This is a genomic window from Mesorhizobium atlanticum, from assembly GCF_003289965.1.
Taxonomy (GTDB): domain Bacteria; phylum Pseudomonadota; class Alphaproteobacteria; order Rhizobiales; family Rhizobiaceae; genus Mesorhizobium; species Mesorhizobium atlanticum.
This window is the reverse complement of sequence record NZ_QMBQ01000001.1, coordinates 886248-943208: the sequence shown is the minus strand read 5'-3', so window position 1 is coordinate 943208 and position 56961 is coordinate 886248. Positions and strand designations below refer to the sequence as shown.

Sequence of the window (56961 nt, the reverse complement as noted above, 5' to 3'; positions counted from 1 at the left end):
GATAGGACAAAGACAGCGCAACCGCGTTGACGATCGGTCCGAGCGCGTTGGGAAGCGCGTGCCTCAGCACCATGCGGCCGCGCGAGGCACCCTTGAGCAGCGCCATCTCGACATAAGGCGTGGACAGCGTCTCGATCACTGCGGCGCGAGTCATGCGGATCATTTGGGCGGAGATGACGAAGGTGAGCGTGATCACCGGCATGGCATAGATGCGCACGAGGTCGGTCAGCGAATGGGCCTCGTTGACCGAGGACAGCGCCGGCAGCCATTTCAGATAGACGGCAAACAGCAGAACCGACAGCGTCGCGACCATGAATTCCGGCACCGAGATAACGCCGATTGAAAGCACGGTGACGATGCGGTCGTACAGCGAGCCGCGCAGCATGGCGGTGGTGATGCCGAGTGTCAGCGCCAGCGGCACCGAGAGGAGCGTGGTGATGGCAGCGAGCTTCATCGTGTTGACCAGGCGGCCGCCAATCAATGCCGCGACCGGCATTTGATTGGCATAGGAGGTACCGAGGTCGCCGTGGAGTAGGCCGACAAGCCAGCGCAGGAAACGCAGGATCGCCGGATCGTTGAGATGCATGGCCTCGCGCAGGCCGGCGACCGCTTCGGGAGTCGCCGCCTGACCGAGCAGGATCGACGCCGTGTCGCCTGGCAGCATGCTGGTGGCGAAAAACACGGCGAACAGGACGATCAGAAGCGTGACGACCGCAATGCCCAGCCGCTTGACCACGAGGTTGAGAACCCCAGATTTCATGGAAGCGCTCCCTGCGGCTGCATTCGGTCAAACTATCCTGCGCAATGCAGTGCCGGGGCCGGTCGGCCGGCCCCGGCAGGCGTCTCAGGCTTCAAGCCAGAGATATTCCGCCATTGCGTAGCCCATCATGCCACCGAGCGGGTTCGCTTCCAAACCCTTCACCTTGCTGGAGAGGGCATCGACGTTGGAAATGTAGGCCGGGATGATGGTGCCAGCCTCGTCGGCGATCATGGTCTGCATCTGGCCATAGATCTCCTTGCGCTTGGCCTGGTCGAGTGAGCCGCGCGCCTCCACAAGCATCTTGTCGAACTTCTCGGACTTGTACTGGCTTTCGTTCCACGGCGCGTTCGAAGCGTATAGGAGCGAGAACAGGATGTCCGGCGTCGGGCGCGGATTGATGTTGCCGAAATGGATTGGCGCCTTGAGCCAGTAATTGTCCCAGTAGCCATCGGACGGAACGCGCTGCACGTCGAGCTTCATGCCGATGTCGGCACCCGCTGCCTGGATGATCACCGCCATGTCGATCGACGAAGTCGCCGCATCGGAGGCGATCACCGGGATGGACTGGCCGAGCAGGCCCGCCTTCTGGAAGTGGAACTTCGCCTTGTCCGGGTCGAAGGCCTTCGGCTTGAGGTCGGCATTGTGGAAGATGTTGGCCGGGGAGACGGGCTGGTCGTTGCCGATCTCGCCGAGGCCGCGCAATGCCGATTTGACGATCTGCTCGCGGTTGACCAAATACTTCATGCCGGCGACGAAGTCGGCCTTGTTGCCCGGATCCATGTCGAGCCGGATGTTGAGGTCGGTGTAGTTGCCCGAGGTCGTCTTCGACAGTTCAAAGTCCTGCTGGCTTTCCAGCAGTTTCATCGCCCGTGGATTGATCGAGGCGGCGAAGGCGATGTCACCCGAAAGCAGCGCGTTCACGCGGGCGCTGTCGTCACTGATGGCGATGAACTCGAAGGAGTCGAGATAGGGCTTACCCGATTTCCAGTAGTTCTTGTTCTTGGTGACCACCGAACGCACACCCGGTTCGAACGTCTGCAGCACGAAAGCGCCGGTGCCGTTGCCCTTGGAGAAATCAGTCGTGCCGTCCTGGACAATCATGAAGTGGTGCAGCGCCAGGATGGTCGGCAGGTCGGCGTTCGGATCGGCGAGCGTGATTTCCACGGTAGACTTGTCGACCGCCTTGAAGCCGGTCATCTGCGCGGCGATCTTGGCGACCTTGGAGCCGACCGCTTTGTCGAGATGACGCTTCAGCGAAAAGACCACGTCGTCGGCCGTCAGATCCTTGCCGTCGTGGAAGGTGACGCCCTTGCGCAGTTTCACCGTCCAGGTCTTGGCGTCCTTGCTGTCGAAACTCTCGGCGAGTTCCATCTGCGTCTTGCCATCCTTGTCGAGGAAGGTCAGGCGGTTGTAGAGCGAGCAGCAGCGGACATAGTCGGTGGAGAGCGACGCCTTGGCCGGATCGAGCGTGTCGGCGGTCGAAGACGACCAGCCGGCCGCTTTCAAGTTTCCACCGGAAACCGGCGTGGCGGCGACGGCCTGCGTGGCACGGCCGAGCACGAAGCTGCCCGCGGCAACTGCGGCGCCGCCCGCAAGCAGCATCTTGAGGAGTTCGCGGCGGCTGGCACCCCGCCGGATGGCGTTTTCGACCATGGCATCGTCTGCGCTGGTCCAGTTGGTGATCTTGTCATTCATGTTCATTCCCCTTTCTGTTGGTTGGTCGGTATGCTCGTCTTGCTGCGGCTTTCCGGGCTTAGGTTCAGATTCGCTCCTTCAGGCTCTCGCGCACGGCAGCCGCGAGGGCGGCCATTGAGGTGAAGTGATAGTCCGGCACGGTGAAGCGCTCGGGCTCGATCGTGCCGCCATAGCCCTTCTGGGCGTGCCGGCGCTCGATCCAGCAATTGGTCATGCCGAGCGCCCGGGAGATGCCGATGTCGTGGTACTGGCTTTGCGCGACATGCAGGATGTCGTCCTTGCTGTCGCCACGCGATGCCACGAAATCGAAGACCTTCTGGAAGAAGGCCGGGTCGGGTTTCTCCGTACCGGTGTCGTCGGCGGTGAAGGTGGCGAAGAAGGGCGACCCGAGCTGCTGCTCGAAATGGTCGAGCGCCCAGCGCCGCGCATTGGTCATGGCGATCAGCTTGTGGGATTTCGCAAGGTCGGCCAGTGCCGCCGCGCTATCGGGAAAGCCTTTCCAGACGCTTGCGGAATCCCTCAGGCGAACACCGTATTTCTCTTCGGCGGGCAGGCCGAGCTGCGGCGCGATGACGGTGTAGACGCGCGCGAGATCGTCCGGGAACAACCCCGCGCCGGGCATGTAACGAGCCTGCCGATAAAGTGCCAGCGCTTCCTCGCCGTCGATGGCCACGCCGGTCTCGGCGGCAATTCCAGCCAGGCAGTTCGTGATACCGCTTTCGAAGTCGATCAGCGTGCCGACGACGTCGAAGGTCAGGTATTTGAATTCGCTAAAGCCCCTGGCCAAATCTGGCTCTCCTCTGCGCGCGGCCGAATTGCATGGTGCTGAACAGAACAAAATTCCGTGCTGTCCGGGGCGTCGGCCTTTTCAAAGCCCAATAATTCCGGGCTTTGTGGCCTTGTCTTCTGTGCAGTCTGGCACTTCCCCCGCGCTGGATTCGCCGAAAAGGCGCGGGGCAGCGGCACAAAATTGCGAAATCGTCCGCTCCGGCGATATTTCGAGATGCGAAAAATCCGCCGCTTGTCATGCAAGGGCCTCGCGGACATCTGGATCGGCCAGCGTCTGGTCGAGCGTGAGGCGCGTGCGCTCGATAATCGCGTCGATGTCTTCGTCGGTGCAGCAGAGCGGCGGGGCATAGCCGAGGACGCCATTGGCAAAGGCGCGGATGATCAGGCCGTTGTCCCAGGCCCTGTCGAAGACCCGCCGTGCCGGCATCGCCGACGCCGGCAGCGGCGTCTTCTGCTTTTTGTCGACCACCAGCTCGATCGCGGCAAGCATGCCGCGGCCGCGAACGTCGCCGACGAGCGGATGGTCGCTCAAGGCAGACAGGCCTGCCATTAGGCGAGCGCCGGCCTTGATGCCGTTCTCCAGAAGGCCGTCCTCATAGAGCTTCAACACTTCGAGCGCGACGGCGGCGCTGACCGGATGAGCGGAGTAGGTGTAGCCGTGGCCGACCGCCGCGTTGCCCGCGCCATCGGCGATGACTTGGTAGACGTGGTCGGCCATGAACACGGCGCCCATGGGAACATAGCCCGAGGTCAGGCCCTTCGCGGTCGTCATGAAATCGGGAACGACGTCCTCTTCCGTGCAGGCGAACAGCGGCCCGGTGCGGCCGAAGCCGGTGATCACCTCGTCGGCGATGAACAGGATGCCATACTCCCGGCACAGCGCGCGGATCGCCTTGATCCAGCCCTTCGGCGGCACGATGACACCACCCGAACCCTGGATCGGCTCGGCGTAGAAGGCGGCGACCCGCTCTGGTCCGATGGCCTCGATCTTGGCCTTCAGCGCGGCGAGCGACGCGGCGATGATCGCATTGCCGTCCTCCCCGACCGGGTTGCGATAGGGATAGGGTGACGGGATCTTGTGCTGCCATTCGAAGGGAATGCCGAAGCCGGCGTGGAAGGCGGGCAGGGCCGTCAGGCCGGCGCCAACCACCGACGAGCCGTGATAGCCTTGCTCGATCGAAATGAACTGGTCGCGCTGCGGCTCGCCCTTGGCATTCCAGTAGTAGCGGACGAAACGGATCGTGCTGTCGACCGCGTCCGATCCGCCGAGCGTGAAATAGACGTGGTTGAGGTCGCCCGGAGCGCGCTCGGCCAGTTCCGAAGCGAGCCGGATCGCCGGCTCCGAGCCGAGATCGAAATAGGCGGTGGCGTAAGGAAGCTCGCGCATTTGCCGGGCCGCCGCCTCGACGATGCTGTCGTGGCCGTAGCCGGCATTGACGCACCAAAGCCCGGCGAAACCGTCGACGAGTTGCTTGCCGGATGCATCGGTCACTGTGGCGCCCTTCGCCGACTTCAGCACGCGCACGCCGAGCGCCTCGTGGCCGCGATAGGAGGAGACCGGATGGATGAGATGGGCGCGGTCGAGTTCGATCAGCGAATTGGCGAGCATTGTTTTTCTCCGAACTAGCCGAGCGCCTGGTTGGCGAGGGCGTAAACTTTTGGCCGGGCCTGTGCCGCGGCCGTCCGAGACGGGCGATCCATGGCCACGCCGCCGCCGACATGGCCGAGGCCGATTTCCGTGAGCCAGCCGGCGATGCCGGTGCGGCTGTCCGTATCGACGCGCAGGAAGGCGCCGGGGCGCGAGGCGGCGAAAAAGCTGATCAGAGCCCTGGCGTCGTCGGCACTGCCCGCGATCACTGGGCCTATCACCTCGCCGCGTCCGAACGGGCGGATCGCGGCATAGGCCTCGATCGCGCCGTTGCGGCGGATGACGGCGAATTGGCCGCGCTCGGCCAGCGCGTCGATCAGGGCTTCGCGGTCGGCGCCATAGGCGTCGCGGTCCATCGCCTTGATTTCCGGCAGATCGCCGGCGCTCGCCGCTCGCACGCCGTCCGGCGCGCCAAGCGCAGCGACGTTGCCCTGATGCTGCAGGATCGTGCCCGAGGATACAAAGCCGAACTTTTCATAGAGCGGCATGCCTTCCGCCGTCGCGACGAGCCGCAGGGGCCGATCTTCAGCAAGAGCGAAGGCTTGTTCCATCAGCCGGCGCCCGAGCCCCATGCCGCGGGCGTTCCGGTCGACGATCACCATATTGATCATGGCGCAATCCATACCGTAGGGCGTTACCAGGATGGTGCCGACAACCCGGCCGTCGTCGTCGAGAGCGACCGCGCCGCTTGAAAGCTGCAGCGCCATCTGCCAGTCCTGCGGGCGATGCGGCCAGTTCTCCTGACGAGAAAGCGCCACCGCGCCCTCGATATGGTCCGGCCCGAAAGCCTGGATTGCGATTTCGCCCTGCTGCATGAGGCATCCTTCCGTCTGCCTGCAAGTCTCGGTCATCGGCGCGCGGCGGATCGTCTGAAGATTTCGGTCTCCGCGATATCTTTCGCCTTTGCGCGGGGCGCGCGCCGCATCTTCTGCTGGCAACATCTTCGGTTGTCGCTTCAGCGTCGCGCCATAGCGGGCTTGTCGACAGCCAAGATGCTACAGCGTGCCAAACTTGACGGCAGATACGGAACTTTCTGCTTTCGGAGAGCCGATTTCGGTCAAGTGGCTCGTCGCCTGCCCGCATATGATCAAGTAATCCCAGAGCGGGTGTGCTTCCACCGGAGATCGACGGACATGGCTTCCTTCAGGCCCAAATACATCACCTTCGACTGCTATGGCACGTTGACCAATTTCCAGATGGCGGAGGCGGCGCGCGACCTCTACGGCAGCCGGCTCGATGAGCCGCGCATGCAGGAGTTCATCAAGAACTTCGCGGCCTATCGGCTGGATGAGATCTTGGGCGACTGGAAACCTTATGCCGATGTGGTCCACAATGCGCTCGAGCGCGCCTGCAAGCGCAACGCCGTCGCCTTCAGCCCCGATGACGCGAAGATGGTCTATGAGCGCGTGCCGTCCTGGGGTCCGCATGCCGACGTTCCGGCGGGCCTTGCCAAGGTCGCCAAGGAAATTCCGCTGGTGATCCTCTCCAACGCCATGAACGCGCAGATCATGTCCAATGTCGACAAGCTCGGCGCGCCGTTCCATGCCGTCTACACGGCCGAGCAGGCACAGGCCTACAAGCCGCACTTCAAAGCCTTCGAATATATGCTCGACATGCTGGGCTGCGGCCCCGAAGACATCCTTCACTGCTCGTCGTCGTTTCGCTACGACCTGATGTCGGCGCATGATCTCGGCATCAAGAACAAGGTCTGGGTGAACCGCGGCCACGAGCCGGCCAACCCCTATTACGGCTACACCGAGATCGCCGACATTTCAGGTCTTCCGGGCGTGGTCGGGCTTTGAGACAGGCGGATTGCCGATGAAGTTCGTCTCCTACTGGCACGACACCGCTCCGGTCTTTTCCGGCGGCGCGCAAGGCCCGCTCGAAGGGCACTACGATGCGGCAATCGTCGGCGGTGGCTTCACCGGTCTCGCCGCGGCACGCCAATTGGCGAAGGCCGGCGCCAAGGTGGTCGTGCTGGAAGCTGAGCGGGTCGGCTGGGGTGCGTCCGGGCGCAATGGCGGGCATCTGAACAATGGCCTCGCCCACAGCTACCTTTCGGCCAAGGCCGAGCTCGGCAAGGAACGCGCCATCGCGCTCTACCGGGCGCTGGACGACTCCGTCGACACCGTCGAGGCCCTGATCGCCGAGGAAAGCATCGACTGCAACTTCCGCCGTGCCGGCAAGCTGAAGCTCGCCTCCAAGCCGCAGCATTTCGAAGCGATCGCCCGCAACTTCGAAGCCATCCATGCCGAGGTCGATCCGGATACGGCGCTGCTGTCGCCGACCGACCTCAAATCTGAAATCGGCTCGCCCTTCCATGGCGCGATGCTGTCGAAAAAGAGCGCCATGATGCACATGGGCCGCTATGTGGCCGGCCTCGCCACGGCCGCCGCCCGCCACGGCGCGGTCATCCACGAGAACACCAGGGTGACGGACCGCAGGCAATCAGGAAACAGGCACGAGCTGACAACGTCCCGCGGCAAGATCAGCGCCGACAATGTGCTGGTGGCGACGGGCGCCTACACGACGCCGAATTTCAGCTATTTCCGCCGCAGGCTCATCTCGGTAGGCAGCTTCATCATCGCCACGCGGCCGTTGAGCGACGCCGAGATCAATGCCACCATGCCGGGCAATCGGACCTGCGTGACCTCGATGAACATCGGCAATTACTTCCGGCTCGCACCCGACAAGCGCCTGATCTTTGGAGGCCGAGCGCGTTTCTCGGCGACCTCGGACCAGCGCTCCGACGCCAAGAGCGGGCAGATATTGCGCGCAAGCCTCGCGGCGATCTTCCCGCAACTCGCCAAGGTCGAGATCGACTATTGCTGGGGCGGGCTGGTCGACATGACCAAGGACCGCTACCCGCGCGCCGGCTACCATGAGGGGGTCTGGTACGCGATGGGCTACTCCGGTCATGGCGCGCAGCTTTCCACCCATCTCGGCATGATGCTAGCCGACGCCATGCTCGGCCGCGAGGACCGCAATCCGCTGAAGGGGCTCGAGTGGCCTGCAATCCCGGGCTATTCCGGCAAGCCGTGGTTTCTGCCGATGGTCGGCCTCTACTACAAGGCGCTCGACCGGATCCAATGATCGAGGCGGAGCTTAGCCCAGCCCGCCCATGTGAAAGCTCTTCATCTCGAGATATTCCTCGATGCCGGCCTGCGCGCCCTCGCGTCCGAGCCCGGACTGCTTGACGCCGCCGAAGGGTGCGACCTCCATCGAGACCGAGCCGGTGTTCAAGCCCACCATGCCGAACTCCAGCGCCTCGCCGACGCGCCAGGCGCGTTTCAAATTCTCCGTGTAGAAGTAGGAGGCGAGCCCGTAGGGGGTGCCGTTAGCGAGCGCGATCGCTTCTTCTTCGGTCTCGAACCGGAACAGCGGCGCGACCGGACCGAAGGTTTCTTCGCCGGCGAGTTGCATCTCTGCCGTGGCGCCGGTCAGCACCAGCGGCGCGACATACTGCGGCCCCTGCGGCAAGGCTGGCCTCTTCGTGATGATCGCAGCACCCTTGGCGAGCGCGTCCTCGACATGGCGGTTGATTTTCTCGACCGCCGCCATGTTGATCATCGGTCCGATTGCGACGCCGGGCTGTGTGCCGGGCCCTACCGTCATGGCGTTGACGCGGGCGCTGAGCTTCGCGGCGAAGGCGTCATGGACACCGGCCTGGACGAGGATGCGGTTGGCGCACACGCAGGTCTGGCCACCATTGCGGAATTTCGAGACGAGCGCGCCCTCGACGGCGAGATCGAGATCGGCGTCGTCGAAGACGATGAAGGGCGCATTGCCGCCGAGTTCGAGGCTGAGCCGCTTCACGCTATCGGCCGCGCCGCGCATCAGCAGCGAGCCGACGCGCGTCGAGCCGGTGAAAGAGATCTTGCGCACGGTCTCGTTCGCCATGATCTCATTGCCGATCCCGGTCGGCATGCCGGTGACGATGTTGATGACGCCGGCGGGGATGCCCGCGCGTTCGGCGAGAACGCTAAGCGCCAGCGCCGAATAGGGCGTGAACTCGGAGGGCTTGATCACCACCGTGCAGCCGGCGGCCAGCGCCGGCGCGACCTTGCGGGTGATCATCGCGTTGGGAAAATTCCACGGCGTGATGATACCGCAGACACCGACCGGTTCCTTCAACACGACGATGCGGCGATCCGAGGTCGGCGAGGGGATGGTGTGGCCGTTGATGCGGCGCGCCTCTTCCGAGAACCATTTGACGAAGGACGCGCCGTAGCGGATTTCGCCCTTGGCCTCGTCCAGCGGCTTGCCCTGTTCCGTCGTCAGGATCAGCGCCAGATCGTCCAGATGCGCAAGCATCAGTCCATGCCAGGCTTCCAGCAGGGCGGCGCGCTCGGCATTAGTCTTCTTCCTCCAGCCCCGATAGGCGGAGGCCGCGGCTTCGATGGCCGCGCGCGTTTCAGGGCCGGCCATGTCCGGCACGGTGCCGATCGCCGCCTGGGTTGCCGGATCGATCACGTCGATCGTTTTGCTGGAGCCGGCAGCGACCCATTCGCCGCCGATCAGGCCGGCTTCGCGGAAAAGGCTTTTGTCCTTCAGGTTTTTCATCGAAAACGACCTTGCATTCAGCTGAGCGCCGCGACGACGGCGGCTGTGATCGCTTCCGTGCGATCCTTTCCGGGGGTGGTTCCAATGCCTCGCGCGGTTGTCGCCTCGAGCGCCGTCATGACGCGCTCGGCCGCGTTTCTTTCGCCTAGATGATCGAGCATCATCGCAGCCGACCAGATGGTGGCTATCGGATTGGCGATGCCAAGATGGGCGATGTCGGGCGCCGAGCCGTGCACCGGTTCGAACATTGACGGCACCGAGTGGTCGGGATTGATGTTGGCGGAGGCGGCGTAGCCGAGCCCGCCCTGCATCGCCGCGCCGATGTCGGTCAGGATGTCGCCGAAGAGATTGGAGGCGACGACGACGTCAAGGCTTTCCGGCTGCATGATCATGCGGGCGGCGAGCGCGTCGACGTGGTAGCTGGTGACTGTGACATCAGGATACTCGGCCGCCAGCTTGCGCGTGATCTCGTCCCAGAACACCATCGAGTATTTCTGCGCGTTGGACTTGGTGACGGAGGCGAGCTTGCCGCGCCGCGCCCGCGCCTGCTCGAAGCCGAAGCGCAGGATTCGCTCGACGCCGGCACGGGTGAAGATCGATGTCTCCACCGCGACTTCGTCCGGCGTGCCTTGGTGCACGCGACCGCCGGCGCCGGAATATTCACCCTCGGTGTTCTCGCGAATGCACAATATGTCGAAGCTCTCGGCCCGCAGCGGCCCGGTCACCCCTGGCAGCAGACGATGCGGCCGGATGTTGGCATACTGCGCGAATGCCTTACGGATCGGCAGCAGCAGGCCATGGAGCGAAACAGAATCCGGCACTTCCGCCGGCCAGCCGACCGCGCCGAGCAGGATGGCGTCGAAGCCGCGCAGGGTCTCGATGCCGTCCTCCGGCATCATGCTGCCAGTGTCCTTGTAAAATTCGCAGGACCAGGGAAATTCGGTTCCGGCCAAGGCAAAGCCCGACTGCTTGGCTGCTGTTTCCAGTACCGTCCAGGCGGCGGCGGTCACATCGCGGCCGATACCGTCACCAGGGATCAGGGCGATTGAATGGGATTTCATCGGCATCTCTTCACAGGCTGACCAGGACGCTCTTGGTCCTACGGTTGGCGAGATAGGCCTCGCGGCCAAGGTCCTTGCCGATGCCGGAGCGCTTGTAGCCGCCGGTCGGCAGGATGTGGTCGCGCGAGCGGCTGTAGCGGTTGACCCAGACGGTGCCCGCTTCGAGCTTGCGCGCGAGACGGATGGTGCGGGACAGGTCTGCGGTGAACAGGCCGGAAGCCAGTCCATAAGTCGGATGGCTGGCCAGCGCCAGCGCCTCTTCCTCGGTGTCGAAGGTCTGGACGGTCAGGACCGGGCCGAAGATCTCCTCGACGATGGCCGGATTGGCCTGGTCGACATTGGCAATCAGCGTCGGCTCGTAGAAATAGCCCGGAGCGTCCATGGCCACGCCGCCGGTCAGGCATTCGCCGCCGGGCCCAACCGCGGCCCGCACGATGCTGTCGACGCGTGCCCGCTGCCGTTCCGAAATGATCGGCGAATACTGCGTCGCCTGGTCCCAGGTCGGGCCGGGCCGCACCGCCTTCATTCGTTCTACGATGGCAGCCGTAAGCCGGTCGGCGATGCCTTTCTCGACGATCAGGCGCGTGCCGGCGACGCAGGCCTGGCCGGCATTGAAGGTGACGCTGCCGGCGATCGCCGCTGCCGCCTTGTCGAGGTCGGCGTCGGCGAAGACGATCTGCGGGCTCTTGCCGCCGAGTTCCAGCGTCATCGGCTTGACACCGGTACGAGCGACGTTCTCCATGATGGCGGAACCGGCGCGGGTCGAGCCGGTGAAGCTGACCTTGGCGATCTCGGCATGGCCGGTCAGCGCCGTGCCGGTCGTCGGGCCGTCGCCGAGCACCACATTGATCAGCCCCGCCGGCAGGCCGGCCCTCACAGCGAGTTCCGCCAGATAGACGGCCGAGAAGGGCGTCATTTCCGACGGCTTCAGCACCACTGCGTTGCCGGCTGCCAGCGCCGGACCGAGCTTCCAGCCCGCCATCGAGATCGGAAAATTCCACGGCGTGATCGCGCCGACCACGCCATAGGGCTCGCTCATGATCATGCCGAGGCTGGCGTCGTCGGTCGGTACGAGCTCGCTGCCTTCCTTGTCGGCGAATTCGGCAAAGAAGCGGATCTGCTCGGCGGTCACGGCGATGTCGCCCGCGACGAGCTGGCCGACGGGCCGCGTCGAGGACAGCGCCTCGATCCGGGCGAGCGTCGCGGCTTCCGCCTCCATCAGGTCGGCCCAGGCCTGCAGGGCCCTCGTGCGCTCACGCGGGCGAACGCCGCCCCAGTTGCTCGACGTCAGGGCCCCCTTGGCGCTTTCCACTGCGCGGTCGATCATGTCGACGCCCGCCACCGGGCAGGCGGCGTATGCCTTGCCGTCCGACGGGCGGCGCATCTCGATCGCGCCCTCTGCCGCGATCAACTCGCCACCGATGAAATGGCCGACGGGGAGAGCAACCTTGTCCGGATCGAAGTTCAGGCTCATGGGCAACCACTCAGCAACATCGGCCATGAGCCTAGCGTAGGCGGACAAGCAGCATGCATCGTTCGCCGAACCACCGCCGACGATTGTTGCGCGCAGGCCCGGCGGGACGGCAAAATCTGTTGCGGTGCCTGAAGCCGGGCGCCGTCAACCGACCGTCACGTAGATCTTGCGCACCGTTTCGATGGTCTTCCAAATGCCGGTGAAGCCGGGTTTCATGACAAAACTGTCGCCGGCACGATAAGTCACCGGCTTGCCGCCGTCGGGCGTGATTTCGATCACGCCGGCGAGGATGTGACAGAATTCGAAGGTCTCGCCCTTGATCGAGCGCGTCTCGCCCGGTGTCGCTTCCCAGACGCCGGTGTGGACGAGGTCGTCCTTGGCGGCGTCCTGCGCCCAGGTCTTGAAGGCCGGGTCGCCGGCGATCAGCCGCTCGGGCAAGGCCTTGGATTGGCGTGGCGCGAAGGACGGATCGGTATCGACGGTCTTGAGCAGGGACAAGGGGCGGCCTTTCTGGTTGGAGCTTCAATAGCCGCGCGACCGGTCGACGAGCCCGATCGGGTCGAGACCGGCGCGATGACGCCTGATGTTGTCGACGACGGCGCGCGCGGCGGTCGCCGGCTGGGTGACGCTGGCGACATGCGGGGTCAAGATGATCTTCGGATGTGACCAGAATGGATGGCCCGCGGGCAATGGCTCGGGATCGGTGACGTCGATCATCGCCGCCGAAAGCTGGCCGCTGTCGAGCGCGGCGACTAGCGCTTCGTGATCGAGCTGCGGCCCCCGCCCAGTGTGGATCAGTGCTGCGCCTTCAGGCAGTTTCGCAAACAGCCCGGCATCGAGGAAGCCGCGTGTCTTCCCGGTCAGCGGCAGCAGGCAGACCAGTATGTCGCTAGCCGTGAGCATCTTCTCCAGCCCAAGCTCGCCATGATGGCAGGCCACGCCCTCGATGTGTCGCGGCGAGCGGCTCCAGCCGGCAAGCGGAAAGCCGAAAGGCTTCAGCCGGTCGAGGACGGCCTGGCCCAGTTGGCCGAGACCGAGCACGCCGATCCGGCGCGACCCGGCCTGAGGCTGCGCGATATCGCGCCACTCGCTGGCGCGCTGCTGCGCCAGATAGGCGGGCAGGTTGCGATGAAGCGCAAGCACGGCGAGCGCGACATATTCCTGCATCATGCGCACGATGCCTTCCTCGATCATGCGCACGACCTTCACCGTCGCGGGCACCGCATCGAAGCGGAACTGGTCGACGCCGGCGCCGATGGAGAACAGGATTTCCAGATTGCTGTAGCGATCGAGGTTTTCCGGCACCGTCCAGGTGATGAGATAGCGCACTGTGTCGGGATCGACCGTCGCGGGATCCATGATGAAGGGGAGGTCAGGCAATTCCTTCGCGAAGGCTTCGGCGAAGATCGCGCCGCGCCGCGCATCGGAGTTGAACAGGAAGGTCATTCCGGTTGCTCCTTCAGGCAGCGCAATGCGCGCCGAGCGCCTCAATCATCTGCTGGCAGGCGACGAGTTCGTTGGCCAGGATGTACTCGTCCGGCTTGTGAGCGCGTGCGATGTCGCCCGGGCCGCAGATGATCGCATCCAGCCCGGCCGCCTGGTAGAGCCCAGCCTCGGTGCCATAGCTGACGGCGGCAAGCGGCGCTTGGCCGGTCAGCTCTTGCAGCAGCGCCGCCAGCCGCGCGTTCCGCGGCAGCGACAGCGCCGGATAGGCGCTGAGCGGCGTCCACTCGAGGCGAAAACCATCGGTCGCGTGGGTCTCCGCCCTGGCCCTGACCGGCGCGAGCAGGCTGGCCGGGTCGACGCCGGGGATGGCGCGCGCTTCCAGGTCCAGTGTGCAGATGTCGGGGATGATGTTGACCGACTGTCCGCCCTTGATCACGCCCGCCTGAAGCGAGGAGTAGGGCGGTTCGAAGGCCGCGTCGAACGGGCCGTGCGTCAGCCGCTCGGCTTCGCTCACGACGGCGCCGAGCGTTTCGGCCATACCATGTATGGCGTTGCGCCCGAGATCGGGGCGGGAAGAATGGCCGGGGCGCCCATGGATGGTGATGCGGGCCGCTGCCTTGCCCTTGTGGCCGCGCACGGCGCGCATGCCGCTCGGTTCGCCGACGATGACCCCGAGGGGCTTGGCGCAAAGTTCGGGGAGCCGGGCAATCAGATGCGGCACGCCGCGGCATCCGATTTCCTCATCATAGGAGAAAGCGACATGGATCGGCCTGGCGAGGCGCAGTTTTGCCAATACAGGCAAAGCCGCGAGTGCTGCCGCAAGAAATCCTTTCATGTCGGTGGTGCCACGCCCGTAGAGCCGCTCACCCTCCCGGCGCAAGGTGAACGGGTCCGAGCTCCATTGCGGCTCGCTGGCGGGGACGACATCCATATGGCCGGACAGGACATAGCCCGGGACGCCGGCGGGACCGATCGTGGCAAAGAGATTGAAGCGGTCGCCTTCCGGCCCCGGGAGCAGCGCGATCTGCGCTGCGTGTTTCGCGAGATGGGCCTCGATCCAGCCGGCGATGTCGGCATTCGGCTTGCCGGCGATGGAGGGGAAGGCGACAAGCCGGTCGAGGATGTCAAGAACGTCCATTCAGCTCCTCAAGGGATTTCGGTTCGCCGGAACGCTGCCGTCCTGCGCAGGCTTGCAAGATTTCCGAGAGAGGATGCGCGCACGCTTTCGCGATTGCGTGCCGAAAGCGGAAGTGTTTCAGTCGAATCTAGCGTTGGCGTGCGGCTTTCGAGCAAATCCTACGGGTCCGCTCGGTTAGCGTTGGCAGGCAGAGGACCGCTGATCGGGTGGCGACTTCTCTTGCGACAATCTTCAGGGGGGATGGAATTGAAGCCGTCCGGAAGCTTGAAAATCGACACTTTCTCGATGCGCGTCGGCGACATCGAAGACGTCGAGCTCGAGCGGCTGCATGCGCTGTCCCTGTCCGTGGGATGGCCACACCGAGCCGAGGACTGGCAGTTCCTGCGCGGCTCGGGTCAAGGGTTCGTGGCGCTCGATGAGATCGGCCGGGTTCTGGGTTCGGCCATGTGGTTCGGGCATGGCGCTGGCTTCGCGACCGTCGGCATGGTCATCACCTCGCCGCGCCTGCAGACGCTCGGCGCCGGGCAATGGCTGATGAAGCGAGTCTTCGAGAAGGTCGGCGGGCGCGATCTGCGCCTCAATGCGACGCGCGCGGCAAGGCGGCTCTATCTCTCGCTCGACTTCCAGCCGGAAAAGACCGTTTATCAATGCCAGGGAATCGCCCGCGCCGAAGCGGCGGGCAGGCCGGCGGAGACGCGGGGCGAGCTTCGGGTTTTGACCGACAGGGATATGGCGGCTGCGATCGCGCTCGACGCGGTGGCATTCGGCGTCAAGCGGACCGCGCTCTTTGAAAAGCTGTTCGCGCATTCGGTCGGTTATGGTCTTTTTAGGGGCGGCAGGTTACGCGCTTTCGCGCTCTGCCGGCCGTTCGGGCGCGGCCATGTCCTGGGACCGCTTGTGGCTGAAAACGACACCGATGCGGTAGCAGTTGCGCGCCCGCATGTGGCGCAGCATTCAGGCAGCTTCCTCAGGGTGGACACGCATATGGAGAGCGGTGAGTTTGCCGCCTTGCTGTCGCATAGCGGGATGCCGGTCTACGACACGGTGCTGACCATGTCGCTGGGCAAACGCCTCGCCGATTTTGCCGCCAGCGGCCCCGCTATGCCGAAGACCTATGCTCTGGCAAGCCAAACTCTCGGGTAGGCTGTAGTGCGACTTTGGATCGGTTCTAACCTCGCGGAACTCCAGGAGCGCAGAGGTCAGTGCATTGCGCGCGCTGCCCTAAGCCTACTTCGGATAACAGGCGCCTACGCAACTAACGTAACCCATCAATCGCGAAGGAGACAAGTTTGTGAGCTGAGATCTCGCAATGGTTCGAAGGCGTTGAACCGACAATCCTGGGATCCCACAAGACAAGAAGAGAGGCGCAAAAGCAGCAGGAGGCCGCGCGCACATCTGTCGGTTGGAACTCCTTGGTGCCAATGCCAACACGAATAAGCTCTCCCACGAGGCCGTGAAGCCGATTTCGAAACTGTCTGAAGGACGACCAGTTGCTGCTCGCGCTAAGGACAATCAGGTCGAACATTTTGGGGTCGCCGTGAATGGCCTGCAGGAGCAAGCGATGGTGGCCGAGCATCGTTTGTTTCAACTGGTCTGCTGCGCCCACCGGGTCGCCTGCAGGGGACGGCGCGAAGCGGAGGTCACTTTCGAAAAAATCGGCTGCGATTGCGTCCCATATGTCCGCCTTCGAGGGGAACGTTCGGTATAGGCTTGCGGGAGATTTTCCGAGCAGCCGAGCGATGTCGGAGACTGTCGTTTTCGACGGCCCATACAGGCGACACGCTGCCGTGCCAGCTTGAATGATCTGCAACCTCTCATCAGCTGAAGGATCATTCCTGGCGGTGCTGGGAAGGGCCATTGTTTCACTCTCAACGGTAAGCTCGGATCACCAATTCGCCTGTAGCCACGCTCGACAGTCAGTAGGATATCCGCCCATCCACAATCTGACCCCGATCTGAGGAAAGCTCCCGCTTCAAGATTTCTCGAGCCTTGGGGCTGATGACCGCAGCTGGGGCAGCAACGGCCACCCGCGCCGCCGAACCGGCAATACCGACGGCCGCCACCCCGATCTTATCGGCGTACGACGCCTCTTCTCCGGCCAGGCTTTGTCCTGCAAGCCGGCGCCCAAGAAGGCGCACAATACCGGGTGTGTCGGCGAACGCGGTGTGACCGAGCGGATCGCTGGGTGTGATGTCGCTGGTGTCGATAACCGAAACGCCAAGCTCTTCGAGTACGGGAACATAGGGCCTGAGATCGGTTCCACCGACGCGGCTAATTCCCCCCGAAAGCAGTCGAGAGACTTGCAGGGCCTTGTCATTGGTCGACGTGAAGATCGTGAAATGCGGGCGGGTGGCGCCCATCTCGATGAACTGACGCCGAAACACGTCGATGTCGATATCCGGCGACGCGAAAACCACGTTTCTGACTTTGGCCGGAATGGTCTGGTCGCGCATGGCGATATCGCGCAGTGCCTCCGCCGTCAGCCATGCACCCATTGAGTGGGCCAGGATCGTCACGTCTGCTACGTCGGGACTCTTTGTTGCCTGGAGGATTAGATCTTCCAAGGCGCGACGCGAGTAAATAGTGCTTTCCTTGTCATAGAGATAGTCGAATGGATCCCCACGCGACGGCCACGTGAAGAGAATCGGCGCCGCGTCTGTCCCGGTATCGTGAACGATCTGGGCGAAGCGGAAGACGGCGTCGGCGTACGTGTTGTTGAAGCCGTGGACGAAGATGAGCACCTGCCGCTTGCCTTTGCGATTCTTGCGGGCCCACTTAAGGACTGCGCGTTGCGATCCGATTTTCCCTACGCTGAGTACGGCAAACTCCTTTTCAGGATCGGGTTTAAGGAGCAGAGGCCACTGGACCTTTCCGACCGTGCGGTTCCGATCCGGAGGAATGGAGACGACTATATTGTTGAGCGAGATCGCCGTTCCGCGATCGCCACTATAGAGCTGACCGCGATCGTCAGATGGCTTGCGCGTCGTCGCGACCAGCATGTCGACACGGCCAGCGTCACTGGCGGCAAAGGGGAGGGGTTGAAAGACGTTTTCAGGTCGAGCGGCGCAGCTTATCAGTAGGCACAGCATCGTGGGGAGAAGCAGGACTCGCCACCAGCGCAGACGGAACCTCGGCCTTGGCCAGGAGTGACGTTCTCTTCTCATCGGACGACCGCCAGACTTCGTAGAAATTGATCGGCTGCCAACACGATGAACGAAACCACGGTCATCATCAGAGCGCGCCGGAAGCGCGTCTGCTTGATGATCCTGACGCGAGAGACCTTGAGCAGTTCGGCGGAAAGAACCGAGGTCCAATCGGCGGTTAGCGCCTCCCGGACGAAGTCCCCGAGATTGGCGAATGTGCTGGGGTCGACATAATAAACGCGCTGCTCGGAGCCACAGAACTTCTTCGCAACAAGATCCTTTTCCGCGCGTGTCCGGCTCGGGTGGATGACCTGCCCGAACTGCAGGATCGGCATGATCAGCACGCCCCAGACGGCTGCGAAGAAAAGTGGCCCGAGCGGCGCGTGGGTCGGTAGCAGATCGCCGAAATGGAGCACCAGATTGAGCGCTAGAATGTAACCAACGCCGACGATTTGCGCCTTTGTGTCGTAGGCACGTACCGTCGTCTGCGCTTCCTGCAGAGCGGCGAGCAGCATCTTGTCGGTATAGTCGCGCGTGGTGCCTCGTGCGGCCATCGTGGAATCCAGGTGAAGAATGAGGGACGATCGAGCGTTGCTCTCAGCTCGCTTTTTTAAAGCCATTCCGCTGGCCGCCGGCCAGAAGGTGTTGGTCGGCGTAGCTCCGGCTCGGCTCGCGCCACTGCTTCACTTGTCATAGCTCTGCTCCGAGGTGGTGTGCTTCTGGTCCACCGTTGTTTGCGTTTTTGGCGCGCGGATTGCCTCGAGAAACCCGGCCACCATCGGCATTGTGTTTTCAGTCAACTCAGACTGTCCGGGAGCGCGAAGCCAATCGAGAACCGATCCGTTGACCAAAAGCAGGAGCGCGCGCGCGGCCAATTCTGGTGAGAGGGCGGGGGCGAGCCGACCGCGCGCAGCGGCCAGTCCGATAACGGACCCAAACAACTTCTGGAGCGCCAGGTCCGCTTCGCGCTGACGCGTAACTACCGGCAGCATGTCCTCGGAATATTCGCAACGCAGCCAGAGTATCGTCAGGATCCGGGGGCGTTCCGGATGGGTTTCGAATGCTTGCAGCCCCTCCCGGATCGCGTCTGTGAGCTCGCGCAACGGATCAAGATCATTATGGGTGGCGAGGCGAGCCTTGAGGCGATCGCCAAACTCCTCGTTCGGCATGTTGGCCCGCCGCTCCAGCGCCGTGAAGATCTCCTGCTTGTCGCGGAAATGCCAGTAAACCGCCCCGCGCGTTACGCCGGCGGCGCTGGCTATCTGTTCCAGGGTGGCGCGGGTCACGCCGCGCTCGAGGAAGACCTCAATCGCCGCGGCCAAGACGGCCTCGCGTGTCTGTTCGGCCTCTGCCTTGGTGCGCCTCATAAAAAGAGTCCTTCCGCTGCGTCAATTTTTACATACATTCATGATTTCCCTATTTACATACATACGCGAATGTATATAAGCAAGCCCAAATTATCCAGCCTGCGACGAAATTTCATCGGGCTGGGCACAACCAAGAGGGTTCTGTTCATGAAATCCGCATCCACACTTGCCTGCCTGGGATTAACCGTTTTTGTGTGCGCTGGTGCATCCGCGCCGCCACCCCCTGACATCCGCCCCGTGCGAACCGTAGTCGCCTCCGCCAGCGCGGAGGGAGAGCCTGTTTCGCTGACGGGCCATGTCCACGCGCGAACCGAGGAGAACCTTGCCTTCCGCATTGACGGACGGATGATTAGCCGCAAAGCCAATGTTGGGCAGATCGTCCAACAGGGCGACGTGATCGCCGAAATCGATCCGCAGCCCCAGCAGGATGGCCTACATGCCGCGCAGGCGCAGAACGAAGCAGCGCTAGCAGTCGTCCACGAAGCCGCCAACACCCTGCAGCGCCAACGCACCCTGCTCGGGCAGGGCTGGACCACCCGGGCCCAGTTTGATGCCGCAGAAAGGGCATATCTGAGTGCGAAAGCCGAGGTGGATTCCACGGCGGCGGTGTTGCACACGGCCCAGGACCAGTTCAGCTATACCAAATTGGTCGCCGACTCGTCCGGCGCCGTGATCGCCACAGGGGCGGAGGCCGGGGAGGTTGTCAGGACAGGTCAGACAATTGTCACGGTCGCGCACGGTGACGGTGCCGACGCGGTATTCGACGTCCCGGCCAGCCTCATGCGCCAGGTGGCACCTGACTCGCCGATCGACGTCGCGCTGACCGACGATCCGTCGGTGCGTGCCGTTGGCCAGGTCCGGGAGGTGGCTCCACAGGCCGATCCCGTCACCCGCAGCTATCGGGTTAAAGTTGGGCTAAGCGCCTGGCCGAAGGCGATGCGCCTTGGGGCAACAGTGACCGGTCAGACGCACATGCAGGTGGCGAGCGGCATAGAGCTGCCGGCAACCGCCCTGACGACGGCGGGGGATCGGCCCGCGGTATGGGTCGTCGACGGCAAGACTCAGCAAGTTTCCCTTCGCACCGTCGACCTGCTGCGACAGGATTCTTCCCATATCGTGGTATCTCGAGGCGTCGAAACCGGCGAAATCGTAGTAACCGCCGGCGTGCATGCGCTGCGACCCGGCCAGAACGTCCGGCTGCTGGGAGCTTCCCAATGAGCCGCTTCAATCTCTCCGCTTGGGCCTTAGCGCATCGTTCTGTCATCTACTATCTGATGCTCGCTGTCATTGTCCTGGGCCTTGGCGCGTACCTGCAATTGGGTCGCAACGAGGATCCCACCTTCACCATCAAGACGATGGTGGTGCAGGCACGCTGGCCAGGCGCCACGCTCGACGAGACGCTGAACCAAGTAACCGAACGCCTGGAACGCAAGCTTCAGGAAACGCCTCATCTCGACTACCTGAAGAGCTACACCAAGGCGGGCGAGTCCACCGTCTTCGTATACCTGAAGGGTTCGACGCCTCCGAGGGTGGTGGCCGATACCTGGTACCAGGTGCGCAAGAAGGTTGAAGACATCAGGCTGACCTTGCCGCAGGGCGTGATCGGCCCGGTAGCCGATGATGAGTTCGGCGATACCTATGGCATCATCTATGGGTTCACCGCCGACGGGTACTCCAACCGCGAATTGCGGGATTACGTGGAAAGCGTCCGTTCGCGGCTCTTGCAGGTGCCCGATGTCGCCAAGGTGAACTTGATCGGAGCCCAGCCTGAGCGCATCTACATCGAGTTCTCGCCCCAAAAGCTCGCGGGCTACGGCCTTACCGCGGAGGCTTTGACAACAGCGCTGCAGGCTCAAAACGTCGTGGTTCCCTCGGGTGAGATCGTCACCGATCAGGAGGGCATCAAACTGCAGGTAAGCGGCGCGCTAAAATCCGAGAAGGATATCCTCGCGGTCAACTTCGCCGTGGGCGATCGCATCATTCGCCTTGCCGACATCGCTCAAGTGCGCCGCGAGGATGCCAACCCGCCAGATCCGATCTTTCGCATCAACGGCAAGCCTGGCCTGGGGCTCGGGATCTCTATGCGCGACGGCGGCGACGTCCTGGCGCTCGGTCGCAACGTCGAAGAAACGATAAAGGAACTTAGGAAGGACTTGCCTGTCGGAATCGAGCCCACGATGATCGCCAACCAGCCGGAGACAGTTAGTCACGCAATCGGCGACTTCATGGAAGCGCTCTGGGAAGCGATCGCCATCGTCCTCGTCGTGAGCGTTTTGAGCCTCGGCTTCCGCGCCGGCTCCGTTGTCGCGATCTCGATTCCGCTGGTTCTTGCGATCGTATTCGCGGCAATGCTGGCCTTGGGCATCGACCTTCAGCGTATCTCGCTTGGCGCCCTCATCATCGCTCTCGGCCTTTTGGTCGACGACGCCATGATCACCATCGAGACCATGGTGAGCCGTCTCGAACGTGGCGACGACAAGCCGACCGCGGCCATCTTCGCCTACGCTTCGACGGCCATGCCGAGGCTTGCCGGGACGCTCGTCACCGTCGCTGGCTTTGTGCCAGTCGGTTTTGCGCGCAGCGACGCAGGCGAATACACGTTCTCGCTCTTTGCAGTGGTGGCGCTGTCTCTACTCGCTTCCTGGGTAGTGTCGGGCCTTTTCGCCCCCGTGGTCGGGGTTGCGCTCCTTGGCAAACCTAAGCACTCCCATAGCGAAGCGCTAAGCGCCCCCATGCGCCTGTTCAAGCATGCTCTGCTGGCTGCAATGCGCGCCAAGTGGATCACCATCCTGGTGACGGCGGGTCTCTTCGCTGCAGCCCTGGCCGGAGCCCGTCTCATCCCGCAGCAGTTCTTTCCGTCCTCCGATCGGCCTGAGTTGTTGGTGGATTTGAAGCTGCAAGACAACGCGTCGATTCTCGCGACGAACGAGGTCGTGCAACAGTTCGACGAGATCGTGGCCGCCGATCCTGACGTCGAGCATTTCTCGACCTATGTCGGTCAGGGCGCCATTCGGTTTTATTTGCCGCTCGACGTAGCCCTGCCGAATCCGTTCTTCGCGCAGTCGGTCATTGTCACCAAAGGGCTTAAGGAACGCGAGCAGGTTCGCGCGCGTCTCGAGAAGGCTTTGGCGACGCGGTTCCCGCAGGTCGTCGCGCGTGTCAATCCGCTGGAACTCGGTCCGCCTGTCGGCTGGCCGGTGAAATACCGAGTGGACGGACCGGACCCGGCCCAAGTTCGCTCCATTGCTCTGCAGGTTGCCGATGCCCTAGGCAAGACAGCTGGGCTCCGCAACGTCAACTTCGACTGGGTCGAGCCATCACGGGTTATGCGTGTCCGCGTCGACCAGGACCAGGCGAGACAGTTGGGCCTTAGCTCCGCCGTGGTGGCGACCGCGCTCAATGCCATTGTCTCCGGCACGACGATGACGCAGGTTCGCGACGATATTTACCTGGTCGACGTGGTCGCGCGCGCCGAGCAGACACAGCGGACCTCTCTTGAATCGCTTCGCTCATTGCAGATACCGCTGCCGGGCGGGCGCGTGGTCCCACTACGGCAGATCGCAACCTTTGACTATTCCCAGGAATATCCAATCGTCTGGCGGCGCGATCGCGTTCCGACCCTGACCGTACAGGCAGACGTGGTGACAGGTGTGCTGCCTGCAACGGCCGTCAAGGCGTTTGAGCCTCAACTCGGCAAACTCGTGGCGGCGCTGCCGAGCGGCTATCACATCTCGACTGGCGGCTCGGTGGAGGAGAGTGGCAAGGCCCAAGCTTCGGTTATGGCGGTGCTGCCCGCGATGGGCTTTCTTGTGCTGACGATCTTGATGTTCCAACTGCAGAGCTTCCAGCGTATGTTCCTGGTCTTGAGTGTCGCTCCGCTTGGTATTATCGGCGTTGTGGCGGCCCTGCTGCTTGCACAAGCTCCGATGGGCTTCGTCGCGATCTTGGGTGTGCTGGCGCTGACTGGCATGATCGCGCGCAATTCGGTCATTCTGATCGATCAGATCGAGACCGAAAGGAAGACGGGCGCACACCCATGGGACGCAGTCGTCACAGCCGCGATCCACCGGACACGTCCCATCCTGCTCACGGCAGCCGCCGCGACACTCGGCATGGTGCCAATCGCGCCGACCGTCTTCTGGGGGCCCATGGCCTTCGCCATCATCGGCGGCCTCGCCGTCGCGACGGTTCTCACTCTGATCTTCTTGCCCGCTCTCTATGTCGCGTGGTTCCGGATCAGTGAACCGGGTGAGGCTGAATCCTGCACGGAGCCCGCGCACACAGGAATCCTTGCGTTGCAGGCGTGATCGAGAGGCGGGCCGCGGATCGGCCGTGGCTCGCCTCACCGGGCTTCAGGGGTAGCTTGCCGGGAGTTACAGGCCGAACGCCTTTATATGGCAGCCCCAGCCCGCTCCAGTGAATCCGCGCGACGGTTCGGTTTTGTGGCAAAATCCTCGCTGAATAAATGAGGTTCTACATGATTTGCATTACATGCAGCCGCGTTTTTAATAACCGCCCGGTGCGATACTACTTCTGCTCGCCGATGTGCTGGGAGAACGCCAAGGCAAACACCGCTTGGAGAATCCTCGCGCAAGGTTGGGACCCGTCCTGGCCGCCCGTAAAGCTCACCACTACCGCTTACTTTCCTAAGCCATTGGAATCGCGCCGGAGTGCTAGCACTCTACGCGATATGAGTGCCCGTCTCGCGCCGCATGAACCTCAGGCAGAGTGCGGCCGGTGAATTCTGGGGAGACCCGAGCAGTTACCGGTCATTCCTCGGCTGCAACCGTCGGTAACGCGCAGTAAGGGCGGCTTTTCAACCAAATAGCCCGAAAGAAACTGTGCTAACCGCTCCGATCAAGCCGGTCGCGCAACATGCTCCAAGGCAGCAGCATGTTGGGCGCGTAGCGCAGCAGGCCGTGAAAGGGGATCGGCGCCGGCGGCGCGAATGGCAGCGGCAGGTCGCGCCCTTCCGTCCCTGCGGCCCAGTCGGCCAGCACCTTGCCCATGGCCGTGGTCATGGCGATGCCGCGTCCATTGCAGGCACGGGCCGCCATCAGACCTGGGCCGAGGTCGATCAGATGCGGCAGGAAATCCGGTTCGACGGCGGCGATCCCTGACCAGCTATGCTCAAGCGGCGGCAGGTCAGGCAATTCCAGGCGCTTCGCCAACCGCCGCCAGATTGTCCGCGGCACGCGTCTCTCGGCGCCCGCGCTTACCACATGCATGCCGCCGCTGATCAGCCGGTTCTGGGCATCGAAGCGGAAGGTGAGAAGATTGCGTCTGGTGTCGGAGAAACCCTGGCCTCCAGGCAGCAGGCGCCGGCGCGCGTGCGACGGCAGCGGCGCCGTCGCGATCTGGAAAACCTTCAGCGGAAAATAGGTGCGCTGCAGTGTCGGGTTGAGCGCTCCGCCATAGGCGTTGGTGGCGATCAGCGCCTTGCCGGCTCGCAACGAACCCGACGGCGTCGTCAATGTCCAGCCGTCGGACGAACGGTCGATCGATGTGACACGCGTGTGCTCGAAAATCCGCGCGCCGGCGGTTGCGGCCGCATCGGCCAGTCCGCGCGCGAATTCGACTGGATTGAGCACGCCGCCCGAGCGATCCATCCAGCCGCCGGCATAGCCTCGCGCGCCGGTCAGAGCCTCGGTCTGCTGGCTGTCGAGCATCACCGCCGGCCTGCCGCGCTCCGCCCATTGCCTGGCGCGGGATCGGATTTTTTCGAGAGCAGCCGGTGAGTGCGCCGCTTGTATCCAGCCGTTCTGGACGGCGTCGCAGGCGATGCTGTGCCGCTCGATCAGCTTGAACACGAGGTCGGCGCTGCCCGCGGCGACTCCGATCAGCCGCTCGCCGCGCTCCGCGCCGAGATGCGCCACGATGGCGTCCGGATCCATCTTGGCGAAATTTGGCACGACGAAGCCCGCGTTGCGGCCTGTGGCGCCCCAGGCGATGATTTCTGCTTCGAGCACAGCCACCGAAAGGCCTTTGCTGGCGGCATGCAGCGCGGTCGACAGGCCGGCAAAGCCGCCGCCTACGACGGCAAGATCGACATCGAGGCTATCTTCCAGCGTTGGTCGGAGGCGATGGTCGCGGCTGACCGCATGCCAAAGGGAAAGAGCTTCTTGCCGCGCCATTGCGTTCAGGATCCGCTTTCGCTGGCTGTGACCTTCGTCCGCTTGCCGAAAAGCGCCCGCCGTGGTCGCTCACCGAATATGCCGTTCGGCCGAGCCAGCAGGATAACGCACAGCATAACGCCGATGGCGACGATCTGCAGAGATGCGGCTCGCGCCTGCTGTTCCGGCGCGAAAAGCACGCTGGTGAGCGCGCCCGAGCCCGCCCATATCGCCCAGACCAGTACACTGCCCGCAATGGCGCCGGCGTTGCTCCCGGAGCCGCCGACGATCAGCATCACCCAAACCTGGAAGGTGAGGATCGACAGGTAATTGTCGGGAGCGATGAAGCCGATGAAATGCGCCTGCAGCGCGCCGGCAAGCGCCATGATCGCGCCGCCGACGGCGAAGGCCTGGACACGATAGAAACGCGCGCTCTTGCCGAGCGAAATCGCGGCGCGCTCATCTTCGCGCAACGCTTTCAGGACCCGACCCCACGGACTGCGCGTCAGACGTTCGAGCGCCAGAAACGCGGCGAGCGTCACCGCCGAGACGATGGCCAAGTTCGACAGGTTGAAGAGCAGCGGCGTTTCGGCGAGGCCGCCGAAGGGTCGCGGGATGAAGCCGATGCCGAACGGGCCGCCCGTGAGTTTCTGCGCGTTGAGCGCGACCAGTTGCACGACGACGGCGACACCGAAGGTAGTGATTGCCAGATAGTCCGATCTGAGCCGCAGCGTGGCGATGCCGGTTAGCGCCGCGGCAACCCCGCCAACAAACATCGCCCCCAGCCAGCCGATGACGATCGGCAGGCCGAGGCCGCCCAGCCGGGCGGGGTCGTCAGGCGTGGTGAGCAGCGCCGAAGTGTAGGCTCCGATGGCAACGAAGCCGGCGAGGCCGACATTGAAAAGACCGGTCAGCCCCCATTGCAGGTTGAGGCCCAGCGTGATCAGCGAGAAGATCAATGCCGTCGTCAGGAAAAAGGCGCCGTAGCCCACCAGATCGATCATCTTTCACGCACCCCGAAGAGCCCGATAGGGCGCACGATCAGCACTGCCATCAGGATGATGAAGGAGACCGCGGCGCGCCATTCAGCGCCGATCAGCTGGACGGCACCGGCCTCGGCGAGGCCGATGATCAGGCCACCCAGCACCGCGCCCGGAATGCTGCCGATGCCACCCAGTATGGCGGCGGCGAACATCGGCAACAGCATGTCGAAACCCATCAGTGGACGGATCTGAACCAACACGCCGATCATCACGCCGGCGACGCAGGCCAGTGCCGCGCCGATGACCCAGGTGACGCGCACCACGCTGGCGACGTCGATGCCGGCGATGCGGGCAAGGGCCGGGTTCTGGCTCATCGCCTGCATGGAGCGGCCGGTCTGGGTGCGTGTCGTCAGAAGGTGCACGCCCAGCACCAGCGCTGCGGTCAGAATGAGGAGCGCGATCTGATCGGGCGTGATGCGGATGCCGAAGCCGACCGGCATCGCGATCTGGATGGCGCGGCTGAAATAGGTCGGGCGCGAGGTGAAGATGAATTCGAGCAGGCTTCTGAGCGCCATCGAGGCGCCAAAACTTCCCATTACCGCGATGATCGCCTGCTCCTGCTTGCGCAGCCGCGAAAACAGCACCTTGTCGAGCAGCAGCGCGAGCAAGGCCGTAAACGCCGCGCCGACAATCAGCGCGACGATGAGCGGCCAGCCGAAAGACAAAGGCGCGATCGGCGCCACCTTGCCGAACATGGCGGCAATGGCGCCGACCACGGCCAAGGTCGCATAGGTGCCCCAGGCCATGAAATCGCCATGGGCGAAGTTCGAGAAGCGCAGGATGGAATAGGTCAGCGTCACGCCGATGGCGCCAAGTCCGATCATCGAGCCGGTGAGCAGCCCGTCGACGACGAATTGCAGGTTCATGCCGCGCCTCCGGTCTCGGTGTGCCTTGCGCTGTCCTTACGCAGCGGCCGCTGGCCAAGATAGAGCTCTGCGATGACTGGATCGTCCCATAGCGTCGAGGCGGCCCCCTCGTGCCGCTCCTTGCCCTCGACCAGCACGTAGGCGCGGTCGCCGATGGCAAGCGCTGCCTTGGCGTTCTGCTCGACCAGCAGGATGGTGACGCCGGACTTGCGGATGTCCGAAAGCATCTCGAACACCATCGACACGAATTTCGGCGACAGTCCGGCCGAGGGCTCGTCAAGCACCAGCACCTTCGGATGGACGATCAGCGCCCGCGCCACCGCGAGCATCTGACGCTGCCCGCCCGAGAGGTTGCCAGCCGGGGTCCGCCGCTGACGCAGAAGGTCGGGAAAGGCCGCGTACATTTCTTCGATGCGGGCAGGCGCCTGGCGCCGTTCAAGGATGCCGCAGGCAACCTTCAGATTGTCCTCCACCGACATCCGGGGAAAGACGTTTTCGGTCTGTGGCACGAAGGCAAGGCCGAGGCGGACCATGGTGTGGGCGGGCGCCGCGGTGATGTCCTTGCCATCGAGCAGAACCTTGCCCCGGCTGATCGGCACAAGGCCGGCGATGGCCTTGATCAGGCTCGATTTGCCGGCGCCATTCGGCCCGAGCACGACGACGATCTCGCCCTTGTTGACGGTGATCGAGGCGCCGCGCACGATCGGCACGCCAGGCTCGTAGCCGGCTTCGAGATCGCTGACGTCCAGCACGGTTTCGTTCATGCCGCGCCCCCGAGATAGGCCTCGATGACACGCGGGTCCCGCGCCACCTCGTCGGCGGTGCCCTCGCACAGCAACTCGCCGCTCGCCATCACCAGCACGCGGTGGCAAAGCCGCGTCACCATGTCGATGTTGTGCTCGATCAGCAGGAAGGTGATGCCGCTCTCGTTGATGTCACGGATGCGGTCGATGATGACCTCGAGCAGCGTGGCGTTCACGCCGGCCGCCGGCTCGTCGAGCAGAATGATCGCCGGATCGGCCATCATCACACGGGCGAGCTCGAGCAGCTTGCGCTGGCCACCGGAAAGCACTCGCGCCGGCTCGTGCGCCAGGCGGTTCAGCGAGACGAGCTCCAGCAGCTCGGCGGCTTTCTTCGCGGCGGCTTTCTCTTCGGCGGCTACCCGCCACGGCGTGAGGAAATTAGCAAGCAGCCGCTCGCCGGTCTGCCCTTGCGCGGCAAGCATGACGTTCTCGATCAGCGTCAGATTGGGGAGCGGCCGTGGGATCTGGAACGTGCGCCCGAGGCCGCGTCCGATGCGGCGGTGCGCGGCCTCGCCGGAAACGGGCACGCCGCCCAGATAGATTTCGCCGCTGGATGGCAGAATGCTGCCGGCCAGAAGGTCGAACATTGTCGTCTTTCCCGCGCCGTTCGGTCCGATCAGGCCCAGAATCTCGCCAGCGCGGACATCGAACGAGACATTGTTCACGGCAACGAGCCCGCCGAAGCGCCTGACGACGTTTTTTGCCGCCAGCACCGGCTGCTGGGTGTCAGCCCCATGCCGTTTCACCGTGTCTCCCATCAGTCCCTCGGGCCGGAAGCGTTTGTCGTTTCCTGATTTTGATATGTGATCACACTTGCTTTGATCACGCTAATCAGCTTTAATTTTCTCCGCAAGCCGAAAACAGGCGGGTCGGCCAAAAAGGCTGGAGTCGGGAGCGCATGCACAGGGCAGCCGTGGAGCGGACCAATGACGTTTTCGCCGCGCAGCTTGCGCCGGTCGGCCGCGAGACTGTGCAGGACCGCGTCTATTCGGAGCTGCGTCGCGCTCTGATCGGTGGCCTGTTCGAGCCAAGCCAGGTGCTGACCATTCGCGGCCTTGCCGACGCGCTGGTCACCTCGACCATGCCCGTGCGTGAGGCGCTCGGACGGCTGATCACGGAAAAAGCGCTCGAGGCGCTGCCCAACCGCTCGGTGCGCGTGCCGCCGATCACGCTGGAGCGGATCGACGACCTGCTGCGCGCACGCATCCTGATCGAGGGGGAGGCGATCTCGCTCGCTGCAACGCGCATGGGGCCGCGTGGCATTGCGATCGTCGAGGCCCTGCTGCGCGAATGGGACGAGGTCCGGGCGCTGAAGCACAAGAAGGATATCGACCGCGAGGTTACGCTCAACCAGAGCTTCCACTTCGAAATCTATCGTGCCTGCGGGTCTGCCGTGTTGATACCGATGATAGAGAGCCTCTGGCTGCAATCCGGCCCATGCATCCGCGTCGCCATCTACGCCTTTTCCGAAGCCGGCGAGGTGGACACCGCGCATTACCATCGCAGCATCGTCGCGGCGCTTGCGGCGCAGGACGCACAGGCCGCGCGCGAGGCATTGGTGGCCGACATCAGCCGGCCCTTTGCCTTTCTTCGCGACAAGCTGCAATCCAAGGCTCGAATGGAGTGAGATGACAAAACGCGCCATAAAAATCACCGAGCCGCGTTCAGGATTGTCGGCGACGGCGGTGCTGTTGCCGGAAAAGGCGCCGGGCAATGCTGCTTTTCTCTGGAGCTATCTGGGGGAGCCGCGCGTGGTCTCCGGCATCCACGCGATGTGGACCGGTCCTGAAATCTCCTGTCCCGTGCCGTCGTCGCATCTGGAAGGCGAGACCTATGCCCAGCCGTTGCCGGCCGAGAATGCGACGCTGACACCCCAGCCCGGCGACATCGTGCTCTCCTACGTGCCGCCACGCATGTGGGGCGGCAATCCGAATGCGATCTTCGACATCGGCCTGTTCTACGGGCAGGGCGCGCGGCTCTTGTTTCCGATCGGGTGGCTCGCTGGAAGCGTCGTCGCGCAGGTGCTGCCGGAGCAGCGGGAACAGTTCGCCGCCGCCTGCGGGGTCATTCGCCGCAATGGTGCCTGCGACGTCGCCTTCACGCGAGCGGAGATCTGAAAAATGGCCGGGCGCGACGACAGTTTCGAGCTCTTCGATCTTCGCGTCGAGGCGGTCATCCCCGAGGGCAAGCCGATCTATTGCGGCGCCAAGGCCGGCGACTATTTCGAACTGAAGGGCGAGATGCTGTCGCTGCCGCCGGGGCAGGGTTTTTCGATCTATTCCATTGCCGCCGTGCTGCCGCTGCTGGCGGCCAAGCAGCGGCCGACCCACGCCAATGACTGGATGACGTCCGACGCCGAGATCGCCTGTCCAGATCCCAACTGCGCCAGCCGGCTCAGGATCGTCAGGGTGGCCAAGCGGCGGTTCAGCCATGCCGAAACGACGGCGGTGCCGCTGCCGGGGAAAGGTGAAGAGAAATGACGACCGTCGAACTCAGCCCCGGCTACACCATCTCGCGCGTCATCCGCGGCGGCTGGCAGCTCGCCGGCGGGCACGGCGCGATCGATCGGCAACAAGCGGTGAGCGATTTGATCGCGACCTTCGACGCCGGCATCTTCACCTACGACTGCGCCGACATCTACACCGGCGTCGAGGAACTGATCGGCGCCGCGCGTCTGCTGCTTGGCAACGAACGCGGCCTCGATGCCGCCGCCAGGATGAAGGTGCACACCAAGCTGGTGCCCGACCTTGAGCGGCTGGCCGGCATCAGCCGCGACTATATCAGGGGCATCATCGACCAGTCGCTGCGCAGGCTGAAGACCGAGCGCATCGACCTCGTGCAATTCCACTGGTGGGACTATGCGCAGCCTCGCTATGTCGAGGCGATGGGTTGGCTCGACGAGCTCCGCCGCGAGGGTAAGGTTCGCCATCTCGGCACCACTAATTTCGACACGCAGCGGCTCGCCGAAATCCTGGCGGCGGGCATTCCGCTGGTCAGTCAGCAACTGCAATATTCCGTGCTCGACCAGCGCCCTGCCCAAGGCCTTGCCTCGCTGGCGAAGAAACATGGCATGCATTTCCTATGCTACGGTTCGGTTGCCGGAGGTTTCCTCAGCGATCGATGGCTTGGCGCTGCCGAGCCGGCGACGCCGCTCGAAAACCGCTCGCTGGTCAAATACAAGCTGATCATCGACGATTTCGGCGGGTGGGACCTGTTCCAGCAATTGCTGCAGGCATTGAAGACGGTCGGCGATCGCCACGGCGTCGACATCGCCACCATCGCCAGCGCCTGGGTGCTGGAACAGCCGCAGGTCGCGGCCGTCATCGTCGGCGCCCGCAACCAGTCGCACGCGCTTGCCAATGCGGCAATCATGGACGTCCAACTGAGCCCTGACGACAAGGCGGCTATTGGCGCCGTGATCGCGCAAAGCCCCGGTCTCGAAGGCGACGTCTACACGCTTGAGCGTGACCGCCATGGCCGCCACGGCTCAATCATGCACTACAATCTGAATGCGGGCCGGGTGTGAACGCCATGAGTCAGGAGGCCTCGCTGTTTTCCCGCGCCAGCACCGAGATCGTCGATCTGCACCGCTTCTTCGTCGACTGGTTTGTCGCCACGCGCGCCGACGCGGTCGACTTCGGTCGCTTCGAAGCCGCCATGGGGGAAGGCTTGACCATGATCGCGCCGAGCGGGGCGGTGCTTGGTCGCGATGCGGTCGTCGACCATGTCAGGCAAAGCCGCGCCACCTGCGACGACGGCTTTGCCATCGCGATCGAGGACATCAGGCCCGGCTGGCAAACCGACGACACCATCGTCGTCCTCTATGTCGAGGCGCAACTGCGTGGTGGCAAGCTCAGCCGCCGCCAGTCGAGCGCCGTCTTCACCACCAGTTCATCGGCGCCCAACGGGGTCGAATGGCGGCATCTGCATGAGACCTGGCTGCAGGTGCCGGAACGCTGAAACAGGCTCAAGAGATCAAACCAAAGTCGAGTAGATCAAGGGGAACAACAATGAGAAACGCGATCCTGAAATTCACCACCGCGCTCGCTCTCGTAACGCTGGCCGGCGCAGCGCATGCCGCCGATTGCAAGATCACGGTCGGTCTCGTCATGGAGTTGACCGGCCCGGCCGGCGAATACGGGCAGGCGGGTGCCAAGTCGGTCGAGATGGCCTTCCGCGACATCAATGCCGCGGGCGGCGTGCGCGGTTGCGATCTCGCGACCGACACGCGCGACAGCCAGAGCCAGGGCAATGTCGCAGTCGACGCCGCGACCCAGCTCGTCCAGGTCAAGAAGGTGCCGGTGATCATCGGCGGCATCATCTCTTCGGTGTCGATCCCGATCCTCACCTCGGTCACCGCGCCGGCCAAGATCGTCCAGGTGTCGCCCGCGTCCTCTTCGCCGACGCTGACCGCGCTCGGCCGCGACGGCAAGACCAACGGCATTTTCTTCCGCACCATCACCTCGGACGCGCTGCAGGGCGTGGCCGCCGCCAAATACGCCATCGACAAGGGCTTCAAGAAGCTGTCGATCATCCACGTCAACAACGACTTCGGCGTCAACATGGTGGCCGAGTTCTCGCGCGCCTACAAAGCCCTCGGCGGCACCATCGTCTCCGACACGCCCTACAATGAGAAGCAGTCGAGCTATGCCTCGGAAGTGACGGCGGCGATGGCCGGCGAGCCGGACGGACTCTATCTCGTCAGCACGCCCGTCGACGGCGCCACTGTCGCCCGCACCTGGATCTCGCAAGGCGGCGTGCAGAAGTTCCTGCTCAATGACGGCATGAACAGTCCCGACTTCATTGAATCCGTCGGAGCCGATTATCTCAAGGATGCCTATGGCACGTCCTCCGGCACCAGCCCGACCGCGTCGACCGACTATTTCAACAAGAACTACAAGGAATTCTCAGGCATCGAGCCGTCGAACCCGGCCGCCGATCGTTCCTATGACGCCGGGGCCATCGTCGGGCTTGCCATCGCCATCGCCGGTTCGGACGACCCGGCCAAGATCAAGGACGCCATGTACAAGGCGGTCGACCCGGCAGGCACGCCGATCTATGCCGGCAAGGAGGAATTCGCCAAGGCGCTCGGCCTGATCAAGGACGGGAAGCCGATCCGCTACGAAGGCGTGATCGGCCCGGTCTCTTTCGACAAATTCGGCGATATCACCGGTCCGTTCCGGCTCTGGAAGATCGTCGACGGCAAGGTGACGACCGACGGCGAGATGACGACAGACGACGTCAACGCGCTGCAGGCGAAGCTGCAGTAACGCGGAAATACTCGCCCGGCGGCGATCCTCTAAAGCATATCTCCCGAAAGTGGGAACCGGTTTCGGGATAAAGACATGCGTAAAATCAAGACCTAAAGCGCATGGAGCGAATCCGAAGGATCGCGACGCGCTTTAGGCTTGGATTGCCGCCGACCCAACAGGCAATGACTGCGCGCCGCGTTGTGCCGAGCGGCGCTATCTCGTTCCGTCTGGACTGGCTTGAAGCTGCATCGCTCCAAGTCGTGATGGTTGTCTTCCTTCGTTGGCTTGGCTCCGCTAGCGCCTCGTTTTGCGCCACGCCTCATACTCTCCGCGAGCATCGTCGTGCAGCGGATAGTAGCGCTGCAAGGGCGCGCCCTGCATGAGCTTCTCTCGGGAAAACTCTTCCCAATCGTGGTGTTTCTGGGCCTCCTCGATCACCATGGGCGCCATCGAGACGGGAACCACCACAGCCCCGTCATCGTCGGCGACGATGATATCGCCGGGGATCACCGTGACGCCGCCGCAGGCGATCGGCACGTTGACGGCATTGGGATAGATGCTGGTCTGCACATGATAGTTGGGCGTCCAGCCGCGCAGCCATAGCGGCAGGTCGAGCTTCTCGACATTGGGCCGGTCGCGCATGCATCCGTCGATGACGATGCCCGCGCCGCCGCGGCCCTTGAAATACGTCGACATCATATCGCCGAAGACGCCCGACCTCATGTCGCCGCGCGCGTCGACCACGACCACGTCGCCCTCCTGCGCATGGTAGAGCACATGCCGGTGCAGCTGCGTTTCCGGATCGGCATATTCGCCTTCGTTGAAGAGGTCCGGCCGCTGCGGCAGGAACTGCAGCGTCAGCGCCGGTCCGACGATCGACTTGCCATGGTTCTGCGCCACCGGGCCGACCATGTGCGGACTGCGAAAACCCATATGGCCGAGCGTGCCGGCAACCGTCGCGGCGCCGATCTCCTTCAGTGCTTCGATCAGGTCCTTGGGCGGCCGGGTGATGTCGGTTGTATGCGTCATTGTCGAACTCCGGGTGAGATGGAATTACCAGTTGGTGACGGAACCGTCGCGGCGCTTGAGATGCGGCGCTTCCCAGAAGCGAAAGCTCTGTGCCTCGATCGCCGCCTCGTTGACCTCGACGCCGAGCCCCGGCAGATCGCCGACCGGGTAATGGGTGCCGTCCAGCCGCGGTTGCACAGGAAAGAAGTCTGAATTGTCGAAGCCCAGCTTCTTCTCGGGCACCCTGGTTTCGAGCCAGGCGAAGTTCGGCACCGCGGCGCCCAGATGGATGGTTGCGGCCGTGCACACCGGGCCAAGCGGATTGTGCGGCATCAGGTCGACATAATGCGCCTCGCTCCAGCCGGCGACCTTCATCGCCTCGGTGAGTCCGCCGACATTGCAGACATCGAGCCGGTTGAACTGGTGGATGCCGCGCTCGATGTAAGGCAGGAACTGCCACTTGCTGGCAAACTCCTCGCCGATGGCGAAGGGGATGTCGGTCATCCTGCGTAGGGATTCGTAGGCCTCCGGCGCCTCGTCACGGATCGGCTCCTCGAGGAAATCAAGCACGCCGCGGCCAAGCTTGTTGCAGAAGCTCGCCGCTTCGGCCACCGACAGCCGGTGATGATAGTCGATGCCGAGCACGACATCGTCGCCCAGCACCTCGCGTGCCCTGCTCAGCATGGTGGCGGTAGGACCGATCGACTCGCGCGGCTCGAAAATGTCTTTGCTGCTCTGCCCGGCGGGGAAGAAGCGGATTGCCTGCCATCCTTCCGCGCGCAACTCGCGCGCCCGCTCGATGGCGGCATCGCCCTCGGCTTCGTCCCCGGTCGAGGCGAAGGTCGGGATGCGGTCGCGCTGCTTGCCGCCGAGCAGCTCGTAGACAGGCACCCCCAGCGCCTTGCCCTTGATGTCGTGGAGGGCGATGTCGATGGCGGAGATCGCCGCCTGCAGAACCCGCCCGCCTTCGAAATACTGGCTGCGGTAGAGTTCCTGCCAGATGCGGCCGATCTGCGTGGCGTCGCGGCCGATGAGAAATTCGCGATAGTGCTCGACCGCCCCGGCCACGGCCTTCTCGCGACCGCTCAGGCCGCTCTCGCCCCAGCCGCAGATGCCCTGGTCGGTCTCGACCTTGACGAGCATCTGGTTACGGGTCCCGACCCACACCGGATAGGGCTTGATCGCGGTGATCTTCATCGTCGTCGTCGTCCCCTCATGTCCCATGCGTTCGCTGTCTCAACTGGCTTCGAGGGCCATTTCCGTCTCGCTGTCGAACAGGTGCATGCGCTCCTGGTCGAACTCGAGCCAGATCTGTTCGTCGGGTGCGACGGCGACGTTGGGGGAGACGCTGATGTTGACGATGGCGCCGGAGAGGAACGCCTGCACGAAGGTGACGTCTCCGGTCGGCTCCACCGTATAGGCCTTGGCCGGAATAGCGCCGGCAACGGCGCTCTTGTGCAGCTTGATCGTCGAATGCCTGGCGCCGAGCACGACCTTCCTGGTGGTTGCTCGCGCGACTTTCTGGGCGTTGCGTGGCGACAGCGCGAGGCTCCAGCCTTCCGCGCTCGTCAGAACGGCGCCCCCGTTTGCCGTCGATGCCTCCAGCGGAATGAGGCTCATCGCCGGGCTGCCGACGAAGCTCGCGACGAACATGTTGGCGGGATGAGCGAAAACCTGCGCCGGTGAATCATATTGCTGCAGGTAACCGCCATTCATCACCGCCATCCTGTCAGCCATGGTCACGGCCTCGAGCTGGTCGTGCGTCACATAGATGATCGTCGCCTTGAGGTCCTGGTGGAACCGCTTGATCTCCGACCGCATCTGCACGCGCAGCTTGGCGTCAAGATTGGAGAGCGGCTCGTCCATCAGGAACACCGCCGGATCGCGAACGAGGGCGCGGCCGAGCGCCACGCGCTGCTGTTGCCCGCCGGAAAGCTCGCGCGGCTTGCGCTCGAGCAGCTGCGTCATGTCGAGGACGCGCGCTGCTTCCCTGACCTTCCTGTCGATCTCGTCCTTGGGCAGCTTGCGCATCTGCAGCGGGAAGGCGAGGTTCATATAGACGGACTTCTGCGGATAGAGCGCGTAGTTCTGGAACACCATGGCGATGTCCCGGTCCTTGGGGTCGAGGTCGTTGACCACCCGGTCGCCGATGAAGATGTCGCCCGATGTGACCGAGGTCAGGCCCGCGACGAGGTTGAGCGTGGTCGTCTTGCCGCAGCCTGAGGGGCCGACCAGCGCAACGAACTCGCCGTCATTGACCGTCAGCGAAACCTCGTTGACGGCTTTGAAGCTACCATAGGTCTTGACGAGATCTTTGAGGACCACATGGGCCATGCAGGCAGCTCCCTAGAGCATGATGCCGAAAAGCGTGAAGCGGTTTTCGGGTGGCATCATGCTCTATCTCTTTGATTTAGAGCCGGATTCAGATTTCAGGTCGTTTCGACCAGAAATCATCCGGCTCTAGTGCTTGACCGCGCCTTCCGTGAGGGCGCGTACGAAGTATCGTTGCAGGAGGAGGAACAGCACCACGACGGGCACGCTCATCATGAAGCTGGCCGCCATCAGGCCAGGGAAGTCCGTCGTGTTCTCCGAGAAGAAGCGCTGGATGCCGACCGGCAGCGTCAGCTGTTCGTTCTTGGAGAGGAAGGTGTAGGCGTAGATGTATTCGTTCCACGCGCCGATGAACGAATATATCGCCGTGGCGATGATGCCCGGCGCCGAGAGCGGCATCACGATCAGGACAAAGGCCTGGAACCGCGTCGCGCCGTCGATGCGCGCCGCCTGCTCGAGCTGCACCGGGATGTTGTCGTAAAACCCCTTCAACAGCCAGATCGCCAGCGGCAGGCCGAAGGTGAGGTAGGTCAGCACAAGCGAGCCATGCGTGTTCACCAGTCCGATCGCGCGCATCAGGATGAAGAGCGGCACGAGGAAGATCACCGCCGGGAACATGTTGCGCAGCAGGACGGCGAAGAACAGGAAGTTCCGGCCCGGGAAGGTGAAGCGCGAGAATGCGTAGGCCGCGGGGACCGCCACGATCACCGACAGGATGGTGGTGGCGGTGGAGACGATGAGACTGTTCCAGAAGAAGCGCAGGAAATCCTGGCCGACGCTGTTCTGCGGATCGAGCAGCTTCTGGTAGCTGGCGAGTGTGGGTTGGTCGGGCCACCACTGCGGCGGAAACTGCATCGCCGCGAAGCCTGACTTGATCGAGGTGAGCAGCATCCAGATCATCGGCAGCGCCGTGTAGAGCAGCATGAACACCAGGAAGGCGCGCCCGCCCCACCGCCATCCATCGATGCGCACGCGGCGGGCCGAACGGCCCCGTGGGATTGTCTCGGAAACCGTGCTCATGCGCCGCCGTCCTTCCGCTCGTTGCCGCTCAGCGCGCGGACGTAGAAGTAACCGAGCGTCATCAGGATGATGAACAGAAGCACCGAATAGGCCGATGCCACGCCCCAGCGCTGGCGGCCGAAGGCGAGCTCATAGATGTGGGTGATCCAGATGTGCGAAGCATTGGACGGCCCGCCGCCGGTCATGATCCAGGGAATGATGAAGGAGTTGAAGTTGGCGACCGCGAGCAGCAGGATCGTCACCGTCGAGACATTGCGCAAATGCGGGAAGGTGACGTGCCAGAAGCGTTGCCAGGCGTTGGCGCCGTCGACTTTCGCTGCGCGCAGCAACTGCTCGGGAACGGTCTGCAGGCCGGCCGTCATCATGATCATGGCGAATGGGAACTCGCGCCAGATGTTGACGACGATCAGCGAGGGCAGCACCGTTGAGACGCTGTCGATGAAGTTCGGCGGTCGGCTGGCCCATCCGAGCTCGACCAGCACCGCTCCGATGATGCCGAAATCCGAATGGTAGATCCACTTCCAGATATAGGAGGCGGCGACGGCGCTGATGACCCAGGGAATGATCAGGATGGCGCGCAGGACGCCGCGACCGATGAAGTCGCGATGCAGCGCCAGCGCGGCGGCAAATCCCAGGGCGAACGAAAAGAAAGTGGATGCGACTGTCCAGATCAATGTGTTGAAGGTGACCTGCCAGAACACCCCGCTGGTCAGGATGGCGCCGTAATTGTTGAAACCGACGAAGATCTTATCGCGGAGCTGCAGGCCGGGCGGCGTGTTGAAGAAGGACAGCTCGATCGTGTAGTAGATCGGATAGGCGATGACGATGAGCATCACGGCAATCGCCGGAAGCACATAGGCATAGTCGGCGCGATGCTCCCACATCTTGCGGAGCACATCGGACCTGGCGGATTGCAATGTTCGGCGAGCCTCGGCCTTGCCGCTCACGATCGTCACTTTGGCGTGCCCTTGTTTTCGGAACGAACCGGCTGCGTTGTCGGCGCAGCCGGTGAGATCGCAGGGTCAGGCTAGTGCTAGAGTCCGCCGCCCATCAGGTCCTTCACCTTCTTGGCCGCGTCCTCCGCCGCCTGGTCGACGGTCATCGCTCCGGTCAGGGCATTCTGCAGCATGTCCGGGATGATGATGTTCATGATCTCGGGCGACTGCGGCAGCGCCGGGAAGGGGATGCCGTATGGCAGCATCGACGTCGTGACATCGAGGAACTTGATGCTGTCCAGACGCTCCTTCATCCATTTGGTCTTGAAGCCGTTGAGGTTGCCGGGGTTCGAGCCGGCATAGGCCATCTTCAGCGACCATTCGGGGCTCGTCCACATGCAGATGATGGCCTTTGCCGCCGGCTCGTCCACCTTGCCGCCCTCGACATATTCAGGCTTCAGGATGTGGATGTTCGAGCCGCCGAAGACGACCGCGCGCTTGCCGTCGGGACCGGTCGGAATGAGACCGTAGCGCATGTTGTCGATGACGGTCTGGGCCTTGTCCTTGTCGGCGCCCGTCGCCTTCTTCTGCAGGTCGAGCATGACATTGTAGTCGGACGGGTGCGAGATCATCATGCCGAGCTGGCCGGCCAGGAACAGCGGCTGGTTGTCGGCCTGCTGGTTGGTGAGCGCCGAAACCGGAACCGATTTGTCGCGGACATACATGTCGTAGGAAGCCTGCAGCGCCGCCTTGCTCTGCGGGCTGTTGAGCTCGATCTCCTTGTAGGTCGGGTTCGCCTTAGCTTCGTCGAACACACCGCCGCCATAGGCCCATAGCTGCGGCATGAAGCGGTAGGGCGTGTTGCCGGCATTCTTGCGCGCCACGAGGCCATAGCCGGCAATGCCGAGCTTGTCGTGGATTTGCTTCGAATATTTGACGACGTCGTCCCAGGTTGCCGGAGGCTTGTTCGGATCGAGACCCGCCCGCTTGAAGATGTCGGCGTTCCAGATGAACGCCATCGTCTCGTTGTTGGTCGGAATGCCGTAGGTCACGCCGTCCCAGGTCACGGCCTTCATGGCGCCGGGCCAGAAATCCTCGGTCGAATAGCCCACGTCCTCGGGTTTCAGCGGCTGCAGATAGCCCTTCGAGGCGAACTCGGTTCCGCCCAGGATTTGCAGGCGGACCGCCATCGGCGCGGCATTGCCTAGGAGCGCCGTGCGGAACTTGTCGAGCAGGTCGTTATAGGTGAGGGCCTGTTCCTCGAGCTGGATGTTCGGATAGGTCTTGCGGAAGGTTGCGAAGAAATCCTTGTAGTACTGGCGCAGGAGATCGGGGTCGCCCTCGAACACGCCCTGATACCAGAATGTCAGTCGCCCCTTGTAGTCGAGCGGTGTGACCTTGGCGCAATCGCCCGCCGTGTCGAAATCCTGCGTGCCGGCAATCGAGCGCACATATTCCGGCGACCACTTGCTCAGGTCGACCGGCGGCGCGGCAAGCGCCGAAGCGGACATCAGCGATATCGTCAAAGCAGTAGAGACAGCGCCGCGCAGGACGGCACCGCCGACTGTGATCCTCCTCATAGGTCTCCTCCAGGTTCTCCCATGCCGCTCTGCGTCGAGGCAAGCGGTCCTTGGTCGTTCATCGCCGGGATATTTCTCCGCCCTAATGTATCCCTTCGATCACTTTATACGTTTTCAGATCGCAGAATAGCTGTCAACGCAACAAATCGTACATTGTTTGTCGAAGATGTGCATGATATCGGTCAGATCGTGTATTGGACTAAGGGGGACGGCCTTGGCGGAACCGAGCGATTTCAAAGCAGAGCCACCCGAGGGGATTGACGCTCTCGGGGCATCGAGCGAGGGCGCCTCGCTTTACGAGCAGATAAGGGAAGACATCATCGAGGGACGGCTCGCTGCCAACGAGCGGCTCGTCGTCACCGATCTCGCCCGCCGTCACGGCACCTCGACCAATCCCGTGCGCGAGGCGCTGCAATTGTTGCGCGGGGAGGGCTTCGTCACCTTCGTTCCCAACCGGGGCGCGCGCGTCCGGCCCATAGATCAGGATTTCGTGCGCGATATCTACGAGATCGGCGTTCTCATCGAGCCCGCCCTGACGCGCTGGTTTGTGGGAATGGCGACCGAGGAGGACATCGCCGAGCTCGAACGTCTCCAGGGCCTGATCGAAGAGAACAACTTCGCCGACACGTTCAGGCACAGCGAACTGGATACCGCCTTCCACACCGTGATGTACCAGCGGCACTACAACCGCCATGCCGCCGAGCTCTGGTGGAAGCACCGCGAGGTGCTGCGGGCGGTCAGCCGGCGTTTCAATTTCACGCTCGCCCGGCGCGCCGCGATCATCCGCGAGCACCGCGAGCTCATCGCGCTGGTGAAATCGGGAGAGGCCGACAAGGCGGCCGAGCTCATAGCTCGGCATGTCGAGGGCTCCGGCCGGCACGTCCTCGAACACATGCGCGCGCGCAGCGCCGCCCGGGCCGGGTAGCTGATCCGCGATATCGTCAGCTCGGCCGTTTCAGAGAGGATAGTTCAGATGAAGATCACGAGCATTCGGCCATGGCTGATCAAATCCGACGCTTCCTACTGGGGAGAGTACCTGTTCGTCGAAGTGACGACCGACGAAGGGGTCAGCGGCTGGGGCGAGATCACCACCACGACGAAGCTCGCCAACCGCGCGCTGTGCACGATCCTCCGCCAGATCGGGCTTGCCGTGGCAGGCGAGGATCCGGCGCGCATCGAGCATCTATGGCACAAGGTCTTCCGCAGCTTCACCTATATGGGCAGCCGCGGCGCCGCCGTGGAATGTGTGAGCGCCATCGACATCGCGCTCTGGGATATCCGCGGCAAAGTTCTCGGCAAGCCGATCTACGAGCTGCTGGGCGGACCGGTGCGCGATGAAATCGCGCTATACACCCATCCCAACCAGGCCAAATTCACCAGCAAGGAGGCGGTAGTCCGCGAAATTCGCGACATCGTGGAGTCCGGCCACACCGGGCTCAAATTCGATCCGTTCCCCCACCAGGGCCCCAGCGTCGATGGCGTGGCCCGCGAAAGGCGGGACGGCTATCTCGACGGCAGCATGACCCGCAAGGACGAGCGTGAAGCCGCCGAGCTCACGGCTCTCATCCGTGAGACGGCGGGTCCTGATGTCGATATTCTCATCGATGCGCATGGCCGCTTCGACGTTCCCACCGCCATTCGCCTCTGCCGGAGCCTGGAGGAGGCCGGCCAGATCGACTGGTTCGAGGAGCCCTGTCCGCCCGAAAGCCTCAACGCTCTCAAGCAGGTGCGCGATAAGGTCAGCGCCCCCATCTCATGGGGCGAGCGCGGCCACACGAAGTGGGATTTCGTGCCGGTGCTCGAGAACAGGCTCGCCGACTACATCATGCCCGACGTCACCTGGACCGGCGGCATCACAGAGCTCAAGAAGATTTCCGCCCTGTGCGAAGCCTATTACGTCCCGGTCTCGCCGCACGACGCCGCCGGACCGATCAACGTGGTCGCGGGAGCGCAGGTGATGATGACCGTTCCCAACTTCTACAAGCTCGAAACCTCGGAGTGGGACCTCTCCAAATACGATCATCTCATCGACAGACCGCTGGACGTTTCGAACGGCAGCCTCAAGCTGACGTCGAAGCCGGGCCTCGGTGTCGAGATGAACCGCGACTACCTGCAGGCCCACGAGATCGAACTCGGCTAGCACTGCTTAAGCAGGCGCGGCGGGCGGGGCCACTCCCAGCGGAACGAGGACAAATCATGCCAAAGACGGACGGAGCCGATGAGGCTCTCAATCGCATCAACACGAATTCCAGGCCGTCCGAGCTTCGCATCACCGACATGCGGGTGGCCGAGATCGTCGGCGCGCCCTTCACCTCGGCGCTACTCAAGATCTACACCAACCAGGGCATTGTCGGGCTCGGCGAGGTGCGCGACGGCGCCAGCGCCTCCTTTGCGCTGATGCTGAAGAGCCGGCTGCTTGGCGAGAACCCCTGCGATATCGACCGGCTGTTCCGCCGTATCAAGCAGTTCGGCGGCCATGGCCGGCAGGGCGGCGGCGTGTCGGCGGTCGAGATCGCGATCTGGGATCTTGCCGGCAAGGCCTATGGCGTCCCGATCTACCAGATGCTGGGCGGCAGGTTTCGCGACCAGGTGCGCGTCTATTGCGATACTGACGCCGAGAGGCCGAGCGGCACCGAAACCGGCAAGCGCCTCAAGGCGCGCATGGAGCGCGGCTTCACCTTCCTCAAGATGGATCTGGGCCTGATGCAAATCGCCCACATTCCGGGCGCTGTCACAGCGCCGGCCGGCGCGCTCGAAGGCTTTCACGCCAATCCGCGCGGCCGCGGCGGCACGCTCGCGGAGCGCAAGGCCCGCAATCTCGCTTACGATGCGCAGAATGTGCAGCACCCGTTCACGGGCCTGCATTTCACCGAAAAGGGCATCGACCTGCTCGAGCAATATATCCACGAGGTCCGCGAGGTCATCGGCTATGAGATTCCCTTAGCCATCGACCATGTCGGCCACATCTCGCTGCAGGATGGCATCCGCCTGTCGCGCCGTATCGAGAAATATGTCCCTGCCTGGCTCGAGGATGTGATCCCCTGGCAGTACACCGAGCAATACCGGCAATTGCAGCAGGCGACCTCGGTGCCGATCTGCACCGGCGAGGACATCTACCTCAAGGAGAGCTTCGAGCCTCTGCTGAAGAGCGGCGGTGTCTCCATAATCCACCCGGACCTCCTCACCAGCGGCGGCATCCTGGAGACCAAGAAGATCGGCGACATGGCGCAGGACCACGGTGTCGCTATGGCGATCCACATGGCCGAAAGCCCGATCGCCGCGATGGCCGCGGCGCATGTCGCGACCGCGACCGAAAACTTCATGGCGCTCGAATACCATTCCGCCGATGTCGATTGGTGGGACGACATCGTCACGGGCCTTCCCAAGCCGCTCGTCAAGGACGGCTTCATCACCGTGTCCGACAGACCGGGACTGGGCATAGACGATGTGGTCGACGAGGTGATCAGCCAGCATCTGCAGCCCGGTGTCACGGGGATATGGCAATCCACCGAGCACTGGGACAATGAATATAGCTGGGACCGGACTTGGAGTTAGCCCAGGCCCTCTGCTCTCATTCCCTCAGGCTCGCAGGGCCAACGACCGACCATTCGCGACCTCTCCCAAGGGAGAGGCGAAGAGAGAAACGGACGAAACGATGATCTATGAACTGCGTATCTATGACTGCCTGCCGGGCAGGCTCCCGGCTTTGCTCAAGCGCTTTTCCGAACAAACGCTGGCCATCTGGGAGAGGCATGGCATCCGCCAAGCCGGGTTCTTCACCACGGTGATCGGCGAAAACAACAATCGCCTCACCTATTTGCTCGCCTGGGAATCGCTGGCCGAGCGTGAGGCGAAATGGACGGCTTTCGTCACCGATCCGGCATGGCATAGGGCCGTCGACGAGTCCCAGCGCGACGGGCAGATCATTGCAAATATCAGTAGCCAGCTGCTCGCGCCGACAGCTTTCTCGTCTGTGAAATAGGACCGGTCATGAAGATCACCGACCTGCGCTGCGCCGTCCTCGGCAAGCACCCGATTGTCCGCATCGTCACCGACGAGGGCCTCCATGGCCTGGGCGAGGTCGAATACACGAAGACCTATCTGAAACCCTTCGTGCTGCATTTCCGCGAGGCGCTGATCGGCGAGGACCCGACCGACGTCGAACGGGTGATGCTGAAGATCCGCCAGCGCGGCTCGTTCAAGCCCTATGGCGCGGCGGTGAGCGCCATCGAGCACGCGCTGTGGGACATTGCCGGCAAGGCCGCGGGCGTGCCGGTCTACAAATTGCTTGGCGGCAAGGTCCGGGACAAAGTGCGCGTCTATAACGGCTCGATCCGCCGCAAGCGCTCGGGCGACCGGCCGGAGGATTACGCCGCCGACGTCAAATGGATGATGGAGCAGCCGCAGAACTTCTTCATGGTCAAGCAGGGCATCTCGTTCCACTCCAACATGAAGGACTCGATCGAGGGATTCCACTACGGCGTGACCCAGAAGAAGGCCGGCTATCACGGCGCCATGGATCAGGGCGTGATCAGCGAGCGCGGTTTCAATCACATGCTCGACTGCGTGGCGGCGATGAAGGAAGTCCTGGGCGACAAGGTGAGCCTGGCGCTCGACTGCGGCCCGGGCTGGATGCTGCCCGACGCGATCAAATTCGCCCGCGCCGTCGAGAAGTACAATTTGATGTGGCTGGAGGACATGCTGACCGGCGACTATGTGCCCTGGGTCAATCCGCAAGCCTATCGCGAGCTGACCACCTCAACCTCGACACCGATCCATACCGGCGAGCAGATCTACCTGCGGCACAATTTCAAGGAGCTGATCGAGTCGCAGGCGGTGCGCGTCATCGGGCCCGATCCGGCCGATATAGGCGGCATCGCCGAGCTGAAGTGGGTCGCCGAGCACGCTTACATGCACTCGATCCTGATGGCGCCTCACGGCACCGCCAACGGCCTGCTCGGCCTCGGCGCGCTGATCAATGTCTGCGCAACCTTGCCCGCCAACTACATCGCCTTCGAATATCCGAGCGCCTCCGACCCTTGGTGGGAAGACCTCGTGGTCGGCCTGCCGAAACAGATCGTGAAGGACAGCATGGTGGACCTGCTGGAGGCGCCGGGGCTCGGCCTCGATATCGACGCTGAGGCGGCGAGAAAATATCTCAAGGAAGAGGATGCTGGCTTCTTCGACTGAACTTTGTCGCCGCTCGCTTTTGAGCGACAGGCATTGAGCTGACCCTCAAGGATCAGCTCACTCGGTTCGCCAGTCATGCTCTTGCCGCAACCGAAGGACGTCGCGCAGCTTCCGGTTTGAGATCGGTCCTTGGCCGCGGTCACGTCCCTGGAGGGCGTTTCGAAATGATCGCCGAAGCCTGTGAGCGGTTTCCCTGGGCGTCGGCGCTCATGCCGGCACCGGAGCGTCTTCCCGCAACAGCCCGTTCTTCTTCAGGTCCTGCCAGAACTCGCCGGGGATCGGGTAACTGAACCATGCGAGGTTCTGCTCGAGTTGCTGGACGGTACGGGTGCCGGCGCAGAAGGACGGGATGGCCGGGTGCGCCACCACGAACTGCAAGGCGGCAGCCGGCAGCGGCACGCCATGCGCGCGGCAGACCTCTTCGATCTTTGCCACTTTCTCCATGATCGGTTTTGGCGCCGGTGAATAATTGTGCTTTGCGCCGGGAATGGCGCCTGTGGCCAAGATGCCGGAATTGAAGCCTCCGCCGACCAGCACCGCCGCGCCGCGCTCGACGCAAAGCGGCAGGAACTCGTCGAGGGCTTCCTGTTCGAGCAGCGTATAGCGTCCCGCCAGCAGGAAGCAGTCGAAGTCGCGCTGCTTCAGCGCCTCGTGGCAAACCTGCCATTCGTTGACCCCAACGCCGATCGCCTTCACGACGCCTTCCGAGCGCAGTTTCTCCAATGCCCGCCAGCAGCCATCCATCGCCTGCCGGAAGACCTCCGGCTGTTCGTCTCCACGGGTGAACCGATCGATGTCGTGGATGAACAGCATGTCGATATGTTCGAGCGCCAGGCGCTGCAGCGAATCCTCGAACGACCGCATTGTGCCGTCGTAGGAGTAATCGAAATTCATGGTGTTCGGCGCGGCGTTCGACCACGGCGCGAAGTCGATCTCGGAGCGTTTCGCGGGCTTGAGCACCCGGCCCACCTTGCTGGCGAGGACGAACTCGTCGCGCTTCTTCCAGCGCAGCGAATACCCGGCCCGCAGTTCCGAAAGGCCGTGGCCGTACATCGGCGCCGTGTCGTAGAAACGTATGCCCGCGTCCCAGGCGGTCTGAATCATGGCATCCGCCGTCCGCTCGTCTATGGGCTGAAGGAAATTGCCGATAGGAGCGGTTCCGAACGCGAAGGCCGTGACGTTGAGGCCGGACCGGCCGAATACGCGCTTGTCAGACGGTTTCATGATATTCCTCCATTAGTAACTAACTGGTTATTTATATTTAAGTCCTCGCGGCGCCGCAAGCACTTGTAACGGCAACGCGTCGCGACGCGAAGTCCGCCGCTTGACGCCGGCGACGATTCCGGCGTAGGAGTAACTAGATAGTTACATAGGGAGGTCGGCCGTGCCGCTGAGTGAAACGCAGCAGCAGGTGCGCGAGATGGCGCGCCAGTTTGCCGAGGATGTCATTCGTCCGGTTGCCGAGGCGCTTGATCGGGATGAGCGCTTTCCTGGCGAGATATATGAGCAGATGGGGGAACTCGGTCTCTTCGGCATCGGCGTTCCGGAGTCCATGGGCGGCCCCGGCTTCGACACGCTTACCTACGCGCTGGTGATGGAAGAGTTGTCGCGCGGCTATGCGTCCGTCGCCGATCAGTGCGGCCTCGTCGAGCTGATCAGCACCTTGCTTGTTCAGCATGGCAGCGAGGCGCAGCGGCAGCAGTGGCTGGGTCCTGCCATGCGCGCCGAGAAGAAGGCTGCCTACTGCATCACCGAGCCCGAAGCGGGCACCGATGTTTCCGGGATACGCACCACCGCGACACGCGACGGGAATGGATGGCGGCTGAACGGCGGCAAGATCTGGATCCACAACGCGCCGGTCGCCGACGTCGGTTTCGTGCTGGCGCGCACCGACAAGGATGCGGGCCATCGCGGCATGTCGATCTTCATCGTCGACCTGCACGCCAAGGGAATAGAGCGCGGGCCGAAGGAACATAAGATGGGGCAGCGGGCCAGCCAGGTCGGCGCGCTCAATTTCAACGATGTCGTCCTGGGTCCTGAAGCGCTGCTGGGCGAAGAAGGCCGTGGCTTCCACATGATGATGAGCGTGCTGGACAAGGGGCGTGTCGGCATCGCCTCGCTGGCCGTCGGCATTGCCCAGGCCGGGCTCGAGGCGGCGGTCGACTATGCCCAGCAGCGACGCCAGTTCGGCAAGCCGATTGCCGATTTCCAGGGCGTGCAGTGGCTGCTTGCCGACATGGCGAAGGACATCGAGGCGGCTCGTCTGCTCGTGCGCAGCGCCGCCGAGAAGATCGATGCGGGGGAAAATGCCACCAAGGCCTGCTCGATCGCCAAATGTTTCGCGGGAGACATAGCCGTGGCGCGCACCGCCGATGCCGTGCAGGTCTTCGGCGGGTCCGGCTACATACGCGGCTTCGAGGTCGAGCGCCTCTATCGGGACGCCAAGATCACGCAGATCTATGAAGGCACCAACCAGATCCAGCGCATGATCATCGCCCGCGAGCTCCTCAAGCACGGAGCCCGGGCGTGAGTGCCGGATCGCATCATGCGGCGTTCGTCACGGGATCGAGCCGCGGCATCGGGCTGGCGGCGGCATTGGAGCTCGCCCGGCGCGGATTCGGCGTGGCGCTCAACGGTCCGGCCGATGACGAGGAATTGAAATCCGCCGAAGCCGCAGTCGCTGCGCTCGGCGTTCCGGTCGCGCGTGTCGCGGGCGACGTCGCCGATCTCGGCGGCCACGAGGATATGCTTGATGCAGCCGAGGCTGTGATCGGTCCTCTGTCGACGCTGATCAACAATGCCGGCGTGTCGGTCATCTCGCGCGGCGACCCGCTCGACGTGACCGAGGAGAGCTACGACCGCTGCCAGGCAATCAACACGAAGGCGCAGTTCTTCCTGTCGCAGCGTTGGGCCAGGCGGCTGCTTGCCCGCAAGCGCGATGACGGCCGCTTCTACAGCCTGATCAATGTCTCTTCCTCCAATGCCACGGCGGTGGCCGAGCCGCGCGCCGAATATTGCGTGTCCAAGGCCGGGTCCGCGATGGTCAGCCAGGTCTTCGCCGTCCGCTTGGGTCGCGAGAACATCGCCGTCTACGACATCAGGCCCGGTCTGATCGAGACGGCCATGACCAGGGCGGTCAGCGAGACTTACCAGCGTCGCATCGACGAGGAGGGGCTGACATTGATCCGCCGCCTCGGCAAGCCGGAAGATGTCGGTCGCGTCATGGCGACGCTCGCCACGGGCGAGCTGCCCTATACGACCGGCCATGTCATTGCCGTCGACGCGGGCATGTTGGTGCCACGGTTCTGACCGCGGCGCAGCGTCAGGGAGAACGCCATGATCATCCAGCTGCCGGATAACACGGGAAGACTTTCCGACTACCGGCTTCAGGGCAAGACGATACCGGCCGCGCGATTGTCCCTCGATGCGCCACGCACCGTGCTGTCGGCGGCCCATGTCGTTGCGGATCCTTTCAGTGCCGGCGATCCTGGCGGCCCTGCCGCCATTAACTGGAAGGCCACGATGGCATTCAGGCGCCATCTTCACGGCCTCGGCCTCGGCATTGCCGAGGCGATGGACACCGCGCAGCGTGGCATGGGCCTCGACTGGCCTTCGGCCTTGGAACTGATCCGCAGGACCAGGAGCGAGCTGCCCGATGCGCTCGTCTTCAACGGCGCCGGCACCGACCAGCTCGGACCGGCCGATGCACGTTCGCTCGACGATGTCCGCCGAGCCTATTTCGAGCAGATCGAGGCCATCCAGAAGGTTGGCGGCAGATTGATCGTCATGGCCAGCCGGGCCCTGGCGGCCGTGGCGCGTTCGCCGGACAATTATGTTTCGGTCTATGGCGATGTGCTCGCGCGCTGCGACAGGCCGGTGATCCTGCACTGGCTTGGAGAGATGTTCGATCCGGCCCTCAAGGGTTACTGGGGAGCCGACCGCTTCGAGGACGCGCTCGAGACGGTCTTGGCGATTATCGGAAACAACACCGCCAGGGTCGACGGCATCAAGATTTCGCTCCTCGACAAGGAGAAGGAAATCGCGATGCGCCGCCGGCTGCCCGCCGGCGTGAAGATGTATACCGGCGACGACTTCAATTATCCGGAGCTGATCGCGGGCGACGAGCAGGGGGTCTCGCATGCCCTTCTCGGCATCTTCGATCCTTTGGCGCCGGCCGCCGCCTACGCCATCGATCGGCTCGGCCGGGGCGATATCCAAGGCTTCCACGCGACGTTGGATCCGACCGTGCCGCTCGCGCGCCTGATCTTTCGAGCGCCCACGCAATATTACAAGACAGGGGTCGTGTTCCTAGCCTGGCTGAATGGGTTCCAGGATCATTTCATCATGCTCGCGGGCGCCCAGTCGATGCGGCCGCTGCCCTATTTCGTGGAGGTGTTCAAGCTGGCCGACGGATGCGGCCTGCTTGGGGATCCGGAACTGGCGGCCGCACGCATGCACAAGCTGCTTGCTCTTTACGGTCTCTGATCAGCGATATGCGCGATTTTGCGAAGGATCATTCCGCGCTGGCGCTGAACACAGCGACGCTCGGTCATAATCTGGACGGGCACGGGGCGGGCTGGTCGGTCGAGCGTGTGGTCGAGGCCTGTGCCGAACGAGGGTTCGGCGGCATTGTCTTCTGGCGTCGCGAAATCGGCAACCGTGCCGTCGAGATCGGCGAGCGGGTTCGCGCGGCCGGCCTGAGTGTCGTCGGCCTGTGCCGCGCGCCTTATCTCGCCGGCCCGCTGGCGCTGCCCGGCCGCGCGGCGATCATGGACGATTTCCGCGCAGCGATCGACATGGCCGCCGGACTCGGCGCGCCTGTCCTGACCATCGTTTGCGGCGGGGTCGAGCCGGGAACGAAAGGCATCGGCGAAAGCCTCAAGCTGGTCGCGGATCGCGTCGCCGAAGCTGCAGCCTACGCGGCGGCCAGCAACGTTCGCCTGGCTCTCGAGCCGCTGCATCCGGTTTATGGTGGCGACCGGTCGTGCCTGGTGACGATGCGCGACGCGGTCGATCTTTGCCTTGCCATTGATGCCCCCAACGTTGGCGTCGCGGTCGACGTCTACCACGTCTGGTGGGATCGCACGCTGGCCGACGAATTGCTGCGGGCCGGACCGGAACGCATTTTCGGCTATCATCTTTGCGACTGGCTGGCGCAGACACACGACGTGCTGCTCGACCGCGGCATGATGGGAGACGGCGTGGCCGACCTGAAGGCGATCCGCGCGGCGGTGGAAGCGGCCGGCTATAATGGACCTTGCGAGGTGGAGGTGTTCTCGGCGCAGAACTGGTGGAGGCGTGATCCCGCGGACGTGCTGGACGCCTGCGTGGAGCGCTTTCGCTCCGTTTGTTGAAGACAGAGGACAGCCGGCGGCGCTCGCAGCCGTGGGGGTATCCCAGCTTCGAGGGACTGTTGAGCGGTCAGCCGCCGCCCTGCGAAACAGACTTCTGCCGCCTCAGATCGAGCCCGAAATCAGTCGCTCGACTGGCGGCCCTTTTCCCGGAAGGCAGCGAGGCCCGCCCGAAGGTAGTCGCTGCCAGCGGCGATACGTCCGGCAAACGCATCCAGGACACGCTCCCGTTCCTCGCCTTCGGCAGCGTTGATGAGCATCTTGGCGAGCTCCGTGGCGGTAGCGGACCGGCCCGCGACGATGGCGGCGAGTTCCTCGGCAGCAGCGAGGCCGCTCCCCTTGTCGACCACCTTGTCGACAAGCGACAATCTCAAGGCCTCGTCTGCGGAATAGACCTCGCCGAAGAGCGACATGCGCCGGATCAATTGGGGGCCGAAACGGCGAGCCGTGCGCTGGGTGCCCGACCAGCCCGGTACGATCCCGAGGCTGGTTTCAGGCAGTCCGATGCGGGCGTGGCTCTCGGCGATCCGATAGTCCGCGCAGGCCGCGAGCTCCAGGCCCCCGCCAAGGCAATGGCCGTTGAGGACGGCAATGACCGGTTGCGAAAGCCTGGCGAGAGCGTCGAAGCCGGCATGGCCGTCGCGGATCCAGTGGCGGGCGAACTCCGGCGGGTCGAGCGCGCTCCAGGCGGCGACGTCGCCACCCGCGCAGAACGACTTCTCGCCCTCGCCGGTCAGGATCAGCACCTTCGCCGCGGAACGCTCCACCGCCCTGCACAGCGGCACGAGCGCATCGACCATCGCGGCATCGAGCGCGTTGAGCTTCTCAGGCCTGCGGATGGTCATCCGCGCGACCGCTCCGTCGAAGCTGAGGTCGAGACGGGGATCGCTCACAGTCGCAATCCCATCGGCTGGTCGAGGAACAGCGCCGCGTCCATCAGCTTCAGTCCGGGCGAGACCGCCAGAGGAGACGCCGCCTGCCGCAGGACGTCGCGCTCGAGGTCGAGCCCCGGGGCTATTTCGGTGACGACGAGGCCATCGGCCGTCAGGCGGATGACGCATCTTTCCGTCACATAGGTGACGTCCTGGCCCTGGCTGACGGCGCGCTGCCCCGAGAAACTGACCTGGTCCACCTTCGGGACGATTTTGGCGACCTTGCCTTCCTTGTCGATGACCAGCTTTTCGTTCTCCAGCCGCATCTTCGCGCCGGCGTTGAAGTTGCCGGAGAACACGATCTTGCGCGCCCGCGAGGTGATGTCCACGAAGCCGCCGGCGCCAGCGGTGCGATGCGGCGTCGAGGAAAGGCGCGAGACGTTGACGGAACCGTCGGAGCCGATTTCGAGGAACGACAGCAAGGAGCAGTCAAAGCCTCCGGCCTGGAAGTAAGTGAAGAGATGCGGCGAGGCGACGAAGGCTTCCGCGTTCGAGGCGCAACCGAACTTGAAGTCGAGCAACGGCACGCCACCTACCGGTCCCTGTTCGATCACCCAGGTGACGGCGCCGTGCAAGCCTTCCTCTATCAGGATGCGAGGCACGTTGGCCGAGATGCCGAAGCCGATATTGACCGCCCAGCCCGCTCGAAGCTCCTGCGCGACGCGGCGCGCGATGACCTTTGAAACATTGTATTCCGGCGTGCGGAATGTGTGCAGCGGCCGGAACAGCTCGCCCGATATGGCCGGGTCATAAGCCGTCGCCGTGGTCTGCAGCTGATCCGGTGCTTCGACGATGAAATCCACCAGGATACCGGGCACATGCACGTCATGCGGCCGCAGCGTGCCCTGAGCCGCGACGCGCTTCACCTGCGCAATTACGATGCCGCCGCAGTTGCGCGCCGCAAGCGCCATTTCCATGGCGCCGAGCGTCGCCCCTTCCTGCTCGAAGGTGAGGTTTCCCTTCTCGTCCGCCGTGGTCGCCCGGATGATCGCCACATCCGGCCGGAGGGGAGGGAAGTGGAGCCATGTCTCGCCGTTGAACTCCACGCGCTGCACCATGGGCGATTTCCGCGCCGATGCGTTCATGGCTCCGCCTTCGAGCGCCGGATCCACAAACGTGTCCATGCCGACCTTGGTCAGCACACCCGGACGCTGCGCCGCGCCCTCGCGCAGCATGTCGAACACGATTCCCGAGGGGAAGTTCCAGGCCGCCACATCCTCGGCAAGGATACGCTGCCAGATCAGCGGCGGCTCGGCGTTGGTCGGTCCCGACGGGTACGAACCGCCGATAATGCGGCTGATCAAGCCCGGCAGGGCGATGTGATCGACCCCCTTGGTGCCGAACATGTCGCCGGCGGCAATCGGATGGATGGTGGTGATGTCGCGAGGCGCCCCTTCAGCCGCGAAGCGCTTGCCAAGGGCTTCAAGCACGGCGTCCGGGCAAAGCAGACCGGATGACGAATTGACCGCTACCACCGCTCCGTCGCGAATCTGAGCGACGGCCTCCGCCGCGGACCTGACCTTGCTCACGCTTCCTCTCCATAAGGCTTGGCAATAAGTAACTAGATAGTTATAAGCGTGATATAGCCGCCTGCGGCTTGCAAGGCAAGCTCCGCGCCGGCGGCGACCAGCGGGAGGATTTCGATGAACATCATGTTCCAGAAGACGAACCAGCGGATGTTTGGAACTTTCCCTCTTAAGGGGGATACGTTGCGTGCCGCGATCGCGGCTGCGATCGATGCGGGTTACCGCGCGTTCGACACGGCTCAGGCTTATGGCAATGAAGCCGACACGGGCTTGGCCTTGGCCGAGAGCGGCATATCCAGGGACGAGCTCTGCATCACGACAAAGGTCACCGTGGAGAACTTCTCGCCGGAACGGTTCATGCCGTCCGTCGAACAGTCCTTGCGGGACCTGAGGTTGGACCATGTCGACATCCTTTTGCTTCACTGGCCGACGCCGGGAGGCGACATCAAGCTTTCGCTGGAACTGCTTCAGGAGGCGCAGGAACGGGGCTTCGCCAGCACCGTCGGAGTTTCGAACTACACAGCGGCGATGATGCGCCAGGCGAGGCAGATCGCCGGCGTGCCGCTCGTGACCAATCAGGTGGAATTCCATCCGCTTCTTGACCAGCGCAAGCTGCTGGCGGCCGCGAGTGAAACGGGTATCCCTCTGTCATCCTACTGCTCGGTCGCGCGCGGCGAGGTCTTCAAGCATCCGCTTTTCGCTGAGATCGGCGCCACATACGGCAAATCGGCCGCTCAGGTCGTGCTGCGCTGGATCCTGCAGAAGGGGTTGCCGATCAACACGATGTCCACCAAGCCGGACAACATCCGCTCGAATTTCGACGTGATGGACTTCACCTTGTCGAGTATCGACATGGGCCGCATCGACGCCATGAATGCCGTCGGTTATCGCGTTGTCGGGAAGCGGCTGATCCCATATGCGCCGGATTTCGACGCCTAGAGCAAGTCCAGGAAAAGTGTGAGCGGTTAGGCTTGGCGTCTTCGCCGTAGCCTTCCGTCAGGAATTGCGTCAAAACAAAGAGTTAGAGCGGTTCGCCGTTTCCGTGAAACGGTGAAACGCTCTAGGCGCGCGAACAGGTGCGGGCAGATCCGAGGTGACTGGCAAATGCTAGCGGTTGCCTCGGATCAGGTCCGACGCGTGCTCGCCGATCATGATTGTCGCCGCATTGGTGTTCGACCCCACCAGCGACGGCATTGCCGAGCTGTCGCAGATGCGGATGCCATCCAAGCCGTGCACGCGCAGTTGCGGGTCGACCACGGACATCGCGTCCTTCCCCATCTTGCAGGTGCAAGTCGGGTGATACGAGGTCCGGCCATAGCGTCGCGCATAGGCTTCATAGTCTGACTGCGAACGCACATTTGTGTCAGGGAAACGGAGTTCCTTGATGAATTTTCGCAGCGAAGGCTGATTGAATATCTCCCGGCTGATCTTGATGCCTTCGACCGACACTCTGAGGTCGTCCGGGTCCGCGAGGAAATTCGGATCGACGACCGGATTGTCGCGCGGATCCGGCGAACGGAGCGTCACGCTCCCACGCGATTTCGGGCGCAGCGTGTAGCTGTTCAACGTGATGCCGGACGATCCCCTCGGGACCGACGGCACGCCTGCTTCCGCGCCGGCTCCCGCCAGGAAGTGGAACTGCAGATCGGGAACCGCCCCGGCATGGTTCCCCGAGGAATGCCAGAAGGCGCCGCCCTCGACCACGTTCGACGTTACCGGGCCGGTCTTGAACAGCACGTACTGAATGCCCGCCCACAGCATCCAGTGGGTCTTGTTGTACTTGTCGAGTGAATCGTGGCCTTTCAACTCGGCCACGATGTCGATGCCGAAATGATCCTGGAGGTTCTGCCCGACGCCCGGGAGGTCCTGGATCGTCTCGATGCCATGATGGCGCAGGTGCTCGGCAGGGCCGATGCCGGACAGCATCATCAGCTTCGGTGTGCCGATCGCCCCCGAAGTGACCAGCACCTCGCTGTCGGCGTTTATGACCTTCAGCGAGCCGCCGACCGAGCATTCGACGCCAACGGCCCGGCGGCCCTTGAAGACGATGCGATGGACCAGCGCCCCTGTGATCAGCGTGAGGTTCGGGCGCGCCAGGGCGGGCTTGAGGTAGCCCACGGCGGCCGAGCAGCGGCGGGCGTTGCGCGTCGTGGTCTGGTAGATGCCGGCGCCTTCCTGCTTCGCGCCGTTGAAGTCCGGATTATAGGGCAGCCCATATTCCTGGCAGCTCTGGACGAATGCGCGCGAGACGACGTTCGGATCTGGTATGTTCGACACGCCGAGCGGTCCGTCGGTGCCGTGGAGCATGCCGGAGAATATGCTGTTGCCCTCGGAACGGAGGAAATACTTCCGCACATCCTTGAACGCCCAGCCGTCCGCGCCTTCCTCGTTCGCCCACCGGTCGTAGTCGGTCTCGTGCCCTCGGGTATAGACCTCGGCATTGATTGAGGAACCGCCGCCCAGCACCTTTGCCTGCGCATAGAGAATTTCACGGTTGTCGGCGTGTTTCTGCGGCGCCGTGACCAGCCCCCAGGTGAGCGGCCCCGTAGTCATCTTGGCGAAGCCGACCGGCATATGGATGTAAGGATGGCTGTCCTTGCCGCCGGCCTCGATGAGGCAGACGCGGACTGCCGGATTCTCGGACAGGCGCGCGGCAAGCACGCAACCCGAAGAGCCTGCGCCGACGATCACATAATCGAAACCTGTCGTCATCACTTGATCCAATGCGCACGCTTGCCGACCTCGATGTGGACGGACTTCACCTGTGTGTATTCCTCCACGCCGTACATTCCGGCCTCTCTTCCCCATCCGGACTGCTTGAACCCGCCAAGCGGCATCTCCGGCCCTCCGGCCATGATCGTGTTCACCCAGAACCGGCCGGCGCGCACGCGCCGCGTCACCACCAGCGCCTTGTCTATGTTCTTCGTCCACACGCTGGCAGCCAGGCCATACACCGTATCGTTGGCGAGGCCGATGGCCTCCTCGACCGTGTCGAAATGGAAGGAGGACAGGACAGGCCCGAAGATTTCGTCGCGGGCAATCGACATTCCGGGCGTGACCCCGGAAAACAATGTCGGCGCGATATACTGGCCGCCACCGAGATCCAGAGCCTGCCCGCCGGCGACAAGCCTCGCCCCTTCGGCCTTGCCCTTGTCGATATAGCTCAGGATGGTCGAATTCTGCGCATCGGTGGTGATGGCTCCCACCTGCGTCTTCGTCTGCAGCGGATCGCCGACGACGATCTTGGCCATCTTGGCGGCGAGGATATCCTCGAACTCGCGAGCGACCGAGCGTTCCACGATCACGCGGCTCGACGACACGCAGCACTGGCCCGTGTTGAAGCTTATGCCGAAGGCCGCGCCATCCGCCGCGTCCTCGAGGTCGCTGTCCGCAAAGACGATGATCGGATTCTTGCCGCCCAGTTCCAGGCCGAGTTTCTTGAAGTTCGAATCGGCCGCCGCATGGACGCATGAGCGTCCGACGGATGTCGATCCGGTAAAAGACAGCATGTCGACATCGGGATGCTCGCTCAAGGCCTGGCCGATCGTCCGGCCCGATCCGGTGACGACGTTATAGACGCCGTCCGGCGCGCCGGCTTCGGAAAGGATCTCGCCGAGCAGCAGCGTGGTCGCCGACGTGACCTCCGAAGGCTTGACGACCACGGTGCATCCGCTGGCCAGGATGAAAGGAATGCGCTCGCACAGGATCAGGAACGGAAAATTCCACGGCGTGATGAGCCCGACCACGCCGACCGGCTCGCGCAGCACCATGCCGAAAAGGCCGTCGCCGAGACTGTTGAAGCTGTCTCCATGCAATAGCCTCGCAGCGCCGGCGCCGACCTCGAAGCACGCAATGCAGTGATCGATCTCGCCGCGCGCCTGGGAGATCGGCTTGCCGTTCTCGAGGACCTCCCAATAGGCGATTTCG

At 63.6% G+C, this 56961-nt stretch carries 52 protein-coding genes (2 of these 52 running past the window's edge); 21 read left to right on the top strand and 31 right to left on the bottom strand.

Annotated features, from left to right (window positions below; all coding sequences use genetic code 11):
- From DPM35_RS04800 to DPM35_RS04780, 5 genes are all read right to left on the bottom strand, one after another.
- Positions 1-760: the 5' portion of an ABC transporter permease gene (locus tag DPM35_RS04800; RefSeq protein WP_112126130.1), read on the bottom strand. Its footprint begins 191 nt before the window's first position; the window shows 760 of its 951 coding nt (coding positions 1-760); its start codon is at positions 758-760; its stop codon lies off the left edge, out of view.
- Between the two features lie 84 nt (positions 761-844).
- Positions 845-2455 (bottom strand): ABC transporter substrate-binding protein, encoded by a 1611-nt coding sequence (locus tag DPM35_RS04795; RefSeq protein WP_112126253.1) that lies wholly within the window; start codon positions 2453-2455, stop codon positions 845-847.
- Positions 2456-2519: 64 nt separating this feature from the next.
- A complete protein-coding gene (locus tag DPM35_RS04790; RefSeq protein WP_112126129.1) occupies positions 2520-3242 on the bottom strand; it encodes an HAD-IA family hydrolase in 723 nt (240 codons plus the stop codon).
- 237 nt (positions 3243-3479) lie between these two features.
- A complete protein-coding gene (locus tag DPM35_RS04785; protein WP_112126128.1) occupies positions 3480-4853 on the bottom strand; it encodes an aspartate aminotransferase family protein in 1374 nt (457 codons plus the stop codon).
- A gap of 14 nt (positions 4854-4867) precedes the next feature.
- Entirely contained in the window at positions 4868-5707 is an 840-nt protein-coding gene (locus DPM35_RS04780; RefSeq protein ID WP_112126252.1) for a GNAT family N-acetyltransferase, read from the bottom strand.
- 318 nt (positions 5708-6025) lie between these two features.
- Here DPM35_RS04780 and DPM35_RS04775 point away from each other — a divergent pair, with 318 nt between their 5' ends.
- Both DPM35_RS04775 and DPM35_RS04770 read left to right on the top strand, forming a co-directional pair.
- Positions 6026-6694, top strand: coding sequence for a haloacid dehalogenase type II (locus DPM35_RS04775; protein ID WP_112126127.1), 669 nt, complete (start codon positions 6026-6028; stop codon positions 6692-6694).
- A 16-nt stretch (positions 6695-6710) separates the two neighbouring features.
- Positions 6711-7985 carry an NAD(P)/FAD-dependent oxidoreductase gene (locus DPM35_RS04770; protein ID WP_112126126.1) on the top strand — a complete coding sequence of 425 codons (1275 nt, stop codon included), beginning with the start codon at positions 6711-6713 and terminating at the stop codon, positions 7983-7985.
- 12 nt (positions 7986-7997) lie between these two features.
- Here the strand turns inward: DPM35_RS04770 and DPM35_RS04765 are convergent, their stop codons facing one another.
- The 6 genes from DPM35_RS04765 to argE all read right to left on the bottom strand — a co-directional run bounded on the left by DPM35_RS04765 (position 7998) and on the right by argE (position 14574).
- Positions 7998-9455, bottom strand: coding sequence for an NAD-dependent succinate-semialdehyde dehydrogenase (locus DPM35_RS04765; RefSeq protein WP_112126125.1), 1458 nt, complete (start codon positions 9453-9455; stop codon positions 7998-8000).
- A gap of 17 nt (positions 9456-9472) precedes the next feature.
- A complete protein-coding gene (locus DPM35_RS04760) occupies positions 9473-10516 on the bottom strand; it encodes a tartrate dehydrogenase (protein ID WP_112126124.1) in 1044 nt (347 codons plus the stop codon).
- Positions 10517-10526: 10 nt separating this feature from the next.
- Positions 10527-11990, bottom strand: coding sequence for an aldehyde dehydrogenase family protein (locus DPM35_RS04755; protein ID WP_112126123.1), 1464 nt, complete (start codon positions 11988-11990; stop codon positions 10527-10529).
- 144 nt (positions 11991-12134) lie between these two features.
- Entirely contained in the window at positions 12135-12488 is a 354-nt protein-coding gene (locus DPM35_RS04750) for a cupin domain-containing protein (protein WP_112126122.1), read from the bottom strand.
- 24 nt (positions 12489-12512) lie between these two features.
- The gene (locus tag DPM35_RS04745; RefSeq protein WP_112126121.1) at positions 12513-13436 is read right to left on the bottom strand and encodes a 2-hydroxyacid dehydrogenase; all 924 of its coding nucleotides are present in this window, start codon (positions 13434-13436) and stop codon (positions 12513-12515) included.
- Between the two features lie 13 nt (positions 13437-13449).
- Positions 13450-14574, bottom strand: a complete 1125-nt coding sequence (gene argE, locus DPM35_RS04740; protein WP_112126120.1) for an acetylornithine deacetylase — start codon at positions 14572-14574, stop codon at positions 13450-13452.
- A 240-nt stretch (positions 14575-14814) separates the two neighbouring features.
- On the opposite strand from argE, the gene DPM35_RS04735 reads away from it, so the two are divergent.
- The gene (locus DPM35_RS04735) at positions 14815-15717 is read left to right on the top strand and encodes a GNAT family N-acetyltransferase (RefSeq protein ID WP_112126119.1); all 903 of its coding nucleotides are present in this window, start codon (positions 14815-14817) and stop codon (positions 15715-15717) included.
- A 112-nt stretch (positions 15718-15829) separates the two neighbouring features.
- On the opposite strand, the gene DPM35_RS04730 is transcribed toward DPM35_RS04735, so the two are convergent.
- The 4 genes from DPM35_RS04730 to DPM35_RS04715 form a co-directional block, all read right to left on the bottom strand.
- Positions 15830-16432 carry a TetR/AcrR family transcriptional regulator gene (locus DPM35_RS04730; RefSeq protein WP_112126118.1) on the bottom strand — a complete coding sequence of 201 codons (603 nt, stop codon included), beginning with the start codon at positions 16430-16432 and terminating at the stop codon, positions 15830-15832.
- Between the two features lie 58 nt (positions 16433-16490).
- On the bottom strand, positions 16491-17663 hold the full coding sequence (locus DPM35_RS04725) for an alpha/beta hydrolase (protein WP_245431441.1): 1173 nt from the start codon (positions 17661-17663) through the stop codon (positions 16491-16493).
- A gap of 71 nt (positions 17664-17734) precedes the next feature.
- Entirely contained in the window at positions 17735-18271 is a 537-nt protein-coding gene (locus DPM35_RS04720) for a Pycsar system effector family protein (protein ID WP_112126116.1), read from the bottom strand.
- A gap of 129 nt (positions 18272-18400) precedes the next feature.
- Complete coding sequence (locus DPM35_RS04715; RefSeq protein ID WP_112126115.1) at positions 18401-19084, bottom strand: TetR family transcriptional regulator; 684 nt, start codon at positions 19082-19084, stop codon at positions 18401-18403.
- 147 nt (positions 19085-19231) lie between these two features.
- Here DPM35_RS04715 and DPM35_RS04710 point away from each other — a divergent pair, with 147 nt between their 5' ends.
- Together DPM35_RS04710 and DPM35_RS04705 are read left to right on the top strand one after the other, a co-directional pair.
- Positions 19232-20302: an efflux RND transporter periplasmic adaptor subunit gene (locus DPM35_RS04710; RefSeq protein ID WP_112126251.1), complete on the top strand. Its 1071-nt coding sequence runs from the start codon at positions 19232-19234 to the stop codon at positions 20300-20302.
- Positions 20299-23391 (top strand): efflux RND transporter permease subunit, encoded by a 3093-nt coding sequence (locus DPM35_RS04705; RefSeq protein WP_112126114.1) that lies wholly within the window; start codon positions 20299-20301, stop codon positions 23389-23391. The genes DPM35_RS04710 and DPM35_RS04705 overlap by 4 nt, the downstream gene beginning before the upstream one ends.
- Positions 23392-23928: 537 nt before the next feature.
- Here DPM35_RS04705 and DPM35_RS04700 read toward each other — a convergent pair.
- From DPM35_RS04700 to DPM35_RS04680, 5 genes are read right to left on the bottom strand one after another with little or no spacing between them, the layout of a single operon-like run.
- Positions 23929-25227, bottom strand: a complete 1299-nt coding sequence (locus tag DPM35_RS04700; RefSeq protein ID WP_112126113.1) for an NAD(P)/FAD-dependent oxidoreductase — start codon at positions 25225-25227, stop codon at positions 23929-23931.
- Positions 25224-26201 (bottom strand): branched-chain amino acid ABC transporter permease, encoded by a 978-nt coding sequence (locus tag DPM35_RS04695; protein ID WP_181591916.1) that lies wholly within the window; start codon positions 26199-26201, stop codon positions 25224-25226. The genes DPM35_RS04700 and DPM35_RS04695 overlap by 4 nt, the downstream gene beginning before the upstream one ends.
- Positions 26198-27106, bottom strand: coding sequence for a branched-chain amino acid ABC transporter permease (locus DPM35_RS04690; protein WP_112126112.1), 909 nt, complete (start codon positions 27104-27106; stop codon positions 26198-26200). The genes DPM35_RS04695 and DPM35_RS04690 overlap by 4 nt, the downstream gene beginning before the upstream one ends.
- Positions 27103-27870, bottom strand: coding sequence for a branched-chain amino acid ABC transporter ATP-binding protein (locus DPM35_RS04685; RefSeq protein WP_112126111.1), 768 nt, complete (start codon positions 27868-27870; stop codon positions 27103-27105). Before DPM35_RS04685 ends, DPM35_RS04690 begins: the two co-directional genes overlap by 4 nt.
- A complete protein-coding gene (locus tag DPM35_RS04680) occupies positions 27867-28667 on the bottom strand; it encodes an ABC transporter ATP-binding protein (protein WP_112126110.1) in 801 nt (266 codons plus the stop codon). Before DPM35_RS04680 ends, DPM35_RS04685 begins: the two co-directional genes overlap by 4 nt.
- Positions 28668-28807: 140 nt before the next feature.
- Here DPM35_RS04680 and DPM35_RS04675 point away from each other — a divergent pair, with 140 nt between their 5' ends.
- From DPM35_RS04675 to DPM35_RS04650, 6 genes are read left to right on the top strand one after another with little or no spacing between them, the layout of a single operon-like run.
- Entirely contained in the window at positions 28808-29536 is a 729-nt protein-coding gene (locus DPM35_RS04675) for a GntR family transcriptional regulator (protein ID WP_112126109.1), read from the top strand.
- Position 29537: 1 nt separating this feature from the next.
- The gene (locus DPM35_RS04670; RefSeq protein ID WP_112126108.1) at positions 29538-30026 is read left to right on the top strand and encodes a DUF3830 family protein; all 489 of its coding nucleotides are present in this window, start codon (positions 29538-29540) and stop codon (positions 30024-30026) included.
- 3 nt (positions 30027-30029) lie between these two features.
- Positions 30030-30389, top strand: a complete 360-nt coding sequence (locus DPM35_RS04665; protein WP_112126107.1) for a TIGR04076 family protein — start codon at positions 30030-30032, stop codon at positions 30387-30389.
- Complete coding sequence (locus DPM35_RS04660) at positions 30386-31435, top strand: aldo/keto reductase (RefSeq protein WP_112126106.1); 1050 nt, start codon at positions 30386-30388, stop codon at positions 31433-31435. The genes DPM35_RS04665 and DPM35_RS04660 overlap by 4 nt, the downstream gene beginning before the upstream one ends.
- A gap of 5 nt (positions 31436-31440) precedes the next feature.
- Entirely contained in the window at positions 31441-31869 is a 429-nt protein-coding gene (locus DPM35_RS04655; RefSeq protein WP_112126105.1) for a hypothetical protein, read from the top strand.
- A gap of 50 nt (positions 31870-31919) precedes the next feature.
- On the top strand, positions 31920-33179 hold the full coding sequence (locus DPM35_RS04650) for an ABC transporter substrate-binding protein (protein ID WP_112126104.1): 1260 nt from the start codon (positions 31920-31922) through the stop codon (positions 33177-33179).
- 276 nt (positions 33180-33455) lie between these two features.
- On the opposite strand, the gene DPM35_RS04645 is transcribed toward DPM35_RS04650, so the two are convergent.
- The 6 genes from DPM35_RS04645 to DPM35_RS04620 all read right to left on the bottom strand — a co-directional run bounded on the left by DPM35_RS04645 (position 33456) and on the right by DPM35_RS04620 (position 40035).
- Positions 33456-34190, bottom strand: coding sequence for a ribonuclease activity regulator RraA (locus DPM35_RS04645; protein ID WP_112126103.1), 735 nt, complete (start codon positions 34188-34190; stop codon positions 33456-33458).
- 24 nt (positions 34191-34214) lie between these two features.
- Positions 34215-35366 carry a mandelate racemase/muconate lactonizing enzyme family protein gene (locus tag DPM35_RS04640; RefSeq protein WP_112126249.1) on the bottom strand — a complete coding sequence of 384 codons (1152 nt, stop codon included), beginning with the start codon at positions 35364-35366 and terminating at the stop codon, positions 34215-34217.
- 39 nt (positions 35367-35405) lie between these two features.
- Entirely contained in the window at positions 35406-36503 is a 1098-nt protein-coding gene (locus DPM35_RS04635; protein ID WP_112126102.1) for an ABC transporter ATP-binding protein, read from the bottom strand.
- Between the two features lie 126 nt (positions 36504-36629).
- On the bottom strand, positions 36630-37520 hold the full coding sequence (locus DPM35_RS04630) for a carbohydrate ABC transporter permease (RefSeq protein WP_112126101.1): 891 nt from the start codon (positions 37518-37520) through the stop codon (positions 36630-36632).
- Positions 37517-38476 (bottom strand): carbohydrate ABC transporter permease, encoded by a 960-nt coding sequence (locus tag DPM35_RS04625; RefSeq protein ID WP_112126100.1) that lies wholly within the window; start codon positions 38474-38476, stop codon positions 37517-37519. Before DPM35_RS04625 ends, DPM35_RS04630 begins: the two co-directional genes overlap by 4 nt.
- Positions 38477-38553: 77 nt before the next feature.
- Positions 38554-40035 carry an ABC transporter substrate-binding protein gene (locus DPM35_RS04620; RefSeq protein ID WP_112126099.1) on the bottom strand — a complete coding sequence of 494 codons (1482 nt, stop codon included), beginning with the start codon at positions 40033-40035 and terminating at the stop codon, positions 38554-38556.
- Positions 40036-40249: 214 nt separating this feature from the next.
- Here DPM35_RS04620 and DPM35_RS04615 point away from each other — a divergent pair, with 214 nt between their 5' ends.
- The 5 genes from DPM35_RS04615 to DPM35_RS04595 all read left to right on the top strand — a co-directional run bounded on the left by DPM35_RS04615 (position 40250) and on the right by DPM35_RS04595 (position 45225).
- A complete protein-coding gene (locus DPM35_RS04615) occupies positions 40250-40960 on the top strand; it encodes a GntR family transcriptional regulator (RefSeq protein WP_112126098.1) in 711 nt (236 codons plus the stop codon).
- A 48-nt stretch (positions 40961-41008) separates the two neighbouring features.
- Complete coding sequence (locus tag DPM35_RS04610) at positions 41009-42175, top strand: mandelate racemase/muconate lactonizing enzyme family protein (RefSeq protein WP_112126097.1); 1167 nt, start codon at positions 41009-41011, stop codon at positions 42173-42175.
- A gap of 56 nt (positions 42176-42231) precedes the next feature.
- The gene (locus DPM35_RS04605; RefSeq protein WP_112126096.1) at positions 42232-43590 is read left to right on the top strand and encodes a mandelate racemase/muconate lactonizing enzyme family protein; all 1359 of its coding nucleotides are present in this window, start codon (positions 42232-42234) and stop codon (positions 43588-43590) included.
- 100 nt (positions 43591-43690) lie between these two features.
- Positions 43691-44017: an NIPSNAP family protein gene (locus tag DPM35_RS04600; RefSeq protein WP_112126095.1), complete on the top strand. Its 327-nt coding sequence runs from the start codon at positions 43691-43693 to the stop codon at positions 44015-44017.
- Positions 44018-44025: 8 nt separating this feature from the next.
- Complete coding sequence (locus tag DPM35_RS04595; RefSeq protein WP_112126094.1) at positions 44026-45225, top strand: mandelate racemase/muconate lactonizing enzyme family protein; 1200 nt, start codon at positions 44026-44028, stop codon at positions 45223-45225.
- 207 nt (positions 45226-45432) lie between these two features.
- Here DPM35_RS04595 and DPM35_RS04590 read toward each other — a convergent pair whose 3' ends face one another.
- Complete coding sequence (locus DPM35_RS04590) at positions 45433-46449, bottom strand: aldo/keto reductase (RefSeq protein ID WP_112126093.1); 1017 nt, start codon at positions 46447-46449, stop codon at positions 45433-45435.
- 160 nt (positions 46450-46609) lie between these two features.
- On the opposite strand from DPM35_RS04590, the gene DPM35_RS04585 reads away from it, so the two are divergent.
- Genes DPM35_RS04585 through DPM35_RS04570 form a run of 4 tightly spaced genes read left to right on the top strand, consistent with a single transcriptional unit; the run spans position 46610 to position 50579 of the window.
- The gene (locus DPM35_RS04585) at positions 46610-47755 is read left to right on the top strand and encodes an acyl-CoA dehydrogenase family protein (protein WP_112126092.1); all 1146 of its coding nucleotides are present in this window, start codon (positions 46610-46612) and stop codon (positions 47753-47755) included.
- Positions 47752-48534: a 3-ketoacyl-ACP reductase gene (locus DPM35_RS04580; protein WP_112126091.1), complete on the top strand. Its 783-nt coding sequence runs from the start codon at positions 47752-47754 to the stop codon at positions 48532-48534. The genes DPM35_RS04585 and DPM35_RS04580 overlap by 4 nt, the downstream gene beginning before the upstream one ends.
- A gap of 27 nt (positions 48535-48561) precedes the next feature.
- Positions 48562-49710 (top strand): dihydrodipicolinate synthase family protein, encoded by a 1149-nt coding sequence (locus DPM35_RS04575; RefSeq protein ID WP_112126090.1) that lies wholly within the window; start codon positions 48562-48564, stop codon positions 49708-49710.
- A gap of 8 nt (positions 49711-49718) precedes the next feature.
- On the top strand, positions 49719-50579 hold the full coding sequence (locus DPM35_RS04570) for a sugar phosphate isomerase/epimerase family protein (RefSeq protein WP_112126089.1): 861 nt from the start codon (positions 49719-49721) through the stop codon (positions 50577-50579).
- A gap of 119 nt (positions 50580-50698) precedes the next feature.
- Here DPM35_RS04570 and DPM35_RS04565 read toward each other — a convergent pair whose 3' ends face one another.
- Together DPM35_RS04565 and DPM35_RS04560 are read right to left on the bottom strand one after the other, a co-directional pair.
- Entirely contained in the window at positions 50699-51469 is a 771-nt protein-coding gene (locus tag DPM35_RS04565; protein ID WP_112126088.1) for an enoyl-CoA hydratase/isomerase family protein, read from the bottom strand.
- Positions 51466-53037: an acyl CoA:acetate/3-ketoacid CoA transferase gene (locus DPM35_RS04560; RefSeq protein WP_112126087.1), complete on the bottom strand. Its 1572-nt coding sequence runs from the start codon at positions 53035-53037 to the stop codon at positions 51466-51468. Before DPM35_RS04560 ends, DPM35_RS04565 begins: the two co-directional genes overlap by 4 nt.
- 114 nt (positions 53038-53151) lie before the next feature.
- Between DPM35_RS04560 and DPM35_RS04555 the strand changes: the two genes are divergently transcribed.
- The gene (locus tag DPM35_RS04555; protein ID WP_112126086.1) at positions 53152-53973 is read left to right on the top strand and encodes an aldo/keto reductase; all 822 of its coding nucleotides are present in this window, start codon (positions 53152-53154) and stop codon (positions 53971-53973) included.
- 168 nt (positions 53974-54141) lie between these two features.
- Here DPM35_RS04555 and DPM35_RS04550 read toward each other — a convergent pair whose 3' ends face one another.
- Together DPM35_RS04550 and DPM35_RS04545 are read right to left on the bottom strand one after the other, a co-directional pair.
- Complete coding sequence (locus DPM35_RS04550; RefSeq protein WP_112126085.1) at positions 54142-55746, bottom strand: GMC family oxidoreductase; 1605 nt, start codon at positions 55744-55746, stop codon at positions 54142-54144.
- Positions 55746-56961 carry the 3' portion of an aldehyde dehydrogenase family protein gene (locus tag DPM35_RS04545; protein WP_112126084.1) on the bottom strand. Its footprint extends 281 nt past the window's final position, so 1216 of the gene's 1497 nt are visible here — the last part of the coding sequence; its start codon lies off the right edge, out of view; it ends in the stop codon at positions 55746-55748. Before DPM35_RS04545 ends, DPM35_RS04550 begins: the two co-directional genes overlap by 1 nt.

Coding starts and splice junctions, on each gene's coding strand:
- DPM35_RS04795 (WP_112126253.1), bottom strand. CDS start 2,455: ATGAATGACAAGATCACCAACTGGACCAGCGCAGACGATGCCATGGTC.
- DPM35_RS04785 (WP_112126128.1), bottom strand. CDS start 4,853: ATGCTCGCCAATTCGCTGATCGAACTCGACCGCGCCCATCTCATCCAT.
- DPM35_RS04780 (WP_112126252.1), bottom strand. CDS start 5,707: ATGCAGCAGGGCGAAATCGCAATCCAGGCTTTCGGGCCGGACCATATC.
- DPM35_RS04775 (WP_112126127.1), top strand. CDS start 6,026: ATGGCTTCCTTCAGGCCCAAATACATCACCTTCGACTGCTATGGCACG.
- DPM35_RS04770 (WP_112126126.1), top strand. CDS start 6,711: ATGAAGTTCGTCTCCTACTGGCACGACACCGCTCCGGTCTTTTCCGGC.
- DPM35_RS04765 (WP_112126125.1), bottom strand. CDS start 9,455: ATGAAAAACCTGAAGGACAAAAGCCTTTTCCGCGAAGCCGGCCTGATC.
- DPM35_RS04760 (WP_112126124.1), bottom strand. CDS start 10,516: ATGAAATCCCATTCAATCGCCCTGATCCCTGGTGACGGTATCGGCCGC.
- DPM35_RS04755 (WP_112126123.1), bottom strand. CDS start 11,990: ATGAGCCTGAACTTCGATCCGGACAAGGTTGCTCTCCCCGTCGGCCAT.
- DPM35_RS04745 (WP_112126121.1), bottom strand. CDS start 13,436: ATGACCTTCCTGTTCAACTCCGATGCGCGGCGCGGCGCGATCTTCGCC.
- argE (WP_112126120.1), bottom strand. CDS start 14,574: ATGGACGTTCTTGACATCCTCGACCGGCTTGTCGCCTTCCCCTCCATC.
- DPM35_RS04735 (WP_112126119.1), top strand. CDS start 14,815: ATGGAATTGAAGCCGTCCGGAAGCTTGAAAATCGACACTTTCTCGATG.
- DPM35_RS04730 (WP_112126118.1), bottom strand. CDS start 16,432: ATGGCCCTTCCCAGCACCGCCAGGAATGATCCTTCAGCTGATGAGAGG.
- DPM35_RS04725 (WP_245431441.1), bottom strand. CDS start 17,663: ATGCTGTGCCTACTGATAAGCTGCGCCGCTCGACCTGAAAACGTCTTT.
- DPM35_RS04720 (WP_112126116.1), bottom strand. CDS start 18,271: ATGGCCGCACGAGGCACCACGCGCGACTATACCGACAAGATGCTGCTC.
- DPM35_RS04715 (WP_112126115.1), bottom strand. CDS start 19,084: ATGAGGCGCACCAAGGCAGAGGCCGAACAGACACGCGAGGCCGTCTTG.
- DPM35_RS04710 (WP_112126251.1), top strand. CDS start 19,232: ATGAAATCCGCATCCACACTTGCCTGCCTGGGATTAACCGTTTTTGTG.
- DPM35_RS04705 (WP_112126114.1), top strand. CDS start 20,299: ATGAGCCGCTTCAATCTCTCCGCTTGGGCCTTAGCGCATCGTTCTGTC.
- DPM35_RS04695 (WP_181591916.1), bottom strand. CDS start 26,201: ATGATCGATCTGGTGGGCTACGGCGCCTTTTTCCTGACGACGGCATTG.
- DPM35_RS04690 (WP_112126112.1), bottom strand. CDS start 27,106: ATGAACCTGCAATTCGTCGTCGACGGGCTGCTCACCGGCTCGATGATC.
- DPM35_RS04685 (WP_112126111.1), bottom strand. CDS start 27,870: ATGAACGAAACCGTGCTGGACGTCAGCGATCTCGAAGCCGGCTACGAG.
- DPM35_RS04680 (WP_112126110.1), bottom strand. CDS start 28,667: ATGGGAGACACGGTGAAACGGCATGGGGCTGACACCCAGCAGCCGGTG.
- DPM35_RS04675 (WP_112126109.1), top strand. CDS start 28,808: ATGCACAGGGCAGCCGTGGAGCGGACCAATGACGTTTTCGCCGCGCAG.
- DPM35_RS04670 (WP_112126108.1), top strand. CDS start 29,538: ATGACAAAACGCGCCATAAAAATCACCGAGCCGCGTTCAGGATTGTCG.
- DPM35_RS04665 (WP_112126107.1), top strand. CDS start 30,030: ATGGCCGGGCGCGACGACAGTTTCGAGCTCTTCGATCTTCGCGTCGAG.
- DPM35_RS04660 (WP_112126106.1), top strand. CDS start 30,386: ATGACGACCGTCGAACTCAGCCCCGGCTACACCATCTCGCGCGTCATC.
- DPM35_RS04655 (WP_112126105.1), top strand. CDS start 31,441: ATGAGTCAGGAGGCCTCGCTGTTTTCCCGCGCCAGCACCGAGATCGTC.
- DPM35_RS04650 (WP_112126104.1), top strand. CDS start 31,920: ATGAGAAACGCGATCCTGAAATTCACCACCGCGCTCGCTCTCGTAACG.
- DPM35_RS04645 (WP_112126103.1), bottom strand. CDS start 34,190: ATGACGCATACAACCGACATCACCCGGCCGCCCAAGGACCTGATCGAA.
- DPM35_RS04640 (WP_112126249.1), bottom strand. CDS start 35,366: ATGAAGATCACCGCGATCAAGCCCTATCCGGTGTGGGTCGGGACCCGT.
- DPM35_RS04635 (WP_112126102.1), bottom strand. CDS start 36,503: ATGGCCCATGTGGTCCTCAAAGATCTCGTCAAGACCTATGGTAGCTTC.
- DPM35_RS04630 (WP_112126101.1), bottom strand. CDS start 37,520: ATGAGCACGGTTTCCGAGACAATCCCACGGGGCCGTTCGGCCCGCCGC.
- DPM35_RS04620 (WP_112126099.1), bottom strand. CDS start 40,035: ATGAGGAGGATCACAGTCGGCGGTGCCGTCCTGCGCGGCGCTGTCTCT.
- DPM35_RS04610 (WP_112126097.1), top strand. CDS start 41,009: ATGAAGATCACGAGCATTCGGCCATGGCTGATCAAATCCGACGCTTCC.
- DPM35_RS04605 (WP_112126096.1), top strand. CDS start 42,232: ATGCCAAAGACGGACGGAGCCGATGAGGCTCTCAATCGCATCAACACG.
- DPM35_RS04600 (WP_112126095.1), top strand. CDS start 43,691: ATGATCTATGAACTGCGTATCTATGACTGCCTGCCGGGCAGGCTCCCG.
- DPM35_RS04595 (WP_112126094.1), top strand. CDS start 44,026: ATGAAGATCACCGACCTGCGCTGCGCCGTCCTCGGCAAGCACCCGATT.
- DPM35_RS04590 (WP_112126093.1), bottom strand. CDS start 46,449: ATGAAACCGTCTGACAAGCGCGTATTCGGCCGGTCCGGCCTCAACGTC.
- DPM35_RS04575 (WP_112126090.1), top strand. CDS start 48,562: ATGATCATCCAGCTGCCGGATAACACGGGAAGACTTTCCGACTACCGG.
- DPM35_RS04570 (WP_112126089.1), top strand. CDS start 49,719: ATGCGCGATTTTGCGAAGGATCATTCCGCGCTGGCGCTGAACACAGCG.
- DPM35_RS04555 (WP_112126086.1), top strand. CDS start 53,152: ATGAACATCATGTTCCAGAAGACGAACCAGCGGATGTTTGGAACTTTC.
- DPM35_RS04550 (WP_112126085.1), bottom strand. CDS start 55,746: ATGACGACAGGTTTCGATTATGTGATCGTCGGCGCAGGCTCTTCGGGT.